Below are 56,088 nucleotides of genomic sequence, written 5' to 3' on the forward strand. Positions count from 1 at the left end.
CTGGCTCCACCCCCCTGTAGGAGCGAGCTTGCTCCTACAATGAAGCAAGTCGCCTTCAATGCTAAAGTCCTCCCTCGATTTGCGCTTTCCAAGGAAGCCTTTATGCCGGACGCAACGTCCCTCAGTGCTGGTTTTATGGTGGTTCATGGCAATCGCCTGGACGAGTTACGCAGCCTGGTAGTGAGCTGGATGCGGCGCTACCCGCTGGCTCCCCTGGAAAATGAAATCGCCCTGGTGCAGAGCAACGGCATTGCCCAGTGGCTGAAGCTGGCTCTGGCCGAAGACGCTGAGGATGACGACATGGGCGGCTGCGGGATCGCCGCCGCCATCGACGTGCAATTGCCTGGCAGTTTCATGTGGCAGCTCTATCGGATGGTCCTGGGGCGCGACGACATTCCGGCCAAGTCGCTGCTGGATAAAGCCCCCCTGACCTGGCGCCTGATGCGCCTGCTGCCGCAGGTGATCGATCAGCCGCACTTCGAGCCGCTACAGCGCTTTCTCACCCATGACACCGATTTGCGCAAACGCTATCAATTGGCTGAGCGCCTGGCGGATCTGTTCGACCAGTACCAGGTGTACCGCGCCGATTGGCTCGAAGACTGGGCCGAAGGTCGTCACCAGTTACGCAACGGCAGGGGCGAAGCCAAGCCGCTGACCGCGGCCAATGCCTGGCAGGCGGAGTTGTGGCGTGCACTGTTGCTGGATGTCGGTGAAGCAGGGATGGCGCAAAGCCGGGCCGGCGTGCATCAGCGGTTTATCGAACGCATCAACAGCCTCGACGTGGCTCCTACCGGATTACCGTCACGGGTCATTGTATTCGGCATTTCCTCCCTGCCCGCTCAAGCCCTGGAAGCCCTGGCCGGCCTGGCTAGATTCAGCCAGGTGCTGCTGTGCGTGCACAATCCCTGTCGCCACCATTGGGCAGACATCGTCGCCGACAAGGACCTGTTGCGCCATCAATACAAACGGCAGGCACGCAAGAGCGGCATGCCCGGCGTGCTCGACCCGCAAACCCTGCATCAACACGCCCATCCGTTACTCGCGGCATGGGGCAAGCAGGGGCGGGACTACATCAACCTGCTCGACAGCTACGACGATCCCAACAGCTATCGTTCGGCGTTTCGTGACGGTCGCATCGACCTGTTCAGTGACAGCCAGCCACTGCACATGCTCAACCAGTTGCAGGACGACATCCTTGAGTTGCGTCCGCTGGGCGAAACCCGCGAATGCTGGCCGGCCGTGGACTTGAAGAAAGACTCGTCGATCCGCTTCCACGTTGCCCACAGCGCCCAGCGCGAAGTGGAGATCCTGCACGATCAGTTGCTCGCGCGCTTCAGCGCCGATCCGCTATTGCGGCCCCGGGACGTGATTGTCATGGTCCCGGACATCGATGCCTATGCCCCGCACATTCGCGCGGTGTTCGGCCAGCTTGAGCGCCACGACCAGCGCTTCATACCGTTCACCCTCGCCGACCAGGGCCAGCGCGGCCGTGATCCGTTGCTGATCGCGGTCGAACATCTGCTCAAGCTGCCAGACAGCCGTTTCCCGGTGAGCGAGATTCTCGACCTGCTCGACGTGCCCGCGCTAAGGGAGCGCTTCGGCGTAGAGGAGCGTGACCTGCCAACCCTGCACCGCTGGATCGAAGGGGCAGGCATCCGCTGGGGGATGAATGCCGAGCAGCGTGCCGGCCTGGGCCTGCCTGAGGCACTGGAGCAGAACAGTTGGCGTTTTGGCCTGCGGCGGATGTTGCTCGGCTACGCCGTTGGCAGTTCCGGCGCCTGTGGCGGCATCGAACCCTACGACGAGATCGGTGGCCTGGATGCCGCGCTCATCGGCCCACTGGTTGCGCTGCTGGATGCCCTGGAAATCGCCCACCACGAACTCACTCGACCGGCATCGCCGCAGCAATGGAGCCTGCGTTTACAGGCATTGGTGGCACTGTTCTTCCAGGCCAGCAACGAGCACGACGAGTATTTGCTGACGCAGCTGGAAACCTTGCGCGAAACCTGGCTCGAAAACTGTGAGTCAGTTGGCTTGCACGACGAGCTGACCCTGACCGTCGTCCGTGAAGCCTGGCTCGCCGGTCTCGATCAGGGGCGCTTGTCTCAGCGCTTTCTGGCCGGTGCGGTCAACTTCTGCACCTTGATGCCCATGCGCGCGATCCCGTTCAAGCTGGTGTGCCTGCTGGGGATGAACGATGGCGACTACCCGCGGGCACAGCCGCCGCTGGATTTCGACCTCATGGGCAGCGACTACCGCCCCGGCGATCGCTCACGACGTGAGGATGACCGCTATTTGCTGCTGGAAGCATTGCTGTCGGCGCGCGAGCAGCTCTATGTCAGTTGGGTCGGTCGCAGCATCCGCGATAACAGCGAGCGCCCGGCATCGGTGCTCATCGGCCAGCTTCGGGACCATCTGGCCAGCGGTTGGCGATTGGTCGATGCCGAGGAGGACCTACTCGAAGCCCTGACCCAGGAGCACCCGCTGCAACCCTTCAGCGCCCGTTACTTCCACCAGGGCGATGCGTTGTTCAGCTATGCCAGCGAGTGGCAGGTGCTCCATCAAGCCAGCGGGCAGGCGCCTGTCAGTGAGCTACTGGATGCCCACGTCCAGGAGGAGCCGCTGAGTCTGGGACAACTACAGGATTTCCTGCGCAACCCGGTGCGTCATTTCTTCAGTCAGCGCCTGAAGGTGTTCTTCGAGGCGGCCGAAGTGCCTTTGGCCGATGAAGAGCCCTTTGTCCTCGATGCCTTGCAACGCTATAGCCTGAGCGACAGTTTGCTCGGCGCCGCACTGGCAGACCTGGATAACTCCGAACGGGTGCTGGAGGCGCAGGCCAGTCGCCTGCAAAACAGCGGGCTGCTGCCGATGGCGGGGTTTGGCGAATGCCTGCAACGGGAGTTGATCGAACCCTTGCCGGATTTGCTCGCGCGTTATCAACAGCTTCTGGCCTTATGGCCAACGCCCCTGACCAGCGCCCTGCCAGTCAATTTGCAAGTGGATGGCCTGCGCATCGAGGGTTGGCTCAGTGGCCTGCACCAACGTGCCGACGGTGGCTTGCTGTCGGTCACGACGATCCCCAACAGCATCGGTTCGATCAAGTCGCGCAAATGGCATCGGCTGACGCGGCCGTGGGTCAACCACCTGGTGGCGTGCGCCAGCGGCATGGCGATGACCACGGCCCTGGTGGCCAGTGACGACAGCCTGATACTCGAGCCGATTGCCCGGGAGCGTGCTTTGCGAACCTTGGGCGATCTGTTGCAGGCCTGGCAAGCGGGCATGCGCCAACCCCTGCCGATTGCGGTCAAGACCGCCTTTGCCTGGCTCGGCCAGACCGACCCGCTCAAAGCCCAGGCCGCCGCGCGCAAGGCCTACGAAGGTGATGGCTTGACCACCGACGGCGAGCGCCGCGAAAGCGTGGCGCTCGCGCGTCAATTCGCCGATTACGACGCCCTGGTCGCCGACGAAACGTTCGCCGATTGGTGTGACGCCCTGTATCGACCGCTGCTTGAGGCCCCTTGGCGTTCAGTGTCCAGCGAGGAGCCCCGCCCATGACCACCCAGACCCCCTTGGCCCTGGCGTTCCCGCTGCGTGGCAGTCAACTGATCGAGGCCAGTGCCGGGACCGGCAAGACCTTCACCATTTCCGCGCTGTACCTGCGCCTGGTCCTTGGCCACGGTGGAGAGCCTTGTGGTTTCGGCCGTGAACTGCTGCCGCCGCAAATCCTCGTGGTGACCTTTACCGATGCCGCCACCAAAGAGCTGCGCGAACGCATTCGCACGCGCCTGGCCGAAGCCGCGCGGTTTTTCCGCGAGGAAACGCCGGCCCCGGACGCGCTGATCAACCAGCTGCGCGAAGAGTACGCACCCGATCAGTGGCCCGGCTGCGCCAATCGCCTGGACATCGCCGCGCAATGGATGGATGAGGCGGCGGTGTCGACTATCCACAGTTGGTGTCAGCGTATGTTGCGCGAGCACGCTTTCGACAGCGGCAGCCTGTTTACCCAGACCCTGGAAACCGATCACAGCGATCTGCTCGGTGAAGTGCTGCGCGATTACTGGCGGCTGTTCTGTTATCCGATGCAGGGCGATGCGTTGAACTGGGTGCGCGGCAATTGGGGCGGACCGGCGGCCTTGTTGCCGCGGATCCGCGGGCTGTTCGCCAGCGCGCGTGACACTCTCGCCGGTGTTGAGCCGGCGCAACTGATTAACGAATGTCTGCAGGAGCGCCGAGTCGCCCTGCTTGAGCTCAAGATGCCGTGGCGCCAGTGGGCCGACGAGCTGCTGGCCCTGTGTCACGAAGGTGTCGCCAGCAAGAGTGTCGACGGGCGCAAGATGCAGGCGCGGTATTTCGAGCCCTGGTTCGAGAAAATCAAAGCCTGGGCCGAAGACGAGGCCCTCGAGCAACTGGACATCGGCACCGGCTTCACCCGCCTGACCCCCGACGGCATGGCGGAAGCCTGGAAGAAGGGCCCTGCGCCGGACCATCCAGGCCTGGACGCCATGCCCGCGCTCAAAGCCTGCCTGGATGGTTTGCCGACACCCCATGCCGCTGTGCTGCAACACGCTGCCCACTGGGTAGGCGCGCGCTTCGAAGAGGAAAAGCGCCGCCGTGCTGAAATGGGTTTCGACGACATGTTGCTGCGCCTGGACGCGGCGCTGCAAAGCGAGGGCGGCGAGCGCCTGGCGACCTTGATCCGCGAGCAGTTCCCGGTGGCGTTGATCGACGAATTCCAGGACACCGACCCGGTGCAGTACCGGATCTTCGAGAGCATCTACCGCATTGAAGACAACAGCCCCGACAGCGGACTGTTCCTGATCGGTGACCCGAAGCAGGCGATCTACGCCTTCCGCGGCGCCGACATCTACACCTACCTGCGCGCCCGCCAGGCCACCACGGGCCGCCTGCACACCCTGGGCACCAACTTCCGTTCGAGCCATGGCATGGTCAGTGCCGTGAACCATGTATTCGACTGTGCCGAGTCCCGCGAGTCGGGGCGTGGGGCCTTTCTGTTCCGGGAAAAAAATGGCGACAACCCGGTGCCGTTCCTGCCCGTCGAGTCCCAGGGGCGCAAGGAAGTCCTGCGCATCAATCAGCAGGCAGTCCCGGCGTTGAACATCTGGCACCTGGCGGCCGAGCAGCCGATGTCCGGCGCGGTCTATCGGCAACAACTGGCCGCCGCCTGTGCCAGTGAAATCACTGCCTTGCTCAATGGCGGGCAACAAGGCCTGGCGGGGTTCGTGCGTGACGACCAGGTGCTCAAAGGCCTGATGCCGGCGGACATTGCCATCCTTGTGCGTGACGGCAAGGAGGCCCAGGCGGTGCGTGCCGAGCTCTCTGCCCGCGGCGTGCGCAGCGTTTATCTGTCGGACAAGGACTCGGTGTTTGCCGCGCAGGAAGCCCACGACGTACTCACCTGGCTCAAGGCCTGCGCCGAGCCGGACGTCGAGCGGCCGCTGCGGGCGGCATTGGCCAGCATCACGCTGAACCTGTCATTGTCCGAACTGGAGCAGTTGAACCAGGACGAACTGGCCTGGGAATCCCGGGTCATGCAGTTCCGCCGTTATCGCGAGCTGTGGCGCAAGCAGGGCGTGTTGCCGATGCTGCGACGCTTGCTGCATGACTTCAAGCTGCCCCAGGCATTGATGGCGCGCAGCGATGGCGAGCGAGTGCTGACCAACCTGTTGCACCTGTCCGAGTTGCTGCAACAGGCAGCCGCCGAACTGGACGGCGAGCAGGCCTTGATCCGGCATTTGTCCGAGCACCTGGCGTTGTCGGGCCAGGCCGGTGAAGAGCAGATCCTGCGCCTGGAAAGCGACGAGCAACTGGTCAAGGTCGTGACCATCCACAAGTCCAAGGGGCTTGAGTACCCGTTGGTATTCCTGCCGTTCATTTGCTCGGCGAAACCGGTGGATGGCAGCCGCCTGCCATTGCATTACCACGACGCCACGGGCAAGGCCCAGGTAACCCTGAGCCCCACGCCCGAACTGATTGCCCAGGCCGATGACGAGCGTCTGGCCGAAGACCTGCGCCTGCTGTACGTGGCCCTGACCCGGGCGCAACACGCCTGCTGGTTGGGCGTGGCGGATCTCAAGCGCGGCAACAACAACAGCTCGGTGCTGCACCTGTCGGCGCTGGGGTATCTGTTGGGCGGCGGTTCCTGCCTGAACGAGTCGGCGGGTTTGCAGGCCTGGTTACGGGACCTGCAACAGGGCTGCCCGGCGATCGGCTACGGCGAAATGCCCGAGGCCACCCTCGAGTCTTACCATCCCCCGCAGAACACCGCGGCGTTGCTGGCGCCGTTGACGGTGCAACGCAAGGCCAGTGAAAACTGGTGGATTGCCTCCTACAGCGCCTTGCGTATTGGCGACAGCCTGAGCATCGGCAGTGATCAGGCGCCGGAAAGTCCGCAGGCACAGAAACTCTTCGACGACGAACGTCTCGACCCACACGCCCCCCGCGAGATGGTGGCTGGCGGTGCCGATATCCATCGATTCCCCCGTGGCCCGAACCCGGGCACCTTTCTCCATGGCTTGCTCGAATGGGCCGGTGGCGAAGGGTTTGCCGCCACCCCGCAGGCGGTGGAGGATGCGATTGGCCGTCGCTGCAATCGCCGAGGCTGGGAAGGCTGGATCACCACGCTGAGTGAATGGTTGCAGCATCTGCTCAAGTCGCCGTTGCCTGTGGCTAGCGACCAGGCACCGGTGATTTTCGCGCAGTTGACCCAGTACCAGGTCGAGATGGAATTCTGGTTCGCCAGCCACAAGGTCGATGTGCTCAAGCTCGATGCCCTGGTGTGCCAATACACCCACAACGGTGTGCCGCGGGTGGCCGCGGAACCTGTCTTGCTCAATGGCATGTTCAAGGGCTTCATCGACCTGACGTTCGAGCATGATGGCCGCTACTACGTCGCCGACTACAAATCCAACTGGCTCGGAGTTGACGACGCGGCCTATACCGAACAGGCCATGGAGCAGTCGATCCTCGACAACCGCTACGACCTGCAATACGTGCTGTACCTGCTGGCCCTGCATCGCCAGCTCAAGGCGCGGCTGGCCGATTACGATTACGATTGGCATGTCGGCGGTGCGCTGTACCTGTTCCTGCGGGGCACGCGTGCGCCGAGCCAGGGCGTGTATTTCGCCCGTCCGCCCCGGGCGCTGATCGAGCAACTGGACCGCCTGTTCCAGGGCAAACCGCAGCCCAGGGTCGAACCCGCCTGGGAACAGGGAGTACTGCTATGAACCGTACCTTCGCCGATGTGCTGGCGACGCCGCTGACTGCCGAGAGCCTGGCGCAACTCAGCCCATTGAGTCGTGCCGAAGACCTGTTGCTGCTGCTCTCGCGCTGGGTCGAGCGTGGCTGGTTGCGCGCACTGGACAAGGCCTTCGTCGGCTTTCTTCACGAGCTGGCACCGGCCGATGACCCGCTGGTGCTGCTGGCGGCGGCATTGACCAGTCACCAGTTGGGGCACGGGCATGTCTGCCTGGACCTGTTCGAGACCCTCAAGGAGCCGGACTTCGCCCTGTCGCTGCCTCCGGAAGGCGACCTGCAAGGTGGCGCGATGTTGCTGCCGTCGCAGCTGCTGGAAACCCTGGATGGCGCCCATTGGTGCAAGGTGCTGGCATCCAGCAGCCTGGTTGCCCTGGCCGCGGACGAGCGCGACAACGTGCAGCAGCGGCCCCTGGTGTTGGCCGGCAAACGCCTGTACCTGCGGCGCTACTGGGCCTACGAGCGCCGCATCGACGATGCGTTGCGTGAGCGTCTGGCGGGGCAGGAAGACGCCCCCAAGGATCTGTTGCAACGCCTCACCGGTCTGTTTGGCCCGGCCAGGCCCGGTGAGGTCATCGACTGGCAGAAACTGGCCTGCGCCCTCGCCACTCGCAGCGCGTTCAGTATCGTCACCGGCGGTCCGGGCACCGGCAAGACCACCACGGTGGTGCGCTTGCTCGCGTTGCTCCAGGCGCCGGCGGTAGAGGCGGGCAAACCGCTGCGCATTCGCCTTGCCGCGCCTACCGGCAAGGCCGCGGCGCGGCTGACCGAATCCATCAGTGCGCAAGTGCGGACGCTGAAAGTCACTGAAGCCATCCGCGAAAAAATCCCCTCCGATGTCACCACCGTGCACCGCCTGCTCGGCAGCCGCCCGGGGACCCGACATTTCCGTCACCACGCCGGCAATCACCTGCCGCTGGATGTGCTGGTGGTGGACGAAGCATCGATGATCGACCTGGAAATGATGGCCAACCTGCTCGATGCGCTGCCGGCCCATGCCCGCCTGGTGCTGCTGGGTGACAAGGACCAGTTGGCGTCGGTGGAGGCCGGTGCCGTGCTGGGCGATCTGTGTCGCGACGCCGAGGCGGGTTGGTACAGCCCGCAGACTCGCCAATGGCTGCAGGCCGTCAGTGGCGAGAGCCTCGAAGCGAGTGGGTTGCAGGAAGACACCCAGGGTTCCCATCCGCTCGCCCAGCAAGTGGTGATGTTGCGCCACTCGCGGCGCTTCGGCGAAGGCAGCGGCATTGGTCAGCTGGCCCGCTGGGTGAACCAGCAACAGCCCGCGCAAGCCCGCAAATTGCTGGCGGCGCGCAGCCACGACGATGTGTTCTGCCTGTCGCTCAAAAATGAACAGGATCGGGCACTGGAGCGCCTGTTGCTCGAAGGTCATGGTGAGGGGCCGCAAGGATACCGGTATTACTTGAGCCTGCTGCGCAATCAGCGCCCACCGCTGGATTGCCCACTGGAAGACCCGCGCTGGACCGATTGGGCTCGGCAGGTCCTGCAGGCGTTCGATACGTTCCAGTTGTTGTGCGCCGTGCGCAAAGGGCCGTGGGGCGTGGAAGGCCTGAACCAGCGGGTGACCGACGCCTTGCTCAAGGCGCGGCTGATCGACAGCGACCAGCAGTGGTACGAAGGCCGGCCGGTGCTGATGACCCGCAACGATTACGGCCTGGGCCTGATGAATGGCGACATCGGCATCGCCCTCAAGCTTCCCGAACGCGAGGGCCCCGAGGCCGGGAAGCTTGTGCTGCGGGTCGCGTTCCCGAGGAACGACGGCCAGGGCGGCGTGCGATTTGTACTGCCCAGTCGTCTCAATGATGTCGAAACCGTGTACGCCATGACCGTGCACAAATCCCAGGGCTCGGAATTCGCCCACACCGCCTTGATCCTGCCCGATGCCCTGAACCCGGTGCTCACCAAGGAGCTGATCTACACCGGCATCACCCGGGCCAAGGACTGGTTCACCTTGATCGAACCTCGGGCCGGCGTCTTCGAAGAGGCGGTGCGACGCCGGGTCAAACGCTTGAGTGGGTTGATGCTGGAGCTCAAGGAGGGGATCGACTGATAGCGCTCGCAGCGCATCTGCCAAAAAGTGGACGATTCACTTCACGCCATGAAAGCAACGTCAAAAAAACAGTGATTTAACCAATTGCTCGCGACAAAATTTTATCATGGCGTGAAGTGTAAAGTGCAAAAGCTAGCCTAGACTACAGGCTTGAATGGTCTGGCTTCATGATATTTTCAGCGCTGCGACTATTGGGTTTTCATATCCAAAGAGCGAATGCCAATATGAGTGATGGTTCCGTAGCACACTCTCGATTAAATGTACTTGATGGATGGCGCGGCATTAGTATATTGCTTGTCCTGGCGTGTCACCTGCTACCACTCGGCCCAAAGATCCTGCAATTGAATTCCGCTGCAGGGGTTATGGGCATGGCTATATTTTTTACGCTATCGGGTTTTCTAATAACAAGTTTCCTGCTCAAGAACGACAGCGTCATTGATTTCTTGATTCGCAGGTTCTTTCGGATTGTGCCTCTTGCCTGGTTGTACATGGCAATTGTCTTGCCGATCATGAGCAGCCCTCCGGATTACTACCTCGCAAACTTTCTGTTCTATGCCAACTGGCCGCCCATGTGGCTTGGCAATGTAAACGGGCATCTATGGAGTTTGTGCATGGAGGTCCAGTTTTATGTTGCCATCGCTTTGCTGGTCGTCATGATGCGGAAAAAGTGGATGGTGATGATTCCTGTATTCGCCATCGCCGTCACGACCTACCGAGTCATGAACGATGCCCATGTCGTGATCAACACCTATTACCGCATTGATGAAATACTTTCTGGCTGTTTACTTGCACTGATATACCACAAAAGAGTGGGCGGCACCTTTGTGAAACTTCCGCAACCAATATGGGTTGTGCAAATAGTTTTGTTCCTCCTTTTTGTTGTTTCCAGTCATCCTGACGGCGGCTTCATGAACTACCTGCGCCCCTATATTGCCGCCGCCATGGTGGGGAGCACGTTAGTCAATGGCCAGACACGCATTGTTGCCCAGGTTCTGAATAATCGCGTTCTGTTTTATATCGCCACCATTTCCTACGCGCTCTACGTTGTTCATCCACTGCTGGCACATACCTGGCTGGGTAGCGGAGATACCGTCATAAAATATTTGAAGCGTCCGTTGTTGTTCGCCGCCATTTTCATGACCGCGCATATCTCGACTTTCTATTATGAAAAGTGGTGGATTGCTTTTGGTAAGACATTGTCCAGGAAAGTCGCTGGCCAACCCGTTCCAACTTGAAGGTTGGCGCTACCTGATTCCTTGAAGAACCTCAGTCGGCAAACAGCATTTGCCGACTGTCACCCATCAACAGCGCCTGGTTCTGCTCAGTCACCGCGCGGATGTAATCCCACAACAGGGTGATCCGCTTGAGCTTGCGCAGGTCCTCGCGGCAGTACATCCAGAATTGTCGGGTGATGTTGATCTCCTGCGGCAACACCGCCAGCAACCGTGGGTCCTGGGCGGCGAGGAAGCACGGCAGGATGGCCAGCGATCGCCCTTGCTGCGCGGCCACGAACTGCGCGATCACGCTGGTACTGCGCAGATTGGCGCTGGCGCCGGGGAGTACGTTGGCCAGGTACAGCAGCTCGGAGCTGAACGCCAGGTCGTCGACATAACTGATGAACGAATGCTTGCCCAGGTCGGCCGGGCGGCGGATGGCCGGGTGTTTGTCGAGGTATTCCTGGGTCGCGTACAGCTGCAGGCGGTAGTCGGTCAGTTTGCAGCATACGTAAGGCCCGTGTTCCGGGCGTTCCAGGGCGATGACGATGTCGGCTTCGCGCTTGGACAGGCTGATGAAGTGCGGCAGCGGCAGGATGTCCACCGAGATCGCCGGATAGGCGTCGACGAAATGGCTCAGTTGCGGGGTAATGAAAAAGCTGCCGAACCCTTCGGTGCAGCCCATGCGCACGTGGCCGGACAACGCCACCCCGGAGCCCGAAACCTGCTCGCAGGCCATGTGCAGCGTGCTTTCGATCGACTCGGCGTACCCCAGCAAACGCTGGCCTTCGGCGGTCAGGACAAAACCGCTGGTCCGGGATTTCTCGAACAGCAAGGTGCCCAGCGAAGCTTCCAGTGAACTGATGCGCCGCGACACGGTGGTGTAGTCGACGGCCAGGCGCTTGGCCGCGGTGCTGGCCTTGCGGGTGCGGGCGACTTCGAGGAAAAACTTGAGGTCATCCCAGTTCAGCGAGCCTAGAGAGGTGATGTTTTTTTGCATGTTGGACCGGCTTTTATGTGCGTTCTTATTAGAAGTTTGCACATCTATACTCCAAAAACAGTCCGATCACCAATTCGCGGCATACGCCTCATCTCAAGGCGACTTTCTCGCCTTGGCTCCCAAGATAAAAACAAGCATCCGGAGACCCACATGAACGCTTCGCTCACGCCCAACGAAACTACCGTACAAAAGGTCAAGCTGTTGATCGACGGCGAGTGGGTCGAATCCCAGACCACCGAATGGCACGACATCATCAACCCGGCCACCCAACAGGTGCTGGCCAAGGTGCCGTTTGCCACCGCTCAAGAAGTCGACGCGGCCATCAGTGCAGCCCATCGCGCCTTCCAGACCTGGAAGCTGACGCCGATCGGCGCGCGGATGCGCATCATGCTCAAGCTCCAGGCGTTGATCCGTGAACACTCCAAGCGCATCGCCGTGGTCCTGAGCGCCGAGCAGGGCAAAACCATTGCCGACGCTGAGGGCGACATTTTCCGTGGCCTGGAAGTGGTCGAGCACGCCTGCTCCATCGGCAGCCTGCAAATGGGCGAATTCGCTGAAAACGTCGCAGGCGGTGTCGATACCTACACCCTGCGCCAGCCGATCGGCGTGTGCGCCGGCATTACCCCGTTCAACTTCCCGGCGATGATTCCGCTGTGGATGTTCCCGATGGCCATCGCCTGCGGCAACACCTTCGTGCTCAAACCGTCCGAGCAGGACCCGATGTCGACCATGCTGCTGGTAGAGCTGGCCATCGAGGCCGGCGTTCCGGCCGGCGTGCTCAACGTCGTGCATGGTGGCAAGGACGTGGTGGATGCGCTCTGCACCCACAAGGACATCAAGGCCGTTTCCTTCGTCGGTTCGACTGCGGTCGGCACCCACGTCTATGACCTGGCCGGCAAGCACGGCAAACGCGTGCAATCGATGATGGGCGCGAAGAACCACGCCGTGGTGCTGCCCGATGCCAATCGCGAACAGGCGCTGAATGCGCTGGTGGGCGCCGGTTTTGGCGCAGCCGGTCAACGCTGCATGGCCACCTCGGTAGTCGTGCTGGTGGGCGCGGCCAAGCAATGGCTGCCTGACCTGAAGGCGCTGGCGCAGAAACTGACGGTGAATGCCGGCAGCGAGCCGGGCACCGACGTCGGCCCGGTGATCTCCAAAAAAGCCAAACAGCGAATTCTTGATCTGATCGAAAGCGGCATCAAGGAAGGCGCGAAACTCGAGCTCGATGGTCGCGAAATCACGGTTCCCGGTTACGAGAAGGGCAACTTTGTCGGCCCGACCCTGTTCTCCGGCGTGACCACCGACATGCAGATCTACACCCAGGAAATCTTCGGCCCGGTGCTGGTGGTACTGGAAGTGAATACCCTCGACGAGGCCATCGCCCTGGTCAACGCCAACCCGTTCGGCAACGGCACCGGCCTGTTCACCCAATCCGGTGCGGCGGCGCGCAAGTTCCAGAACGAAATCGACGTCGGCCAGGTCGGCATCAACATCCCGATCCCGGTGCCAGTGCCGTTCTTCAGCTTCACCGGTTCCCGTGGTTCCAAGCTCGGCGACCTCGGCCCGTATGGCAAGCAAGTGGTGCAGTTCTACACTCAGACCAAGACCGTCACCAGCCGCTGGTTCGATGACGACAGCGTCAACGACGGTGTGAACACCACCATCAACTTGCGTTAAGGAGCCGGACATGAACATCGCTTTTATCGGTCTCGGCAACATGGGCGCGCCGATGGCGCGCAACCTGATCAAGGCCGGCCATGCACTGCGCCTGGTCGACCTGAACAAAACCGTGCTGGCGGAGCTTGAGCAACTGGGCGGCAGCATCAGCGCCTCGGCCCGTGAGGCGGCAGAAGGCGCGGAACTGGTGATCACCATGCTGCCGGCTGCCGTGCATGTGCGCAGCGTCTGGCTGGGCGAAGACGGTGTGCTCGCCGGTATCGGCAAGGGTGTGCCAGCCGTGGATTGCAGCACCATCGATCCGCAGACCGCCCGTGACGTGGCCGCCGCCGCTGCCAAACAGGGCGTGGCCATGGCCGATGCGCCGGTTTCCGGTGGCACCGGTGGCGCCGCGGCAGGGACCTTGACGTTCATGGTCGGCGCGACCCCGGAACTGTTCGCGACCCTGCAACCGGTGCTGGCGCAGATGGGCCGCAACATCGTCCATTGCGGCGAAGTCGGCACCGGGCAAATCGCCAAGATCTGCAACAACCTGCTGCTGGGCATTTCCATGGTCGGGGTCAGCGAAGCCATGGCGTTGGGTGATGCGTTGGGTATCGACACCAAGGTGCTGGCGGGCATCATCAACAGCTCCACCGGGCGTTGCTGGAGTTCGGAGATGTACAACCCGTGGCCGGGCATCGTCGAAACGGCCCCGGCCTCGCGCGGCTATACCGGGGGCTTTGGCGCCGAGCTGATGCTCAAGGACCTGGGGCTGGCCACTGAAGCAGCGCGTTCGGCGCACCAGCCGGTGGTAATGGGCGCGGTGGCGCAACAGTTGTATCAGGCGATGAGTTTGCGTGGGGAAGGTGGCAGTGACTTCTCGGCGATCATCAACAGCTATCGCAAGCCGCAATAATCATGCTGAAAACCTGTAGGAGCGAGCTTGCTCGCGATGGTCGTCAACGATAACGCTCGAAGCCTGGCACCCCGCGGTGCTCTCAGGTTTTTCGCGAGCAAGCTCGCTCCTACAGAGAAGCGCATCGACATTTACCGGGAAATCACATTGCGTGATCTCCCGGTTTTTTTGCATCAGGCAAACACGAAATACTTGCGCACGGTTTCCACCACTTCCCAGGTGCCTTTCATCCCCGGCTCAACGACAAAAATGTCACCGGCCCGCAGGTGGATCGGCTCTTTTCCCTCAGGGGTGATGATGCAGTAGCCCTCGCGGAAATCGCAGTATTCCCACTTCACGTATTCCACGTACCACTTGCCCGGCGTGCAGATCCAGGTGCCCATGATCTTGCTGCCGTCTTCGCTGGTGTAGGCGTTGAGGTTGACGGTGTGCGGGTCGCCTTCGAGTTTTTCCCATTTGCAGGCATCGAGTACGGGCAGCGGGTGGGTGTCGCGAAGAACGGTGATCGGTGCGGTCATGATGACTCCGGCGTTGGGGAGAACTGAAGTCGCACCCTATAGGGCCTGCTGCGGCATCAGTTGTCTGTGCTCGACATCGAGGTATCCAGAAACGCAGTGGCTCGACGCCTGCCAGCGACTGTGGCGCCATTGATATTTCCACGCCATAAACCACCGATATCTGGCAGTTTGTGCGAAAGCCCCAGGCTTTTTCGAAGTTTTTTGCAAGAACATGCACAGGCATCGCTCGTATCATTCACTTCGGAAAAGGCCGAGAGCTGTGTTATGAAAAAAACAATGTCGTGGTGGGACATCAGCCCGCCCTTGAGTACCGCAACACCGACCTGGCCGGGCGATACGCCGTTTCAGGAAGAACGCGTCTGGACCCTGGGGCCTGAATGCCCGGTGAATGTCGGGCGCATCACGCTGTCGCCGCACACTGGCGCCCATGTCGACGCGCCGCTGCACTACAGCAAGGACGGCGCGGCCATCGGCGATGTGCCGCTCGACGTCTATATCGGGCCTTGCCGGGTGCTGCATTGCCTGGGCAGCGACGCGCTGGTGCAACCCGGGCAACTGCAAGGTCGCTTGGCGAACCTGCCCGAACGCGTGCTGCTACGAACTTATCAACAGGCGCCGCAGACCACCTGGGACCCCGAATTCACCGCGGTCGGCAAAGACACCGTCGACCTGCTTGCCAGTCTCGGCGTGCGCCTGATCGGTATCGACACGCCGTCGCTGGACCCGCAGCAATCCAAGACCATGGACGCGCACAACGCCGTGGCGCGTCACGGCATGGCCATTCTCGAAGGCATCGTGCTCGATGACGTCCCGGAAGGGGATTACGAGTTGATCGCGCTGCCACTGCGATTTGCCAACCTCGACGCCAGCCCGGTCAGGGCGATCTTGCGTCCACTGAATTCATCGCTACATCAGGAGCCTGTTCAATGAGCCAATGTCCGTATTCGCCTGCCAATCAGACAGATGAGTGGCATAACGCCGAGCTGAATTTTTCCGACTCCATGAGCTACGGCGACTACCTGGACCTGGGGCGTATTCTCAGCGCCCAGCACCCGTTGTCGCCGGACCATAACGAGATGCTGTTCATCATCCAGCACCAGACCTCCGAGCTGTGGATGAAGCTGATGCTGCACGAGCTCAAGGCCGCCCGCGAACACGTTCGGCTGGGTGAGCTGGCGCCGGCCTTCAAGATGCTGGCGCGGGTCTCGCGGATCTTTGATCAGTTGGTACATGCGTGGACGGTGCTGGCCACCATGACGCCTACCGAGTACCACTCCATCAGGCCTTTCCTGGGGCAATCGTCGGGCTTCCAGTCGTTCCAGTACCGTGAAATCGAGTTCATCCTCGGTAACAAGAGCGCGACGCTGTTGCGCCCCCACGCCCACCGGCCGGAGCTGTTGCAGGAACTCGAAAAAGCCATCGCCACGCCTTCGCTGTATGACGAAGCCATTCGCTTGATGGCCAACGCCGGGCTGGCGATCGACCCGCAGCGTTTCGAGCGTGACCCGAGCGCCCCGACGCAGCATGACGCCTCGGTCGAAGCGGCCTGGCGGGTGGTCTACAAGGATCCGACGCGTTATTGGGACCTCTATCAACTGGCCGAGAAATTCATCGATCTCGAAGACTCGTTCCGCCAGTGGCGCTTCCGCCATGTCACCACGGTCGAGCGGATCATCGGCTTCCAGCCTGGCACGGGTGGCACTGAAGGAGTGGGTTACCTGCGCAAGATGCTCGATACCGTGCTGTTCCCGGAATTGTGGCGGGTGCGTTCGACCCTTTGACCTGACAGGCATCAAAAAGCCCCGGCATTCAATGAATACAGGGGCTTTTTGTTGCGCATTGGATTATTGCGCGACGGGCAAGCCGCGATCGCGCGCCACGCGCACCCGGTAGAACAGGTAGATGATCGCCACCCACACCGGGATGGCGATGACCGACGCGCGGATGCCCGGAATCATCCACATAACGCAGATGATCATGGCCATGAAGGCCAGGCACAGGTAGTTGCTGTAGGGAAACCAGAACGACTTGAAGCCGGGCACTATGCCTTGCTGGCCCATGATCTTGCGAAATTTCAGGTGGGTCAGGCTGATCAGCGTCCAGTTGATCATCAACGAGGCGACCACCAGGGCGAACAGCAACTCCAGCGCTTCATGGGGCGCCAGGTAGTTGACCAGCACCGACAGCATCGTGATCAGTGCCGAGATGCCCAGCGCCCGCAGAGGCACGCCCTGTTTGTTCAGTTTCATCAGTGATTTGGGTGCGTCGCCCTGTTCGGCCAGGCCGTAGAGCATGCGGCTGTTGCAGTAGACGCCGCTGTTGTAAACCGAGAGCGCCGCGGTGAGCACCACGAAGTTGAGGATGTGCGCGGCGGTGTCGCTGCCGATCAGCGAGAAGATCTGTACGAACGGGCTGCCGCTGTAGGCATCGCCGGACGCGCCGAGGGTCTGCAGCAGTTGATCCCAGGGGTACAGCGACAGCAGCACGGTGAGGGCGCCGACGTAGAAGATCAGCACGCGATAAACCACCTGGTTGATCGCCTTGGGGATCACCTTCCTCGGTTCGCTGGCTTCAGCGGCCGTGATGCCGACCAGTTCCAGGCCACCGAAGGAGAACATGATGAACGCCATCGACATCAGCAAGCCGGTGGTGCCGTTGGGGAAGAAACCGCCGTGGCTCCACAGGTTGCTGACCGACGCCTGCGGGCCGCCCGTGCCGCTGAACAGCATGTAGCAGCCCAGGACGATCATGCCGATGATCGCCACGACCTTGATGATCGCGAACCAGAACTCCATCTCGCCGAAGACTTTGACGTTCATCGTGTTGATCAGGTTGACCAGGACGAAGAACACCGCGGCGCTGACCCAGGTCGGGATCTCCGGCCACCAGAACTGCACGTACTTGCCCACGGCCGTGAGCTCGGCCATGCCCACCAGCACGTACAGCACCCAGTAGTTCCAGCCGGACAGGAAGCCGGCATAACCACTCCAGTACTTGTGGGCGAAATGACTGAAGGAACCGGCCACCGGCTCCTCGACGATCATCTCGCCCAGCTGGCGCATGATCAGGAAAGCGATGAACCCGGCAATCGCATAACCGAGGATCATCGACGGCCCGGCCGACTTGAGCACACCCGCCGAGCCCAGGAACAGCCCGGTGCCAATCGCCCCACCCAGGGCGATCAATTGAATGTGCCGGTTCTTCAACCCCCGCTTGAGCGAGCCCTGTTGCAAGATTTCATCCGCCATCTCGTTCCCTTCTGGTTATTGTTGTCAGGCCTGATTTGAAAGATCAGATATTACTCTCGGTGAACTTTTCGTAATACAGGTGAACGCTGTCCAGTGCCTGGCTTTGTAACCAGTCCTTGATCGACTCGACCATCGGCGGTGGGCCGCAGACGTACATGTCGACCGGCGCGTCGCGCAATTCACTGAGGTCGAAATGCTCGGCAATGTAGCCGCGCTTGCCCGTCCACTGAGGCGATGGATCGCTGACCACTTCGGTGTAGCGAAACCCCGGAAGGCGCTCGGCATAGGCCTCGATCCGTGCGCGCTCGCACAGGTCGGCAGCGTCGCGCACGCCGTAGTACAGATGCACCGGCTGCGCGCAACCGCGTTCGGCGAGGTCGTCGAGCATGCCCAGCAGCGCCGACAGCCCGGTGCCACCCGCCACCAGGATCAGCGGTTTGGCCACCTGCCGCAGATAGAACGCGCCCAGCGGTGCCTCGAGCATGATTTCGTCGCCCACCTGGCAGCGTTCACGGATGTAGTTGCTCATCACCCCGTCGGGCAACAGGCGAATCAAAAATTGCAGTTGATTGTGCTCGCTCGGCCGATTGGCAAACGAGTAGGAACGCTTGCTCTCGGTGCCCGGAATCGACAACCGGGCGTATTGCCCCGGGAGAAAATCCAGCGGGGTTGTCGTATCCAGGGCCAGGTGCAGGATCGCGGTGCTGGCAGAAATCTGCCTGACGTCGGTCACCGTTGCGCTGAGTTGATCTGGACCCGAGGCGTTGCACAGGGTGGAGGCGAAGTCGAAATAGAACGCCGCGTCGGATTTGACCCGCGTCTGGCAGGTGAGCATCTTGCGCTGTTGCAGGTCCAGGCTCGAGAGCGCTTCCTCGTCCACGTAATCCTGGCTGTAGTCGCCGGATTCACAGCGCCCCTGGCAGGTGCCGCAGACGCCTTCGCGGCAATCCAGGGGAATGTTGATGCCGTTGCGCAGGGCGGCGTCGAGCAGGATCTCGTTGGGTTGTACGGGAAAGAACAGGGTTTTGCCGTCGGCAAAGCTGAACGCTACTTTGTGATTCATGCCTCGGTCTCCAGGGATTCAGAGGTGGTAGAAGTCGAGTACCGAGTTGATGGTGTCGTTGAGCAGCAGCACATGCTTGCGGCTGATCAGCCAGCTGTCGGCGTGGGGCTTGAGCCGGTAGGTGGCGCGGCCATAGAACTGCTCCGACGTGGCCAGGCGATAGAACAGCGTGTGCCAGTTCAGGCGCACCTCCAGTTCACCGCCCTCGAGTTCGTCGATGCGCACGTTGTTGATCAAATGCAGGGTGCGCGGCATCGGCGTCGAGGACGCGGACTTGCCCGTGCGCAGGCGGAACACGCGATCTTCCAGGCCGGAGCGGTTGGGGTAGTAGATCAGCGACATTTCGCGCTTGGGGTCGCGGGTGTAGACGTGTTCCGAATCCCATTGCGGCAGGTGGAATTCACTCTGCTCGGCGAACAGCTGGAGGTAGGCGTCCCAGTCCTGGGCGTCGCACAGTTCGGATTTGCGGTAGAAAAACTGTTCGATCTGGTACTGCAATTGAGCATTCATCATTGCACCTCACGGAGTTTCAGGGATTTCGCGTCCAGGCCATCGAGCAGGAATTTCTGCCAGTTGCTGTGCTGGTTGACGTAGAGCCCTTCGTGGGTGAATTCGGTGCCGGTCATGGCCGGGGCGATGCCGATCGCCTCGCTGTTGGGCGTGGCGCCGATGGCCCAGCGATGACTGCCACGGGAAATGTCGCTCCAGCGCTCCAGGCGTGCCTGGAAACCGCGCTGGGCTTCACGGAATTCCACCAGGTCGTCCGGCGTGCCGAGGCCCGACACGTTGAAGAAGTCCTCGAACTGGCGAATGCGGTTTTCGCGGTCGGCGTCCGACTCGTTTTTAACCCCGATGCACTGGCTGATGATCTCGGTCTTGTTCCAGGCCACCGGGCGGATGATGCGCAGTTGCGAGCTGATCTGGTCGAGGAAAAACAGGCTCGGGTAGACGTTCAGGTTACGCAGGCGATGCATCATCCATTCGGCCTTTTCCTGGCCGTGTTCTTCGACCAGGCGCGGCATGATGGTGGCGTAGCCCGAGCGTACCGTCGGGTTCGGCATGTCGCTGAACAACACGCTGTGGCCGTTGTTGAAGGCGAACCAGCCGTCATCGGTATTGGCATCGCCCGCACCGAGCTTGCTGTAGTCCAGGGTGTTGCCGTTGCCGTTGCCGTTCTCGCTGTTGACCTGCTGGCGATGCTGCACCGTGGCCACGTAGTTATAGTGGACGGTGCTCACGTGATAACCGTCGAGGCCGTTTTCGTTCTGCAGTTTCCAGTTGCCGTCGTAGGTGTAGGCCGACTTGCCGGGCAGCACTTCCAGCTCACCGGTGGGTGACTGGGCGACCATCATGTCGAAGAACACCCTGGCGTCGCCGAGGAAGTCTTCCAGGCTGTTGTCGGCGTGAACATCGAGGCTGATGAACACGAAACCCTTGTAGCTCTCGATGCGCGCCTTTTTCAGGCCACGGGTGGCCTTGTCGAAGCCTTCCGGATACTCGCCAGGCGCCTTGACCTTCACCAGGCGCCCGTCGCTCTTGTAGCACCAGGCATGGAACGGGCAGGTGAAGGTCGACTGGTTACCCTTGCCGACCCGGGTCAGGGTCGTGCCGCGATGCTGGCAGGCGTTGATCAGGGCGTTGAGCTGCCCGTTGCCGTCGCGGGTAATGATCATCGGCTGGCGGCCGGCGCGCATCGTGACGAAGTCGTGGTTATTGGCCAGCTCGCTTTCGTGGCAGGCGTAGATCCAGTTCTTCTCGAAGATCAGTTCCATTTCCAGATCGAACAACTGCGGCTCGGTGAAAATGTCCCGGGCGATGCGGAACACGCCTTCTGCCGGACGGAAGTCCAGGCAACCCTGGATAAACGCTTTCCACTGCTCGACGTTTTTTTCGCCACTCATGGGTGTGCACCTGTTTTTTATTGGGGCTAATCGGTGTGCGCATTAGAGGGAACGGGGCGGGTGGGGGTCTATCCGGTTTGTCGGCGAAGGCAGTCCGTATAATTTGTGGGGTAACACGCGCGGGGTATCAAGCTGTGCAGCGACTACCCAAACCGCGCGCCAAACGATGAACGGCTGCCCCTGTCTGCAGCAATCAGGTACTGTTTTGCACAACCTCGAGTGCCTGTTGGGGAGCGATCACCGGCTGCGTTATCCGCCTAGTCGAGGATTGCTATCCACTAAGTTGGCACCGGGGTTTTGTGGCTTGGAACTTGCCTTCTCCACGCCTGAGACGCGCCGTCAGAGCGCGCTGAAAAATAGCCCGTGGGTGCACCGTGATGAACAGCAAAAACGATCCGCAGTGTCGCGACATTCGTGTCGACAGCGATGATCTCGAGGCCGCGAGAAACTGGATGTCCGGTATTTGCGGGCCACATCGACTCGTGAGCACGACGCCCGAGCGGATCCGCTTCCACCACAGCGCCAACATGTTCAAGTCGATGGCCACGACCCTGGGCACCATCGAATACGGCACCGATGTCACCATCGATATCGAAGACGCCGAGCACTTCAGCAGTTACAGCCTGAGCCTACCCCTGGTGGGCGAGCAGGAGTTGAGCAAGAACGGCAGCGTGGTGAAGTCCGACCGCGACCAGGGGGTGATCATTTCGCCCAATGAAAACCAGCTGCTGGCGATCTCCGGCGATTGCCGCAAGGTCCAGGTGGTGATCACCCGCGTTGCCATGAGTGAATCCCTGCAGGGCTTGCTGCAGCGACCGCTGGATGAGCCCTTGCGCTTCGAACCGGTGATGGATGCGGTCGACGGCGCGTCGGCTTCGTGGTGGCGCATGGCGCGCTATTTCATCGCCGAGCTGGAGCGCAGCAGCGAACTCTACGAGCAGGTGGCCTTTACCCGGGACATTGAGAGCTCGCTGATCAAAGGCCTGATCCTCGCCCAGCCGAACAACTACTCGGAAGAGTTGCGCGAAGTGCTGGGCGTGAAGTTGCCGCACTATCTGATCCGGGCGCGGCAATACATTCATGACAATGCTCGCGAGGCCCTGCACCTGGAGGACATCGAGCTCGCCGCCGGGGTTTCGCGCTTCAAGCTGTTCGAGGCGTTCAAGAAGTACTTCGCGCTGTCGCCGATGGTCTACCTGAAGAAATACCGGCTGAACGGCGTGCGCCAGGAGATTCTCGAGCACGGCTCGGCGCGCAATATTTCCGCGATCGCCATGGGCTGGGGGTTCACCCACCTGGGGCGTTTTTCCGCCGAGTACCGCAAGCTGTTCGACGAATCCCCGAGCATGACCTTGCAGCGCAATGAAGCCCGGCGCATGCGCGGTTTCTGAGCGAACCCTGTGGGAGCGGGCTTGCTCGCGAATGCGGTGGTCCAGTGAACATTGATGTCAACTGACACTCCCTCTTCGCGAGCAAGCCCGCTCCCACAGGTTTAGCAGTGCGTTGCTCCCTTACTTGCGCACCACCAGGTCCAGCAACGCTTCGCGCTCCTTGATTTTCTGCAGGACGATTTCCGAGCGGATATCGGTGACCCCCGCCGTGCGGTTCAAGTGGTTGACGATGAAATCGGAGAAGTGCTTGAGGTTGCGCGCCTGCACCCGCAGCACATAGTTGCTCGCTCCCGTGATCACGTACGCGGTGACCACTTCCGGCCACGACTGGACCTTCTTGATAAAGGTCTCGTGCCAGTCCTCGACGTCCTGTCGCAACGACACATGGACGATGGCTTCGAGTTCGATTCCCAGCCGCTCGGCATTCAGCACGGCGCGATAACCGCTGATGACTCCCTCGCTTTCCAGCAGGCGCAACCGGCGCAGGCAGGCTGACGGCGACAGGGCGACTTTCTCTGCCAGTTCCTGGTTGCTGATACGGCCATCCTGTTGCAGTTGATGGAGGATTCGCAGGTCTGTCGAGTCGAGATTCATGGCTGGTGTAAATCCGCGTTTATAGGAGTTGTATTCGAATTTTATGCGAAACAACTACCCTATGGCCGCTTACTTTGCACGAAAATTCTGCAAAGCATCGTTCATTATCTCTCCACAGAAAAGGGCCCGACAACGCCCGGAAAAACGCGACGACCTTCAAAAGAACAGGACACCCGATGACAACAAGAAACGATTGCCTGACGCTCGATGCGCAGGACACTCTCGCGCCGCTACGCCAGCAGTTTGCGCTACCCGACGGTGTGATTTATCTCGATGGCAATTCCCTGGGCGCACGGCCGGTCGCGGCATTGGCGCGTGCTCAGGAGGTGATTGCCCAGGAGTGGGGCAATGGCCTGATCCGCAGCTGGAACAGTGCCGGCTGGCGTGACCTTTCCGAGCATCTGGGCAACCGATTGGCCGGGCTGATCGGCGCCGGTGACGGTGAAGTGGTGGTGACCGACACAACCTCGATCAACCTGTTCAAGGTGCTCAGCGCCGCGCTGCGTGTGCAGGCCACAAGGTCGCCGACGCGACGGGTGATTGTCACCGAAAGCAGTAACTTCCCCACCGACCTGTACATCGCCGAAGGCCTGGCCGACATGCTGCAGCAGGGTTACAGCCTGCGCCTGGTCGACAGCCCTGAAGAGCTGCCGCAAGCGATCGACCAGGACACGGCGGTGGTGATGCTCACCCACGTCAATTACAAGACCGGCTACATGCACGACATGCAGGCCCTGACCACGCTGGCCCACGAGTGTGGGGCGCTGGCCATCTGGGACCTGGCGCATTCCGCCGGGGCGGTGCCGGTCGACCTGCATCAGGCGGGCGCCGACTACGCCATCGGCTGCACCTATAAGTACCTCAATGGCGGTCCGGGTTCGCAAGCGTTTGTCTGGGTCAATCCACAGTTGTGCGATCTGGTGGCGCAGCCGCTGTCGGGGTGGTTCGGCCATTCGCGGCAGTTCGCCATGGAGTCGCGCTACGAACCGAGCAGCGGCATTGCGCGCTACCTGTGCGGCACCCAGCCGATCACTTCGTTGGCGATGGTCGAGTGCGGCCTGGACGTGTTCGCCCAGACCGACATGGCCAGCCTGCGCCGCAAATCCCTGGCCCTGACGGACCTGTTCATCGAACTGGTCGAGCAGCGTTGCGCGGCACACGAACTGAAGTTGATCACGCCGCGTGAGCACGCCAAACGTGGCAGTCACGTCAGCTTCGAACACCCTGAAGGTTATGCGGTGATCCAGGCCCTGATCGAGCGGGGCGTCATCGGTGATTACCGCGAGCCGCGCATCATGCGCTTCGGTTTCACCCCGCTGTACACGACCTTCACCGAGGTCTGGGACGCGGTGCAGATCCTCGGCGAAATTCTCGATCAAAAAACCTGGGCACAAGCGAAATTCCAGGTTCGCCACAGCGTCACCTGATACCGCCGATATTCACCCCTGTTGCCGGGTTTCCTGGCAGCAGGGCTTCGGTCGTCCTCGATAAACAGTTCTGTGCAATCACAATAACAAGGAACACGCAGAATGAGACTCTCCCCCTGGCCCGCCTTGTCGCTCGCCCTCGGCAGTTGCCTCGGGCAAATGGCCTACGCCGCCGCCGGCAATGGATTCGTCGAAGACAGCAGCCTGACCCTGACCAACCGTAACTTCTATTTCTACCGCAACAACCTCAACAACCCAGGCGGGCAGAATTACCGGGATGAATGGGCCCACGGGATCATGCTCGATTACCGCTCCGGCTACACCCAGGGCACGGTGGGGTTCGGGGTCGATGCCTACGCGCAACTGGGCATCAAGCTCGACAGTGGCAAGGGACGCACGGGCACGGGTTTGCTGCCGGTCGATTCCAATGGCCATCCCGAGGATGAGTACTCCGAAGCGGGTGGCGCGGTGAAGGCGCGGATATCCCGCACCGAACTCAAGTACGGCAACCTGACACCGCTCAACCCGGTGTTCGGCACTGGCAATGCGCGACTGTTCACCAGCGTGGCCACCGGCTTCCAGCTGACCAGCAATGAGCTCAAGGCCCTGCAACTGGACATCGGTCATTTCACCGCCGGCAACGACAGCAATTCGACCAACGCCGATGGCGCGCTGAAAGCGCTGTACGCTGGCGTGGAAACCCGCAGCGTCGATTATCTGGGCGGCAGCTACGCCCTGAGCGATCAACTGAGCGTCAGCCTGTACGGTTCGCAATTCACCGACATCTGGCGGCAGTACTACGCCAACGGCAACTACACCTTTGCCCTGGGTGAAGGCCAGTCGCTGAACCTGGATTTCAATATTTATCGCACCAACGACGACGGCCAGAGCCTGGCCGGCAGGATCGACAACACCACCTGGTCGCTGGCCAGCGGGTACAAGTTCGGCGCCCATCGATTGACCCTGGCGTATCAACAGGTCGATGGCAATGAGCCGTTCGATTACCTGGGTTTCGACCAGCAGCCGGGCACTTCGATTTTCCTCTCCAACTCGGTGCAGGTGCTCGATTTCAACGCCCCCAACGAACGCTCATGGCAACTGCGTTATGACTTGGACATGGCGCCATTCGGCGTGCCTGGCCTGAGCTTCATGTCGCGTTACGTCAGTGGCGATCATATCGACGACAGCCATTACGACGGTGGCCCCAACGGCGCTTATGGACGCTACGGCGATGACGGCAAGCGCTGGGAGCGCGACATCGAAGCGCGCTACGTCGTGCAGTCGGGCAAGGCCAGGGACCTGTCGCTGCGGGTGCGCCAGGCCAGTGTGCGCTCGACTGCGCAAGTGGCGAGGGCCGATACCACGGACAACAACGAAGTGCGCATCATCATCGAATATCCACTGAGTATTTTCTGATCCCTGTCCTGCTGTGCGTGGCTGATCCCCACCGGTAAAAACCAAGACGTGCTCTTCAAGAAAGACAATATTCAGAGGACATAAAAATGACCGATAACACCGGTTTTGAAACGATATCCAACCGTGAACAGGGCCTGCGGCGTCAGCTGACGTCCGGGCAGATGAGCATGATCGCCATTGGCGGTGCGATCGGCACCGGATTGTTCATGGGCAGTGCCTACGCGATCGGGTATGCCGGGCCGAGCGTGCTGCTCAGCTACGCCATCGGCGCGATCATCACGCTGCTGTTGATGGGCTGCCTGGCGGAAATGACCGTGGCCCATTCGACCTCCGGCTCGTTCGGCGCCTACGCCGAATTCTATGTCAGCCCGCTGGCCGGGTTCCTGGTGCGCTATGCCTATTGGGCGGCGATCGTGCTGGCGGTCGGCACGGAAGTGACGGCGGTGGCGATGTACATGAAGTACTGGTTTGCCAACGTGCCGGAGTGGGTGTGGATCGTCTCGTTCTCCAGTGTGCTGATCGTGCTCAACGCCATCAGCGTGAAGACATTCGGTACCTTCGAGTACTGGTTCTCGACCATCAAGATCGGCGCGATTGTCGGCTTCATCATCCTCGCGGTGTACGTGGTGTTCGGTTCCGGCAACCCGGAATACGGCGTGCACAACTACACCGCCCACGGCGGCTTTTTCCCCAATGGCCTGCAAGGCATGTGGGTCGCGGTGATCGTGTCGATCTTCAGCTACCTGAGCGTTGAGATGATCGCGGTGGCTGCCGGTGAGGCGCAGGACCCGGAGCAAGCAGTGAAGAAAGCCTTTCGCGCGACTATCGTGCGCCTGGTGGTGTTCTACCTGCTGACCCTCGCCCTGATGCTGGCGATCGTGCCGTGGGTCCAGGCCGGTCATGCCCAGAGCCCGTTCGTCACGGTGATGCAGGCCATCGGCATTCCCGGCGCCACCGGGGTGATGAATTTCGTGATCCTGATCGCCGCGCTGTCGGCGATGAACAGTCAGTTGTACATCACCACGCGCATGATGTTCAGCCTGTCCCGTGGCGGCTACGCACCCAAGTCCATGGGCAAACTGAGCAAGACCGGGATTCCGCTGAACGCCCTGTTGCTGTCGAGCTCTGGCATTGCCCTGGCGACGTTGCTCAACATCCTGTACCCGGAAAGTTCGTTCACCTTGATGATGGCGATCTCGATGTTCGGCGCCATCTTCACCTGGTTCATGATCTTCCTGACCCACTATTGTTTCCGTCGTTATCACCAGCGCCACGGCGAGCGAAAACTGTCGTTTCGCATGCGCCTGTTCCCCTACAGCACGTTGTTGGGATTGGTGCTGATGGGTGCGGTGATGATCACTACCTACTTCACCGAGGCCTTCAAGATGACCCTGGTGTTCGGTGTGCCGTTCCTGGTGCTGCTGACGGTGGTCTATGGCGTGTTTTTCAGGAAGCCCAGGGCTGCCGGGGAACTGAGTCCAGTGCCCAAGGTTTAGTCGGGAAATGCCGCTGCCGGCCGATGGTTATCAAAGACTGTCGAGCTGGCACTGGTCCTGAGCCTCCTGCAGGCTTGCCTCGAAGGTCTCCAGCGCGCGGTGACGTTGTTGGAGGGCGTCGATGTCGTTCATCAGCTCGCGCTTTTTCTGCGCGATGGCCACTCGTGCACGTTCCCATGGAAAGGCCTCGCCCCGGTGTTGTTCCAGCAACACTTGCATTTCCTTGAGCTTGAAGCCCAGCTGTTGGGCGCACTTGATGAACATCAGCAGCTCGACGTGTTGCCGGGAGTAGGTGCGGTATTTGCCCTGGCGCTGCACCGGGGGTATCAAGCCGATGGCTTCATAGTGACGGATACTCTTGACGGTGCTTCCCGAGAGTCGCGCGACTTGACCGATGTACATGAAAATCCCTTTTTAGTGCCTCGAATGCCCCCGAAGGGCCCGGGCATTATCCGGGACATTCAATGGGCGGCGATAGCCTGCACCTGTTCGAGCCATGTCTGTCGTCGCGCTGCGCTGGCCCCGAGAACGGGCCCGAACGTGAGGGTTGCGGTTGGCTTGATTCCGCAAAATTGCAGGGTGGTCTTGCGTATCTGGTGCAGCCCGGGCATGCGATGTATCCAGCGGTAGTACCAGGGCGGTGTATCCATGGTCACCAGCAAATGGGCGCTGCGCCCGAGCAGCAGTTTGTCGGGAAAGGCCTTGCCTTCGCGGTACTTGAAGGCGAAGCCGGGCAGGAACACCCGATCGAAAAAGCCCTTGAGCAAGGCCGGAATCCCGCCCCACCAGATCGGATAGACCAACGTCAGATGTTCGGCCCACAGGATGTCTGCCTGGGCCTGGCGCAAGTCCGCTTCCAGTGGCTGAATCTGTTGATAGCCTTCGCGCAAGATGGGGTCGAAGTCTATTTTTCCGAGTGACAGCTGGCGCACGTCATGCCCGGCCCGCAACGCCGATTGCGTGTAGCGCTCGGCGATGGCCGCGCAAAAACTGTTGCTCGACGGATGCCCCAGGATCACCAGGATTCGTTTGCCCATAACCGCTGTCCTCGAAGATGAAAACCTCGAGGGTAGACTCTGCCCCTCAGGGGAGAGTCAAGGCATGCAGCAAGGCCTTGGCATAACCGGGCAGTGTGGCGAAATCCCGGGCGCAGAGCTGCAGGGTGCGCCGGGCCCAGGCTTCCTGCAGGGCGATGCAGTTGAAAGGGGCGATCCCCGGCCAGCGTTCGACTGCCGCCAAGGGTACGATCGCCAACCCCGCGCCGCGAGCGACCATGCGCATCACGCCATCGAAACCCTCCGCGCGGATACGGATCTGCATGCGCATGCCCGCGTGCAACGCCTGTTCTTCGAGGTACACCGCAAGTGCGCTGTTGGCAGTGAGTCCCACGTAATCGAACTGCAACGTATCACTGAAATTCGGCGGTTCGCCGCCTGCCAAGGGATGCCCGGGCGGCATGATCAGCACCAGCGGATCGTTGCGAAAGGGCAGGGTTTCGAGCGAGTGGGTGTCTACCGCGTCGGAGACGATGCCCAGGTCGGCCGCACCCTGGCGCAAGGCGTGGGTGATGCGCGTGCTGGGCAATTCCTGCAGGTCGATGTCGAGGTTGGGGTGCTCGCGCAGGAAGTCGGCGAGCAGCTCCGGCAGGTATTCGGTGATCGCCGTGGTGTTGCACAACAAGCGCACCTGGCCTTTGACGCCCTTGGCGTATTCGGCCAGGTCCTGCTGCATGCGTTCAGCCTGTTGCAGCAGGACACGGGCGTGCTGGGCGAGGGCTTTGCCGGCAGGCGTAGGGGTTACGCCACGACGGCCGCGCTCCAGGAACTCAGTACCGAGTGATGCTTCCATCGCGCGGATTCGTGCGCTCGCGGCGGCCAGGGACAGATGGCTGCACGCGGCGCCGGCGGTGATGTTGCCGCTGTCGAGGATGTTCAGGTAGAGGCGCAGGTCGGTCAGGTCGAAGTGCATCGTCAGCCTTTTGATATGTGTCGTCTGGAAGGGCCCCTTCGCGGGCAAGCCCGCTCCTACAAGGGCATGCGTGAAACCTGTAGGAGCGGGGCTTGCCCGCGAAGGCGTCATTAGCCACAAAAAATGCTCCAGCCTCTGTCAAAACAAGAGGCACCCTCAGTATATGGCAGATTTTCATCCGGCCAATCCAGGCTCAGGATAGCCCCATGAACACACTCGCCTCGTTCTACCAAAATCTCGGATTTACCCTGTCATTGCTGGTCATCGCCACCTTCCTGCTGGCCGGCATGATCAAGGGCGTCATCGGCCTCGGCCTGCCAACCATCGCCATGGGCTTGCTCGGTCTGGCTATGGCCCCATCACAGGCTGCCGCGCTGTTGATCATTCCCGCGACCCTGACCAACGTCTGGCAACTGGCCTTCGGCGGCCATCTGCACGGCTTGATCAAGCGGCTGTGGCCGATGCTGCTGGCCATTTTCATCGGCACCGGCGCGGGCACGCTGTGGATCGGCATGGCTGGCGGCCACTGGGTGGTGCGCGGATTGGGGGCGGCGTTGCTGCTCTATGCGTTGAGCGGTTTGTGCCTGCCGACCTTGCGAGTAGGGGCTCGCAATGAGCGCTGGCTAGGTCCGCTGTGCGGCGTACTGACGGGCGTCATCACGTCGGCCACCGGCGTGTTCGTGATTCCGGCGGTGCCGTACCTGCAGGCGCTGGGCTTGAGCAAGGATGAACTGGTGCAGGCGCTGGGCCTGTCGTTCACCGTCTCGACCCTGGCCCTGGCCGGCGGCCTGCTATGGCGCGGCGCTCTCGGCGGTGGCGAGTTGAGTGCATCGTTGTTGGCGCTGATCCCGGCGGTGCTCGGCATGTGGCTGGGGCAGTGGCTGCGCCAGCGGATCAGCGCCGTGTTGTTCAAACGCGTGTTCTTCATTGGCCTCGGCTTGCTTGGCGGCCATTTGTTGATCAGCGGCTAGCGGATGACGGGCTGAGCATGTCAATGGCGCGGATCTCGAAATCCCGCTCCAGGTATTCATCGCGCTGTTCGAGAAACTGTTTCATGTGCGGCAGGTTCGAGTGCACGTCGAGGTGTGCCTGGGACTGCCAGATCTCGTAGAAGATAAACAGGGTCGGGTCCTGCTTGTCGCGCAGCATGTGGTACTCGATGCAGCCGGGTTCGGCGCGACTGGCTTCCACATAGCCGCTGAAAAACGCTTCGAAGGCGTCGGATTTTTCCGGGCGGGTCTTGGCGTGCAGGATGAAACCTTGCATTTCACTCATCAGAAAACACTCCTCATTTCAGAATCGGCCCTAGTCTAAGGCAACAATCACCGATTGATTCGTGCGTGTGGGTCAAATGAATTTTGCACAATGGCCGCTTACTCCGCGCGAGCCAGGTCTTTATTCTGCCGCCATCCGATTCCTGACCCTTCCCGAGACCTCCCATGAAAAAAGTCCTGTTGCTCAATGGCGGCAAACAATTCGCCCACTCCGATGGCCGCTACAACACCACCTTGCATGAAGCCGCGCTGAGCGTGCTGGATCGCGGTGGGGTAGATGTCAAAGCCACATTTATCGACGAGGGTTACGACGTCGCCGAAGAAGTCGCCAAATTCCTCTGGGCCGACGTGATCATCTACCAGATGCCCGGCTGGTGGATGGGCGCGCCATGGACCGTCAAGAAGTACATCGACGAAGTCTTCACCGAAGGTCATGGCAGCCTCTACGCCAGCGACGGCCGCACCCGTTCCGACGCCTCGCAGAAATACGGCAGTGGCGGCCTGATCCACGGCAAGCAGTACATGCTGTCGCTGACCTGGAACGCGCCGCAGCAAGCCTTCGACGACCCGACCGACTTCTTCGAGGCCAAGGGCGTGGACGCGGTGTACTTCCCGTTCCACAAGGCCAACGAATTCCTCGGCATGACCGCTTTGCCGACCTTCCTCTGCGTGGACGTGATGAAACGTCCGAACATCGAAGCCGATGTGGCGCGTTATGAGCAGCATTTGAAAGAGGTGTTTGGCCTGAAGGCGTAACGCTCGGCTACTATCGGTCTCAGCGGCTAAAAGATCGCAGCCTTCGGCAGCTCCTACAGGTGTACGCAATACCTTGTAGGAGCTGCCGAAGGCTGCGATCTTTTAGCGATTTTCGTCAAAGAGGACACTCGTGAAAGCCAGATCCGATGAATTGCAGATTTTCGTCTGCGTGATCGAGTGCGGGTCGATTTCCGCGGCGGCCGAGCAGGTCGGGCAAACGCCGTCGGCGGTCAGCCGCACGCTGTCGCGGCTCGAGGCCAAGCTCGATACCACGCTGATCAACCGCACCACGCGACGCATGGACCTGACCGAGGAGGGCAAGTACTTCTTCGAACACGCCAAGCTGATTCTCGATCAGATGGACGAACTCGAGGAGCGCTTGTCCTCACGCCAGCAAACCCCGTCCGGGCGCTTGCGCATCAACGCCGCGTCGCCATTCATGCTGCACGCCATCGTGCCCTACCTCGATGAATTCCGCCGGCTCTATCCGGACATCCAGCTCGAGCTCAACAGCAACGACCTGATCATCGACCTGCTTGAACAAAGCACCGACATCGCCATCCGCATCGGCACCCTGGCCGACTCGACCCTGCACGCACGCTCCCTGGGATGCAGTCCGATACACATCGTCGCCAGCCCGGCGTATCTGGAAAAACACGGCACCCCGACCGCCGTGGCGGATCTGGCCGAACACACCCTGCTGGGCTTCACCCAGAACGAAGGCCTCAACCAATGGCCGCTGCGCTACGTGCACGGCGATCGCTGGCCGATCCAGGCGTCGCTCAGCGCTTCCAGCGGCGAAACCCTCCGCCACCTGGCGCTGGAAGGCCAGGGCATCGCCAGCCTGTCGCACTACATGACCATCGAAGACATTCGTGCCGGACGGTTGAAGGTGTTGCTGGCCGAATTCAACAGCGGCTATCGCCAGCCGATCAACGCGGTGTACTACCGCAACTCGCAGTTGGCCTTGCGCATCCAGTGTTTCCTCGACTTCATCCAGAGCAAACTGGCGGTGTACGCGTCCACGGATTTCAGCGGCTGATTCGTGATTTCTGCGCAAGAGTGAATTGGGTCAGCGGGGATTTTTCGCCAGGGATCGCTGCTGGATACTCGTTGCATCACTTATCCACGCAGGGAGTTTCTCCATGAACGTATTCGTTACCGGCGCTGCCGGTTTTATCGGCGGCTCCATCGCCACCGGCCTGATCAAGGCCGGTCACAAGGTTACCGGCCTGGTGCGCAACGTCGAACAGGCGGATGAGCTCAAAGCGCTGGGCATCATGCCAGTCATCGGTACGCTGGATGACAGCGCACTGTTGGCCGAACAGGCCCGGGCCGCCGACGCTGTGATCAACGCCGCCAGCAGCGACCATCGAGGGGCGGTCGAAGCCTTGCTCGATGCCTTGCGCGGCTCCAACAAAGTGTTCCTGCACACCAGCGGTTCGAGCATCGTCGGCGACGCCTCGGGCGGCAAGTCCAGCGACGTCATCTACCGTGAAGACAACTTGCCGGAACCCACTGTGGACAAGGCCGCACGGGTGGCCATCGACAACCTGATCCTCGCCGCGGCCAAGGATGGCGTGAACTCGGCCGTCATCTGCAACACCCTGATCTACGGCCACAGCCTCGGCGTCAATCGCGACAGCGTGCAGCTGCCGCGCTTGCTGAAACAGGCGCGCAAAAGCGGCGTGGTCCACCATGTCGGCACCGGGCAGAACATCTGGTCCAGCGTGCACATTGAAGACGTGGTGGCGCTGTACCTGCTGGCGCTAACTAAAAACGTCCCTGGCACTTTCTACTTCGTCGAAAGCGGTGAAGCGTCATTCATCGACATGACCACGGCGATCGCCGAGGCGTTGAACCTGGGCCAGCCGCAAGACTGGCCACTGAAGGATGCCGAAGCCGAGTGGGGTTATGAAATGGCCAATTATGGCCTGGGCTCCAATAGCCGGGTGCGCGGTACCCGTGCGCGGGAGATATTGGGTTGGGTGCCGAAGCGTACGTCGGTGCTGGAGTGGATTCGTAACGAGATGGTGTGAGTTCGCTTTAGACCGAGTTGCTGCTTTCGCGAGCAAGCCCGCTCCCACACTTGACCGCATTGTCCAGACGGACGCGGTCTAATGTGGGAGCGGGCTTGCTCGCGAAGGCGTTTCTGAAGTTGCATAAACTGGCCGGAACGCCCTCGATTCCGTAACATCCGCACACTCTTTCTTGCTACTCCCTGCATGCGGTCCCCCATGAAACCAAAACATCTACGCGCCGATGCCCTGGCCGGGCTCACGACGTCTTTCGCCCTGTTGCCCGAATGCATTGCCTTCGCGCTGGTGGCGCATCTCAATCCGCTGATGGGCCTGTATGGTGCGTTCATCATTTGCACCCTGACCGCGCTGTTCGGTGGCCGGCCAGGCATGGTCTCCGGTGCCGCCGGGTCGATGGCGGTGGTGATCGTCGCGCTGGTGGTGCAGCACGGTGTGCAGTACCTGCTGGCGACGGTGCTGCTGGGCGGCTTGATCATGGCGGCGTTCGGCCTGCTGCGGCTGGGCAAGCTGGTGCGCATGGTGCCGCACCCGGTGATGCTCGGTTTCGTCAACGGCCTGGCGATCATCATTGCCCTGGCGCAACTGGAGCACTTCAAGAGTGGCGAGACCTGGCTGAGCGGTACGCCGTTGTACTTCATGATCGGCCTGGTGGCGGTGACGATGGCAATCGTCTATGTGCTGCCACGCCTGACCCGCGCAGTGCCGCCCGCGTTGGTGGCGATCCTCGGGGTAGGACTGGCTGTCTACTTCCTCGGCTTGCCAACCCGCACCCTGGGTGACATGGCACACATCGCCGGTGGCTTGCCGACATTCGCTTTGCCAGACATTCCCTGGAACCTGGAAACCCTGCGCATCATTGCGCCCTACGCGATCCTGATGGCGATGGTCGGCCTGCTGGAAACCTTGCTGACCCTGAACCTCACCGACGAAATCACCGAGAGCCGCGGCTACCCCGATCGCGAATGCGTGGCGCTGGGCGCGGCCAACGTGGTGTCCGGTCTGTTCGGCGGCATGGGCGGTTGCGCGATGATCGGCCAGACCGTGATCAACCTGAGCTCCGGGGGGCGCGGTCGGCTGTCCGGTGTAGTCGCCGGAGTATCGATTCTGCTGTTCATCCTGTTCCTGTCGCCGCTGATCGAGCGTATTCCGTTGGCGGCGTTGGTCGGGGTGATGTTCGTGGTCTCGCAACAGACCTTCGCCTGGGCATCGCTGCGGGTGCTGAACAAGGTGCCGATGAACGACGTACTGGTGATTATCGCGGTGACGGTGATCACGGTGTTTACCGACCTGGCCACGGCGGTGTTGTGCGGCATCATCATCGCGGCGCTCAATTTCGCCTGGCAGCAGGCCCGGCAGCTGTACGCCGACAGTCACCTGGAAAACGATGGCAGCAAGCTTTACCGCGTCCATGGCACGCTGTTCTTCGCCTCGACCACCCCTTTCCTCAATCAATTCGATCCGGCCAACGACCCGGCGCAAGTGACCCTCGATTGCCGCCACTTGAGCTTCGTCGATTACTCGGCCATTGCCGCGCTGGACACCCTGCGCGAGCGCTACAGCAAGGCCGGCAAACACCTGCGGGTGCTGGGCCTGTCCGAGCGCTGCAAGAAACTGCTCAAACGTGCCCGGGTGCAACACGACTGAGACCGACCAGCGCAGGCGTGATGAAAATCCGCCTGCCTGATTTTCATTATTTGCGACACGGCATATCCCTGAGCGACATCCCTTACCTCTGCACGAAAATTACTTTCACCTCGTTTGAAAGTTACTCCTCGAAATGTTTTAAGAGTTTCACAAAACTTTCGACGTGACCCTCTCGAGGAGTACCGCATGACCCCGTCCTTCGGCTATTGGCTGCTGGTGTATGCCGCTGTCGCCATCATCGCGCTGATCGTGCTGATCGCCCGCTACCGGCTCAATCCGTTCATTGTCATCACCCTGATTTCCATCGGCCTGGCGCTGGTGGCGGGCATGCCGCCGTCCGGCGTGGTCGGGGCCTATGAGGCGGGTGTCGGCAAGACCCTGGGGCATATCGCGCTGGTGGTGGCGCTGGGCACCATGCTCGGCAAGATGATGGCCGAATCCGGCGGTGCCGAGCAGGTGGCGCGCACCCTGATTGACCGCTTCGGCGAGAAGAACGCACATTGGGCGATGGTCTGCATCGCCTTCCTGGTGGGGCTGCCGTTGTTCTTCGAGGTCGGTTTCGTGCTGCTGGTGCCGATTGCCTTCACCGTGGCGCGGCGGGTCGGCGTGTCGATCCTGATGGTCGGCCTGCCGATGGTCGCCGGCCTGTCGGTGGTGCATGCGCTGGTGCCACCGCACCCGGCGGCGATGCTGGCGGTGCAGGTGTACCAGGCGTCGGTGGGGCAGACCTTGCTCTATGCGATTGCGATCGGCATTCCGACCGCGATCATCGCCGGCCCCCTGTATGCCAAATTCATCGTACCGCGCATCCAGCTGCCGGCGGAAAACCCGCTGGAACGGCAGTTCCTCGAGCGTGAGCCGCGCGACAGCCTGCCGAGTTTCGGCCTGACCATGGCGACCATCCTGTTGCCGGTGGTGCTGATGCTGATCGGCGGCTGGGCCAACCTGATTTCCACCCCGGGCAGCGGCCTCAACCAGTTCCTGCTGTTCATCGGCAACTCGGTCATCGCGCTGCTGCTGGCGACCTTGCTGAGCTTCTGGACCCTCGGCCTGGCCCAGGGTTTCAATCGCGAGTCGATCCTCAAGTTCACCAACGAATGCCTGGCGCCGACCGCCAGCATCACCTTGCTGGTGGGCGCCGGCGGCGGTCTGAACCGGATCCTGGTGGATGCCGGCGTCACCGATCAGATCGTCGGCCTGGCCCACGAATTTCACCTGTCGCCGTTGCTGATGGGCTGGTTGTTCGCGGCGTTGATGCGCATCGCCACCGGTTCTGCCACCGTGGCCATGACCACCGCCTCGGGCGTGGTCGCACCCGTCGCCATCGCCATGGGGTATCCACATCCAGAGTTGCTGGTGCTGGCGACGGGGGCGGGGTCGGTGATTTTTTCCCACGTCAACGACGGCGGCTTCTGGCTGATCAAGGAATACTTCAATATGACGGTCACCCAGACCTTCAAGACCTGGACGGTGCTGGAGACCCTGATCTCGCTCGTCGCCTTCGGCCTGACCGTGGGCCTTTCCTACCTGATTTAGCCGGAGCCGCCTGCCATGGACATCCTCTACCAGATCCGCGCCCGTCAGGATTCCTTTAGCGCCGGCGAAGGACGCATCGCCCGCCTGATGCTCGACGATGTGGGCTTCGCCGCTTCCGCCAGCCTCGATGAGCTGGCGCTGCGCGCGGAAGTCAGCACCGCCACGCTGTCGCGTTTCGCCCGCACGGTCGGCTGCAAGGATCTGCGCGACCTGCGCTTGCAACTGGCCCAGGCCAGCGGCGTCGGCAGCCGTTTCCTCGACCCGGCGGGCACGCCGGAGCAGTCGGCGTTCTACGGGCAGATCGTCGGCGACATCGAGTCGACCCTGCGCCAGCACCTGTCGGCTTTTGACGAATCGCGGTTCGCCGATGCGGTGAAACTGCTGGGCAAGGCGCGGATGATTCACGCTTTCGGCATGGGTGGCTGCTCGACCTTGTGCAGCGATGAGTTGCAGGTGCGCCTGGTGCGCCTTGGCTACCCGATCGCGGTCTGCCACGACGTGGTGATGATGCGCATCACGGCGGCCAGCCTCAGTCCTGATCAGGTGGTCATCGTCTGCTCACTGACGGGCATCACCCCCGAACTGCTGGAAACCGTGGAACTGGCCCGCAACTACGGTGCGCGCATCCTGGCCATCACCCGAGGAGATTCGCCGCTGGCGCAACTGGCCGACATCGTGCTGCCGCTGCAAAGCGCCGAGACCTCGTTCATCTACAAACCGACGGCGGCACGCTACGGCATGTTGCTCGCCATCGATGTGCTTGCCACCGAGCTGGCACTGGCCAATCCTCAAGACAATCAAGAACGCCTGCGGCGGATCAAACTCGCCCTGGACGATTACCGCGGCGGCGACGATCACCTGCCGCTGGGAGACTGACATGATGTACGACACGCTGATTCGCAATGCCCTGGTCATCGACGGCAGCAACAGTCCTGGCTACCTGGCCGACGTGGCGATCCTGAACGGACGTATCGAGCGCATCGGCGACTTGCAGGATGCCCGTGCCAGCGATGAGATCGACGCCGCCGGCCGCGTGCTGGCGCCCGGCTTCATCGATGTGCACACCCACGACGACACGGTAGTGATCCGTCAGCCGCAGATGCTGCCCAAGCTCAGCCAGGGCGTGACCACGGTGATCGTCGGCAATTGCGGGATCAGCGCGTCGCCGGTGAGCCTGCGCGGCGATCCACCGGATCCGATGAACCTGCTCGGCAGCGCGGCGGCCTTTGTTTATCCGAAGTTCAGCGATTACCGCGCGGCGGTCGAGGCGGCGAACACCACGCTCAACGTCGCCGCATTGGTTGGCCATACAGCGTTGCGCAGCAACCACCTCGACGACCTGTTCCGCACCGCCACGCCGGATGAAATTGCCGCGATGCGCGAGCAACTGCGCGACAGTCTCGAGGCCGGCGCGCTGGGCTTGTCCACCGGTCTTGCCTACGCCAGTGCGTTCTCGGCTTCCACCGACGAAGTCATGCAACTGACCGAAGAGCTGACCGCGTTCGGGGCGGTCTACACCACCCATTTGCGCAGTGAATTCGAGCCGGTGCTGGAGGCCATGGACGAGGCGTTCCAGATCGGCCGCCATGCGAAATCCCCGGTGATCATTTCCCACCTCAAATGTGCCGGTGCCGGCAACTGGGGGCGCAGCCCGCAACTGCTGGCGTCCCTGGAACAGGCGGCGAAGACCCACCCAGTGGGCTGTGATTGCTATCCGTACGCCGCCAGTTCCTCAACCCTGGACCTCAAGCAGGTCACCGATGCCCACCGCATTACCATCACCTGGTCGACGCCGCACCCGCAGATGGGCGGGCGCGACCTGATGGACATCGCCGCCGAGTGGAACCTGTCCCTGCTCGATGCCGCCCGCCGGCTGCAACCGGCTGGCGCGGTGTACTACGGGATGGACGAGAACGATGTACGACGGATTCTCGCACACCCGCTGTCAATGGTCGGCTCCGACGGCCTGCCCGAAGACCCGTTTCCCCATCCACGCCTGTGGGGCGCTTTCCCACGGGTGCTCGGCCATTTCAGCCGTGATGTCGGCCTGTTTCCACTGCACACCGCCGTGCACAAGATGACCGGCTTGTCGGCGGCGCGATTCGGCTTGAAGCAAAGGGGCGAGATCCGCGAAGGCCACTGGGCCGACCTGGTGCTGTTCGACCCGGCGACCATTCGCGATGTGGCTGACTTCAATGATCCGCAACGGGCGGCTGAAGGTATCGATGGCGTGTGGGTCAACGGGGTATTGAGCTACCAGGACGGTCAGGCGAACGGGCGCAGGGAAGGGCGGTTCCTGGCGCGGGAAGGGGATTTGCGTGCAGGTTTCCAGCACCGCTAAAAGATCGCAGCCTGCGGCAGCTCCTACATGGAACTACGATCCCCTGTAGGAGCTGCCGAAGGCTGCGATCTTTTGATCTTGAACGTCAGACGCGGAAGTGGCTGACCATCATCTGCAACTGATTCCCCAACCGCGCCAGCTCAACACTGGACGCCGCCGTCTCATCACTCGCCGCGGCGGTCTGTTCCGACACATCACGCACGTTGACGATGCTGCGGCTGATCTCTTCGGCCACCGCGCTTTGCTGTTCGGCCGCGGCCGCGATCTGCTGGTTCATCGACTGGATGTTGGACACCGTGCGGGTGATGTTTTCCAGTGAAGCACCGGCCTTGCGGGTCAGGGCCACGCTGCTGTCGGTCAGGGTGCGGCTGTTGTTCATCACGGTCGCCACTTGCTGGGTGCCGTTCTGCAGGGCGGCCACCAGGCCTTCGATTTCCTCGGTGGATTTCTGCGTGCGTTGGGCCAGGCCCCGCACTTCGTCGGCCACCACGGCAAAACCACGTCCGGCTTCACCAGCGCGTGCCGCTTCAATGGCGGCGTTGAGTGCAAGCAGGTTGGTTTGTTCGGCCACGGCCTTGATCACGTCCATGACGCTGCCGATCTTGTCGCTTTCCTGTTGCAGCAGGCCCATGGCTTCGGTGGAACGCACCACCTCGCTGGCCAGGCGTTCGATCTGGGTGATGGCTTCAGCGACAACCTTGTCCCCTGCGCGTGCTTCGCCATCCGCCGCGGCGGCGGCCTGGGAGGCTTGCTCGGCATTGCGCGCGACCTCCTGCACAGTGGCGGTCATCTCGTGCATGGCGGTGGCGACCTGGTCGGTCTCGACTTTCTGGCTGTTGACCCCGGCGCTGGTCTGCTCGGTCACGGCCGACAGTTCTTCGGCCGCGCTGGCGATCTGGGTGACGCCGTCGCGGATACCGCTGATCAGGTCGCGCAAGGTCACGCCCATGCGCGCAATGCCTTGTTGCAAGACACCCAGCTCATCGCGACGCGTGACCCTGACGTCCTGGGACAGGTCGCCGCTGGCGATGCGATCGACCACGGCCAGGGTTTCGCGCAACGGACCGGTGATCTGCCGGGTAATGACAACGGCGGCAATAATGCCCACCAGCAATGCCAGCAGCGTGCTGATCAGTTGCAGGGTACGCGCCTGGGCGCTTTCAGCGTCACGACGGTCGAGCTGGATCTGATACAGCTGCTCGCTCAGGCTGACGATGGCCGCGCCCTCGTCGGTCATTTCCTTGCGCGCCTGCACAGCCTCGCTGTTCGCCGCTTTATAGGCCTGCAAGGCGCTGCGGTAGTTGCCCAGCGCGGTCTCCAGTTGGCGCAGGGCCTGGGGCTGGATGTCGCTGAAATGCACGTTGAGCTGTTGCAGGCTGGCAATCGCGGCGTCCAGTTGCGCCACGGCTTTTTGCTCGGTCTCGGCATTGGTGGTGGCGGTGTAGCCACGCACTTCGTAGCGGGCCAGCAGGAACGCTTGCTTGGCCGCGGTGATGGCCTGGAACTGTTCGAAGCGCTGATCACTCGATGGCAGTTGTTGCACGCGGTTGTTCAGATCGTCGATCAGCGTGCTCGCCGTTTCGGCGTTGGCACCCATGACGTCGCGCGCGCTGTTGCCGGTACGGTAGGCGTCGCGCATCTTGGCCAGGGACGTCTTGTAGGCGTCGATGACGCTGCCTTGTTCTTTGAGCAGCTTGAGGTTTTCCGGGCTCTTGAACTTCGCCAGCAGCGCTTGCTGCTGATCGGAAAAGGCCTGCAGCGTGGTCTGTACGTTCTGCGCGGTGGCTTCGTCGCCGTTGGTCAGCATGTACTGCAGGCGCACCACGCGCAGTTTGGTCAGGCCGGCGTTGAGCTGGGTGATGTCGCTCATCCAGTTGCTGCGGTCAATCAGGCTGCCCAGGCTGGTCCAGCCGGTCAGGGCGAGGACGCAGGTCAGGGCCAGGACCAGGCCAAAGCCCAGGCCCAGTTTCAGGTTCACGCTGATGTTGCCGAACCAGCTATTCATCAAAATTCCTCCAGGAACGTGGTGTTTCTTGATCGTCGGTTGGCTGGAAGATTGTTGTTCTTAGGCGCCAGCAAGGTGGGTTGCAGGTCTGTATCGGCAGCAATCGCGAGAGCTGAAAGGATTTTGTCGGACGGATGCTGTAACAAGCTTTTGCTAGGCGCTTAAGCTTTTTTTCACATCGGTTTCACTGGCAGCCGACGCCCGCCTCTTTACTCTCACGGCACCTGATGAAGGGCTGCGAGGCGGCTTGTTGTGGAATTGAGACTGAGTCTGTTCGGAATAAACCGCTCGATCGACCTGAGCCGTTTTACCCGTTATCGCAATCCGCTCGTGGTGCTGGCCACGGCGATGCTGGCGCTGGCCATGACGGTATTGCTGTTACGGCCTGACGCCGTGCCGGACCTGGCGCATGGCAACGTGGAGGGCGCGCGGGCGCTGTTGGCGGGTTGGGCCAGGGGCGACATGATCGTGCTGGTGCGCCATGTCGAGCGTTGCGATCACTCCAGCGCGCCCTGCCTGAGTGGCGACGATGGCATTACCGATCGTTCGCGCAGCGTTGCGGTGGCGGTCGGTGCGCAGTTCGAGCAGCTTGGGCTGGGGAAGGCCGACATCTACAACAGCCCGATGGTGCGTACGGCGCAGACCAGCGGGTACATGTTCAACACGGTCGGCGCTGGCGACGACTGGCTGATCAACTGCAAGGGCACGATGCTGCGCGACGCCCTGACGCACAAGGTCCCCGGGCGCAACCTGATCCTGGTGACCCATAGCGAATGCATGGCGCAACTGCAAAAGGATCTCAAGTTGCCCATCTCGACCCTTGGTTACGGCGCCTCGCTTTTCGTTAGCGCCCAAGCGCAACAAGCGCCCCACATACTCGGGTTCATCGAGGCCTCGGACTGGCACTCGATGACCACCGAATGAATTCACTCTGTTACCAGGACACACCATGCTGACGGCTTCCCGCTCGCGTTTTTACTGGGTGAACTTCGGTATCCCACTGGCCTGCGCGGTCGTGGTGTTCCTGATGTTCGACCTGACCCGGATCGACATCGCCTTCAACGATCTGTTTTATGACCCGGTGACGCAAACATTCCCGCTGGACCATGTTCACCTGTTCGAAAAGATCACCCATAAATGGGCGCGGATCATTCCGAACTGGACCGGCGAGATCGCCATCATCGGTGCCTTGCTGTCGTTTCTCTGGCCGCGCCTGAAGGCGGAAAAACACGCGAAGATCATCGCCATCCTGGAAAAGATCAAGGTCGCGCCGGTACTACGTTTTGCCAGCAAACATCGGCGGGATTTCCTCTACGTGGTGTTTGCGTTCTCCATCAGCACCGGCGTCATCCACTACCTCAAGGGCCATACCAGCGTGTATTGCCCGATCGAGACCACCCAGTACGGCGGGAGGATCGAGCACAAGGAGTGGTACGAGAATTTCGATTTGTTGAAAGTCGCCGGTGTCGGTCGTTGCTGGCCGGGCGGGCATGCCTCCGGTGGTTTCACCATGCTGGCGCTGTACTTTGTTGCCCGCCGTTACCGCTGGCGCTATTCCAAGGCAATCATGTACGGCTCGCTGGCCCTGGGGTTTGTCTATGGCACGACGCGGGTGGTGCAGGGCTGGCACTACATGTCCCACACCTTCTGGGCCGGGATCTTCGTGTGGCTGGCGTGTTTGCTGACGGCGCTGGCGTTTTACGGAAGAGCGCGGTTGGAGATGCCGGTGCTGCAAAAGGATTGTCGCAAATTGCGGGTTGAGCGTAGCCCGCAGTTTGAGTGAGATGTTCTGTTTTTTTATTGCCTGGCAAATTGCTTTCGCGAGCAAGCCCGCTCCCACAATAGTCTTTCGGTGGCCGCAGAATTTGCATACGCCGCAGACTAAATGTGGCGGGCTTGCTCGCGAAGAACGATAACGCGGTCTACTTTCCTAGCCCTGCGGATCGACATTATCCAGCGCCCTGTTCACAGCCAGCTCCGCCAGCATGACGATCTGCGCAATCCCCAGCGCGGTGTTGCGCTGGGGGCCATTAAGGTAAGTGGCGAAGTCATTGAGCATGACGCTGGCTGAAGCCAGTGATTCGCAAGCGTGGGCGAGGAGGTTTTCGGATTTGATGTCGGGGAGGATCGTGAAGAAGGGGCTGGGGCGATAGGGCTTGGTGGTTTCGAAGGGGGGATCGGGGGTTAGCTTATCCAAGATGATTAACCTCTTGCGTGGGTGCCAGTACTTGCCGTTCTCACACAGCAAAGAGGTGGCAGCTATGTGCGAGGTGAGAATCCGGTCATAGCCACCCGGTCAGACAAAAGTCTGCCCGCACACAGCCGCCATTACGCATCTACAGGCAGCGGACAAGCTGCCGGCAATTATGCGGATACTGGTAGTGCATGGCTATTACTTGCCGGGTTCTCACACCCGATCACTGAGTGGTCAGTGGCGACAAAAGATTAATAAGCCCCCTTCCGACCGACAACCTGAAAGACCTGTGGGATTTTTCTCTGCGGTTTGCCCCGGCGTAGGACATTTCGCAAGACAAAAAAAAGCCCGCGGGAGGGCGGGCAAACCGTAGTTTCTTGAATGAGCGAGGGCAAATGTACAGGGAGTTGCCTGAACCCGGGGTGAAGAAAAGTTCATGTGTTGCCCGAGGGTGAAAGGGAAAAGCTCAATACTCCATCACCTTCTGCCTCTGCAAAATCCACCCCGCCTCCCCAGGCATCAACCGATACTGAATCTCGCGCATTTTCCCGGTCCACCCCGCCGAGACGTCCGCACTGTCATACAGCGCAAACCGCTGCACAAAGGTGTTTTCCACCACGGCAAACTCGTCCTCGCCGCGATACCCCTCGGCGACCTTCGAGTCTTCGCTGACCGGTGGCAGATAGATCGCACTGAGGGATTTTTTACGGTTCGCGGCATAGGCAACGAGCTCGCCGGGCAATCCGCGCCCTGGTGACCTGACGAACACGTAAATTTCAGGAGAGCCATCCCGATCGAGGTCCGCGACCTCCGCCCGGGCGATGTCGCCATTCAGTGGGTGAGTCATGGCCGAATTATCGATTTCCAGCCCTTGGGGAGCGATGCGCATTGCCCGGCCGCCATCGACCGACTCATCCGTCACATGAAAAACAATGCCTTGCAGTTCCAGCGTCTGGTCGAAAGGCCGGCTGCCATTGCCGGCATCGAAGGCGTCGACTTCGCTGGCGGCGTGTGCCGGTAGGCAAACCATCGCTGCCAGGAGGGCCAGAATCCGCATATTCATGTTTTGCATTCCTGACTGCTTCTGTTCAGTGGAGGCCCGAGCCTGTAGGGAAGTCATCAGCATAGATCCGCCCACGACCTGCCAGTGACCTATTCTTTTGATTCCGCCCAGCATCGAAAGGGTAAAGACCAATGAACGATTTGCTGAAAAAAGTACTCGACGCCCATGGCGGCCTGGAGCGCTGGAACAGGTTCACCACGCTCAACGCAACCATCGTCACGGGCGGAGAATTATGGGCAATGAAGGGCGTGGCGCAAGACACGATGCCCCGCGAGATGACCGTCAGCCTGCACCAGCAAAGCGCGAGCGTGACGCCGTTCGGCAACCCGCACTGGCGCACGGCATTCCGGGCCGACTACATCGCCATCGAAACCACCGAGGGCGAAATCGTGCGCGAGCGCTCGAACCCGCGAGAGTCATTCGCCGGGCACGACATGAACACACCTTGGGACCCGCTGCACCGTGCGTACTTCAGCGGGTACGCCATGTGGACCTACCTGACGACGCCGTTTTTCATGGCGATGGCGGGTTTCAACGTCACTGAAATCACCCCCTGGCAGGAAGGCCCCGAAGCCTGGCGCGGTCTGCGGGTCGAGTTCCCGGAACACATCGCCAGCCACAGCCGTGTCCAGGATTTTTACTTCGCTGACGACGGCCTGTTGCGTCGACACGACTATCACGTCGACGTGGCCGGCGGCTTCGCAGCCGCCCAATACGTGGGCGAGTACGTTGAAGCCCAGGGCTTTCGCTTTCCCTCCCGGCGCAGAGCCTACCTGCGGGGCGAGGACAGGCAACCCCTGCGCGAGAGGGTGATGGTGTCGATTGACCTGAGTGACTTTCGTTTGAGTTGAAGGGCAAAAGTGATGCCTAGTCCTGAACCAGGTCACCCCAGCGCATCACCTTCTCAAGGTGGCGAGTGTGCTCATCCCGTTGTTCATTTAAAACCACAAAGCCCTGGCTCTCATAGAAATGGATGCTGGGCGCATTCGCCGAATATACAGTCAACCGTAGCGTTGACCTGGAGGCCTTGGCGTCCGCGAGAAGCTGCGTACCTATGCCGTGCCCCTGATGCTCAGGCGATACGAAAAGCGCCGCAAGCGTGTCGCCATACACGGAGCAAAATCCTGCGACGGCCCCATCGGCCTCAAATACTCTGGACATGGCGCCGGGCAGGTAGACCTCACGCATGGCATCAAGCTGGTTGCGCCAGAATTCGGGAGCGATGAAGTGATGCGCCTGGATTGACGCCCGTAGCCAGATGTCCAGTACGGGTTCCAGGTCCAGGTTTCGAAAGTCGCGGATCATTAGGTCTCTCATAATTATCTGGCGGAACAGGGTAAGTAACAGTATGTACATTCCCACCCAATGGTCCCAAACATCCAGTGGTGCACCCATTGAACGACAAACCATCGGCGAGTCAGGCGCCGAGGTTTCTCGCATTCGCTGCATCAGCGGCGAACACCTGTTTGTGAAGTCCGAACCCGTTGGCGTCCATAGTGAGCTGCCGCAAGAGATTGAGCGTCTTCGCTGGATGAACCGGCTCGACCTGCCTGCGCCAACCGTTCTTGATGCCACGACAGAAAACAATCGCCATTGGTTACTCATGAGTGCCGTCCCCGGACAGGATCTGGCCAGTGCCAACGATCTGTCTCCACCCCAAGTCATCAGCATCCTGGCAATGGCACTGCGTACTCTGCACCAGGTGCCAATCGAGACATGTCCCTTTGATCACCCGTTGGAGCAGCGCATAGCCGCCGCCCGGAGTCGAGTGAGTGCCGGGCTCGTTGACGAGGCAGACTTTGACGATGAGCGGCTGGGTCGGACCGCTGTGGATGTTTTCGCAGAGCTGCTGTCGACGCTCCCTGAAACCTATGATCTTGCGGTCACCCACGGCGATGCCTGCCTGCCGAATTTCATGGTCGAAGGAACCCGTTTTACCGGCTACATCGACTGCGGCCGACTAGGCATCAGTGACATTTACCAAGATCTTGCGCTGGCTGCCCGAAGCATAGAGCGCAACCTTGGACAGGCATGGGTAGCGCCATTTTTCCACGCCTATGGTGTGGAACCCGATCAGCAACGGATAGCGTTTTACTGTTTGCTGGACGAGTTCTACTGATGAGCTGCGAACGAGGTTGCTGAACAGCGGCTCCAGTGACAGGCGGGCACGGGCGTAGACCATTATCAACAGAACATTATTCATGCTGACTCCCTTCCCGCAGGCTCTGCGTGAAGTGCATGCCGCCGTTTTTGCGGTGGTTTGGTTGGCCTCTTCGCGGGCAAGCCCGCTCCTACAGGGGGGCGTATCAGCTTTGGATTACCGAACCCCAGATGCAACAAAACCCGCACTGGGCGGGTTTTGTCTTGCTTCGTATTTGGTGGGCCGGGGTAATTTGAATCAGTTAAATAACTTATTGATTTATAACATTAAAGACAATTTTAATTTTTAGTTGGAATACCAATTGGAATACTGCACTCCACTTGGCCATCCGTTTGCATTCGATCTGACCAGCACGCTTCATAACCATGATTGGCAGTGAACTGCCCAAAGCAGTCATTTGTTTGCGGGATGTGAGGCCAGTACTTTTTGTCACGCAGAAAAAACGAGGCCGCATTTGCGGCCTTGTTTTTTAAGGGGGTTACTCGTGTGAATGTCCGTGCTCAGCACTCTCGGAGGTTGCGCCTTTCTCACCACCGCCGCAGGCCGTCATCAGGCCTAGGAAGCAGATCAGGAGCATCGAGCGAATCAGAGTGGTTGGGGTTTTCATGGGAAGACTCTTCAAGAAATGGGTGAAATAAATGGTCTGTGGTCAGGCTCAGCGCCGAATTTTCGGCAGTAGAACAGCCATCGTCGCTTCGGATTACTGTTTGACGCTCAAGTAATCGCCGGTCGTTTTCAGTGCGATGGTCACGTCGTTATTGCTGCGATTACGCCAAAACCAGCCGTGGGTGCCGTCAAAAATGGCGGTGAATTCACCTTTATCACTTTTGACCTGCTTGCCCTTGTTGTAGCTGTGGAAGTAACCCTTTTCACCGTTGTAGGGCTCACCATGGGTGTCGTAGTTCACAGGCCCACCTACCGCAGTCCATTCATAGCTGACAGTCTTGTTCTTGAGCACTTCCAGTTTGATTTCTGTCCCTTCACCTGGCTTGAGCGTGACGCTCATTTGATTCGTCTTCAGAGCTGGGGTAGGTGTTGGCACCGGCTGAGCAACAGGTTTCGCAATAGGTTGGACTTGCGCAACCTGCGGAGCTGGAGCTGCTGGTTGAGGTGGCGCTGCATCCGCCAACGCCTCTTGGGCGAGGATGATCTTCAGTTCGCCCATCTGGGTCAGGCCCAATGCGCGCCCTACACCTGTTGGATCAATGGCGTATTCCGAGGGCATGACCACGGTCACCAGCAAGCCGACCGCAGTCAGCAGTGCAATGACAGTCGAATGCACCAGTTTGCGAGTGCTAGGCAGTTCATTAACAGTTGGAAGCGGAGTATTGAACATAGTCAGAATTCCTTACGCGGAGACAAACAGGCCGGTGATCTGGTAACCCATCAGGAGGAAACCGGCACTCATCATGGCGACGTTGGCGGTATAGGCGTGGCGCCAGAAACTGCCGGTACGTCGCCAATACCCCATCAGAATCAGAATCGCGCTGAGGGCCAGCAATTGGCCGATCTCGACGCCGATGTTGAAGGCGATCAGGTTCGGAATCAGGCCATCAGGTGAGATTTCGTACTCCTGGATCTTGGTCGCCAAACCGAAACCGTGGAGTAGGCCGAAGATCAGCGTGGCCACTTTGGTGTTGGGTTGGAAACCGAACCAACGCTTGAATGCGCCCAGGTTATCGAGCGCCTTGTACACCACCGAGAAACCGATGATGGCGTCGATGATGTAGGAGCTGATGCTGATCTCAGTCAGCACGCCCAGCAGCAGCGTGACCGAGTGGCCTACGGCGAAAAGCGTGACGTAGAGCCCTACGTCTTTCAGGCGATAGAGGAAGAAGATCACCCCGAACAGAAACAGCAGGTGGTCGTAGCCCGTCATCATGTGCTTAGCGCCCATGTAGATGAAGGGCAGCAACATGACGCCGGAGCTTTCCTGGATGAATCCCTTGTCGCCTTCAGCTACGGCATGAGCCATTGCCTCGGGCATTGCGAGGAAAAGTGACGCGACAAATAAAAACAACAGCAGTAGCAGGCGACGCGAAGGCGCAGTAAATGCGTCAACGCCGCTCATCGAGTGCGAATGCATAGATCAATCCTACGTTGCAGGGATCAAAGGCCGCAGGGCGGCCGTGGTCAGGATGCGAACGAAGGACGAGGTGGACGCTCGATCAAGAAAATCGGTGGACGAGGAACGGAATAGCGGGGGGCATCGACTCGCATGGATAGCTTCGGCTGCGCGGCCAAACTCAACGCGGAAGTGAGCTGTGGTGTCTCGTGCTGATGGTCAGGGGTCAACGGCGAGTGATAGTGATCCGAGCAGCTCGCACACGATATCTCGGCTTGCTCGTCATGAGAGTGATGGGCGTCTTGAGCAATCTCCCAGGAGGGCTGCTCCGACATCACCAACAGCGTACGGGTATGCCCGGCCCAAGCCATGAACATGGCGAGAGCAAGCGCGAGTACCACCGTCGTTGTCAGTGTTCTGCTGAACATAGTGATCGTGTTTCGACTCGTTTACTTAGGGCTATGGTGCGTTTGACCATATCCCCCTAGGGGGATAAGATGCCAGCGTAATTCATTGAGGCGCGAGGCTCAAGTCATGAGTGAGCACGAACACAGCCATCCCCATACCCACCAAAGCCACGAGGCGATCATCAAGCGCCTCAAGAGGGCGGACGGCCATCTGCGCAGCATCATCACCATGATCGAAGAGGGGCGTGAGTGCGTGGACATCGCCCAGCAGCTGCATGCTGTCGAGAAAGCGGTGTGCCAGGCCAAGCGCACACTGATCCAGGATCACATTGATCACTGCCTGGAGGGCACCGTTTCGGCGCTGAACAATGGTGAGCGCGCACCGCTGGAAGCCTTCAAACAAATTACCAAGTACCTCTAGGCCTGACATGCAGCATTGCGCTGGAGGAGCGCGACAGGATTGCCGCCTCAATGACGCCACAAAATATTGAAGCTGCGCAGAAGCTGACTCAGGACATGCAGGCAATCCCATCAAGGTCATAGAGGCGTAGCGCCGATAAAAGGCGCTGAACATCGAAAGCGTCGCAGTCGAAAGCCCGATAAGACAGCATTTGATCCTGGTGGGTATTTCCTGCTTTGGGAATGAAGCGTATTGGTGACTGAACGTTATTCGGTCCGGCTCAAATCAAAGTTGATCCAACCACCCGCCAGGGCATCGCTGAGTATCGATGCTGGTGGGTTACCTGTTCGGCCAGCGCCGATGCTGGTCATCGATGACATAGGGATGCTGATGATCGGCGCCACCGTGCTCATTCAGGTGAGTGTGATCGTCCGGCAGGTCCTCATGGGTATGCTTGATTGATTCCTGGTCATGCGCTGGACGCCAGATCACCATGCTGACCAACAATGCACCACCTGCTACCACGGCGAGCCCGACAAACGATGCAGTCAGGCTGATGTCGGCACCCAGCCATCCCGCCAATGGGTAGGTAATCAACCAGCACGCGTGGGACAAGGCAAATTGGGCGGCAAACAGTGCCGGGCGGTCCTCGGCGTGCGCCGAGCGACGCAACAGTCGACCGCTCGGGGTCTGGGCCAGTGAATAGCCCACGCCCAGCACCACCCACAGAGGTAGCAGGAAGTTGTAGGTGGTCAGGTTGATGCCAATGGCCAGGCCGACAACCAGTATCCCCCCGCCAAACAGCATGGCCGTTCGGTCCTTGATGCCTTTCAACAGACGAGGCAACACCAGGGCTGCGATCATGGAGCCACTGCCGAACGCGGCCAGCGCCAGTGCTGTGGAGCTCTGAGGCAACGCGAAGCGCGATTGGACCAGCACCACCGTATTGACGATGACCATGGCACTGGCCGCCGCTACCGTCAGGTTTAACGCCAACAGCCCGCGCAAGCGAGGCGTTGCCAGGAAGATGCGCATGCCGCGGGTAGTTCGCTCGTAAATACTGCGCCGTGGCGTCTGCTTCGCCTTCGGCAGCAGGACTGTCGAGACCAGAGCTGCCGAGGCGAGAAAGCCGATGACCGTGCCGGCGAACAGACTATGGAAGCTGACCACGGTCAGCAACGCGGCGGCGAGCATCGGGCTGGCGACGCTCTCGAGATCGTACGCCAGGCGCGATAGGGACAGGGCCCGAGTGTAGTCGTCCTCATCCGGCAGTATGTCCGGAATGGTCGCTTGAAATGTTGGGGTGAATGCGGCCGAGGCTGATTGCAGGACAAAAATCAGTACGTAGACCTGCCAGACCTCCGTCACGAACGGCAGGGCAAGTGCGACCAGAGCACGTACCAAGTCCAGTGAGACCAGCATAGTCTTACGTGGCAGGCGTTCTGCAAAAGCCGCGGCGATCGGCGCAACGCCGATATAGGCCGTCATTTTGATCGCCAACGCTGTACCGAGGACTGCACCCGCTTGGGCTCCCGCAAGGTCGAAGGCCAGCAGTCCCAATGCGACGGTCGCAAGGCCTGTACCGACCAATGCAATCACTTGGGCGAGGAAGAGATGACGGTAGGTTCGGTTGGCGAGGATTCTCAGCATGGGGCATCTCACAAGGCAGAGCGCGTGAACACTTGGTTGTCGAATGTTGCTTGAAGAAAGAGAGCGGCGAATTCTCCGTTTGCAGGTGATTCTATATCCCCCTAGGGGGGATATGAGGTCATCCTAAACCAGAGGCAGTGGCAGCTCAAGAAATAGGCGCGCAGCCTTTCGTCGAATGGTCGGGAGATGAGTGAGGTAGTTGCTTGCTCGATAAAGGCAATTGGCCATATTCTGCGAGATGTGAGGGATCTCACGTCTATAACAACATGAGCATGGAGCAAGCCCTGATGAAACTGTCTGCCATTCTGATCGCCGCTGTACTCTCGATTACTTCCGTCGCTGCCTTCGCCCATAGCGGTGGCACTGATGCAAAAGGTTGTCATCGCAACCACAAGACCAACGATTACCACTGCCACTAAATGGTAAAAGCCCAGCGTCAGGCTGGGCTTTGGTACGAGCGGGCCTCCTCACATCTGTGGAGGCCAATTATGCGATTCGCCCTGGCAATCCTTGCACCAGGCATAGAGCGCGTCGTACAGGATCAGGCCGTGCGCGAGCATTTCATGGTCGTCGGTAAAACGCTGCGACAGGCCCAGTGAAATCGCGTACAACCCCGCCGATTGTGGTGTCAGATCCAGCCGGGAGGTATCAGCCCCTCGCACGATCCTGGCCAGATGCTGCAAGGCAGGCTCGCTGAGCTGGTACTTTTTCAGGAAGGCATCGAAGCTGCACAACTCGCCGTCGTGGGTCAGCTCGACACCGGGAATGTCGTAGGGCGCCGCGTTTCTCTCTGCTGCAATCCGCAGCACATCAGCGCTGGGCACGTATAGAAACTCGGCCTGAGGATCAATAAAGCGGGTGATCAACCAGGGACAGGCGATACGGTCGATCTTGGGTCGTTCGCGGGTAATCCACCTCATGGAACACCTCCTGCCTAACTCAGTAGGCTGGTGGTCTGGCAGGCCCAGTGCCCGCCAGAGATTGTCAGTCAGTCCGCGTGCTCTAGCGCAGCAGATGCACTGCCAAGCCGATAAGCGCACAGGCCATCAGTACCTGAATCACGCCGCGCTTGAAGCGGAACAAGGCGACTGCCGCGGCGATTGCAATCAGCGCGGAAGGCCAGTCGAGACTGCCGCTGAAACCTGTTGGCCACAGCACGTGGTAGCCAAAGAAACACGCCAGGTTGAGGATCACCCCCACCACGGCGGCGGTAATCCCTGTCAGCGGCGCAGTGAACTTGAGTTCGTTGTGGGTCGACTCCACCAGCGGGCCGCCGGCGAGAATGAACAGGAACGAAGGCAGGAAGGTGAACCAGGTCACCAGGCTGGCCGCGATGGCACCGGCCAGAAACACTTGATCGGCGCCGAACACCTGCGAGACATAAGCCCCAACAAAGCCGACGAAAGCCACCACCATGATCAGTGGCCCGGGCGTGGTTTCCCCCAGGGCCAGGCCATCGATCATCTGGGTCGGAGTCAACCAGCCATAGTGGCCGACTGCGCCCTGATACACGTAGGGCAGCACGGCATAGGCGCCGCCGAACGTCAGCAATGCGGCCTTGGTAAAGAACCAGCCCATCTGGGTCAGGGTGCCGTGCCAGCCATAGAGCGCAGTCAGCGCACCCATCGGCAACGCCCACAGCGCTGCGCCGATGAGCGCCAGCAGCGCCAGTTTCAGCCAGCTAAAGCGGGCATGCTCGGGAGATGGGGTGTCGTCATCGATCAAGGCCGGGCCGAATGACTTTTTGGCGGCGCTATGGCCCCCGGCCCTGAATTTCTCTGGAGCCAGCCTTCCTCCCATATAACCGATCAGTGCTGCACCCAGCACGATCAGCGGGAACGGGACATTGAAGGCGAAGATCGCGGTAAACGACGCCGCCGCCATGGCCCACAGCCAGTTGTTCTTCAGCGCGCGCGAGCCGATTCGATGGGCGGCCTGCACGACGATGGCCGTCACGGCGGGCTTGATGCCATAGAAGAGCCCGGCCACCACCGGTACTTCACCGAAGGCGATGTACATCCAGGACAAGGCAATCAGGATGAACAATGAGGGCAGCACAAACAGCACTCCGGCGATCACCCCGCCCCAGGTTCGATGCATCAGCCAGCCGATATAGGTTGCTAGCTGCTGAGCCTCCGGCCCGGGCAACAGCATGCAATAGTTCAGGGCGTGTAGAAATCGCCGTTCCGAAATCCAGCGCCGCCGCTCGACTAGCTCCTGATGCATGATCGAGATCTGCCCTGCGGGCCCGCCAAAGCTAATGAATCCCAACTTCAGCCAGAACCAAAATGCCTCACGCAAACTGATCGCCTCAGGTCTTGGCAGATCCTCTTCAATGACAGATGGGGAAACCTTACTCATTGGGTTGTTCCTCTTTCACAAACGCTGCGAGCAGGCCGTCGAAGATGGCGCTTGCAGCGGCCAACAGGTGGTCGTCATGAGTAATGGTTTCGCGCAATCCTGCCAGCACGCGCTCGATGCCGGCAGCCTCCACAGGTTGAATGCCCCCGATATCGAGGTAGTGCACCAAGGCCGCGATGCGGTTCAGGCCGGGCTCTTGAAGTTCAAAACTGGCTTGCAGGGTTTCGAAGGTCACCCGGTTGCCGACATGGCTGAAGGTCGCCTCATCGAAATCAAAACCCAAGGCATCGGCTGGACAGTCTATTGGGCTGTTGAGCCAGAGGATCTGGGCTTGGGGATCAATGAAGCGGCTTATCAGCCAGGCACAGGCCAGCCGGTCGACCCAGGGACGCTTGCGTGTTGCCCAGACTCGACCCTGATAATCGCCAAGATTGAGTGCCGTTATTGGTTGGTTGCGGCTGTGTGGCTCATCCGGAGACAGGGCTCTGCTGACCGCCGTCTCTAGCTCCTGCAAAGCCGAATCAATCTGCTGCTTCGGCTTACCTGGAAAGTAATCGATGCTGGCCAGTTGATCGTAGGCTTTGCGCAGCTTGCGGATCTGTTTGGTTGTAGCCAGCGCATTTTCAGCGTTGAGCTGCCCACGGCACTCTTCGATCTCAGTGCGCAGCTTGTTGTAGTTCTCGCTACGGTCGAACAGCTCGACAAAGCGCTCACCGTGAGGATCGACGACAGGCAGGATATAAGCGGTGCCGTTGATGGCAAGGATGTCGCGTTCGACAGACGCCAGCGCTTCACGGCAGACACCGTTATCAGGCAACAGATAGGCCCCATCGCGCAAAACCGCCGCACCTGTAGCTTTCAGCGCGCGCCAGGCTCGCATGCGCTCGGTGGCATTAGCAGTGGGTAAACCGAGAATCAGTGTCAGCCAATTATTCATGTAGAGTAAGCTATTTATTTTGTGGTTATTATTACATTAACTGTGTTTTTAGTGTTTGGAAAGCCATCCTTCAAAACTAGGGTTTTGGCGAGACGAGCTGGGGAGCGCGCGACTAGCGCAAGCAGCGTCAGTAGATGCAGATGTGACCAGTGCCAGCGGTGACTGGCCAATAAACCGCATCCAGATCTAATGACTTGTATCGGCTCATTTTTTTGCTGGTGCAGCGGTGTGCTTCGAGCAGGTTCATTTTGCAAGAGAATGTGCATGCTAAGGTGGAATGAGGGCGGTCAAGTGGGGGGCTGCCTACCTACGACTATTCGAGTGACCGTTCAGCATTTCTCGGTCATTTCCCTAATCGTTTCCAGACCAATAGAGCGGTGAGCCGATAGTAATACCGGGTGGCATCGGAGTGGCCTTTCAGGTGCTGAGTGAGAAACCAGCGCACATGCTTGAGCTGCCAGGTCCAGGGATTGTCTCGCTGCCATCGCTGTTGAATGGCCGCTTGCATGGCTCGGGCTTGCCGTAGGTGTCGTTGCTGCGTGACCTTCGAGCCGGTCAGTACGCCACTCAGGAACAGCGCCATATCGAAGGGTTTGCTCACGCTCGGCCTCCAATGTAGGCCGAAACCACATCGACTCGGTTATGCCCGAGCTCAAGGCTGATCTGTTGGCGCGCCTGTTGATCGAGGTCGTGGTCAATGCGATAGCAGTGGCCACCATTGACCGGGGCGGCATGGCCTGTGAGCTGCTCGTAACGCTCGCAGGCGTAGGCCGCTCGCAGTTCATGAAAGCCCTTCAGCCCTTGTTCATGCAGTATTTCGCGGGCGGGGAGCACGGTCTGTTGCAGGAGCGCGGCGTAGCTTTCGTCGCGGGCCAGCAAGTTGCGGCTATGGGGTGGCGACGCATGGCGAGCCAACTGCAGCGCCGCCTTCACCGCTTCATTGGCCACAACCCACCGCTGCGCTGAAGCCCCTGAGCGGCCGCCTTTGGTGCCGTCCTGGATGTTGATGCGGCCTAAGTGTTCGGCTTCGCGGTGTAGTCGTGGCAGGTCAGCCAGGATCGCTTCGCGCAGGCGCATACCGGTTGTTCGGGCCAACAGGACAATCGCCGCCACCCGTTCGTGTCGCTGTTTGCCTAGCGCCTCGAGTACTCGCCGCACCTGTTGGTGGTCTTGGCCATCCGGCGCGCGGGTGCGAACGCTTGAGCGCTGCTGGCCCAACGCCTGACTCGGGCTTGCGATCCTCACATCCTGATCACCACGCAGTGCGGCGAGGGTGCGGTTGACGCTGCTCAGGCGGTTCTGCGCGGTCGCGATGCAGAGTTCACCTTGCTGGATCTGCTGGCGCAGGTACGCGGCGTAATCTTGCAGCGTCTGTCGATCGATCTGACGCGCATCGTTGTAGCCGGGGCCGTCCTCTGACCGACACCAACGCACGAACGCTTGCCAGCGATCGCTATGCGCTTTGACCGTGGCAAAGTGGCCGCCGGCAAACAGATCTTTGAGCGCTTGTGGGCCGGCGTAGCTCAGCTGGCGTCCGTAGCCAAAGTTGCGACCCTCACGCCGACCGACCAGAGTCATCATCTTCACCGTTTTCGTTTGTTTGCAGAAAGAGCAGCAAGGCTTTCCAGTGGGGGCTGAGCCTGTCCAGTTGCTGCCAGTGTGTTGGGCGGATCAGGAGGGCGTTCTCCTGGTGTTGCAGCAGTGCCCCTTCTTCGCGCAGTTGCTCGATCAGAAGGGCGAGGTTGGCAGGCTCAAATGGTGGTGTGGCGACAGCGGCGACAGTGGCGACAACCCGCGTCGTTTCTGGCCTGGCGCGTGGCGACAGGGTGGCGACAGAGGCGGCGACAGAGGCGGCGACACTCCGCGATTCTGGCTGTGGTCGATGTTGCGTTTGGTAGCGGCGCACCGCGTCATTGAGGCGAAACATGGCGGACCTCGAAAGTTTTCCCGTCGCGGCTGCTCAGCCAGCGATGAGTGATCAGCACGACCAATAAAGAGGCAGTATGGTCAGCGCTCTTGCGGGCAAAACGAGGGCCGTTACGATTGACGTCGCGAATGGTGAAGCGAGTCCAGCCTTTCTGCACCAGCCAGCGCAGCAGTCGAT

The 56,088-nt window shown here is 60.6% G+C and carries 52 protein-coding genes and 1 pseudogene (1 of these 53 only partly in view); 27 read left to right on the top strand and 26 right to left on the bottom strand.

From position 1 onward, the window contains the following. Nucleotides 1-102: 102 nt before the first annotated feature. The 4 genes from recC to ACM6I6_RS06635 all read left to right on the top strand — a co-directional run bounded on the left by recC (nucleotide 103) and on the right by ACM6I6_RS06635 (nucleotide 10,575). Nucleotides 103-3,555 (top strand): exodeoxyribonuclease V subunit gamma, encoded by a 3,453-nt coding sequence (gene recC, locus ACM6I6_RS06620; protein ID WP_414919638.1) that lies wholly within the window; start codon nucleotides 103-105, stop codon nucleotides 3,553-3,555. Continuing rightward, nucleotides 3,552-7,244, top strand: coding sequence for an exodeoxyribonuclease V subunit beta (gene recB, locus ACM6I6_RS06625; protein ID WP_414919639.1), 3,693 nt, complete (start codon nucleotides 3,552-3,554; stop codon nucleotides 7,242-7,244). The genes recC and recB overlap by 4 nt, the downstream gene beginning before the upstream one ends. Further along, entirely contained in the window at nucleotides 7,241-9,340 is a 2,100-nt protein-coding gene (gene recD, locus ACM6I6_RS06630; protein ID WP_414919640.1) for an exodeoxyribonuclease V subunit alpha, read from the top strand. The genes recB and recD overlap by 4 nt, the downstream gene beginning before the upstream one ends. A 224-nt stretch (nucleotides 9,341-9,564) precedes the next feature. Next, on the top strand, nucleotides 9,565-10,575 hold the full coding sequence (locus ACM6I6_RS06635; protein WP_323605434.1) for an acyltransferase: 1,011 nt from the start codon (nucleotides 9,565-9,567) through the stop codon (nucleotides 10,573-10,575). 31 nt (nucleotides 10,576-10,606) lie between these two features. Here the strand turns inward: ACM6I6_RS06635 and ACM6I6_RS06640 are convergent, their stop codons facing one another. After that, the gene (locus tag ACM6I6_RS06640; RefSeq protein WP_274074131.1) at nucleotides 10,607-11,554 is read right to left on the bottom strand and encodes a LysR family transcriptional regulator; all 948 of its coding nucleotides are present in this window, start codon (nucleotides 11,552-11,554) and stop codon (nucleotides 10,607-10,609) included. Between the two features lie 150 nt (nucleotides 11,555-11,704). Here ACM6I6_RS06640 and ACM6I6_RS06645 point away from each other — a divergent pair, with 150 nt between their 5' ends. Then, nucleotides 11,705-13,231 (top strand): CoA-acylating methylmalonate-semialdehyde dehydrogenase, encoded by a 1,527-nt coding sequence (locus tag ACM6I6_RS06645; RefSeq protein ID WP_274074130.1) that lies wholly within the window; start codon nucleotides 11,705-11,707, stop codon nucleotides 13,229-13,231. 10 nt (nucleotides 13,232-13,241) lie between these two features. After that, complete coding sequence (gene mmsB / locus ACM6I6_RS06650; protein ID WP_323605437.1) at nucleotides 13,242-14,129, top strand: 3-hydroxyisobutyrate dehydrogenase; 888 nt, start codon at nucleotides 13,242-13,244, stop codon at nucleotides 14,127-14,129. Nucleotides 14,130-14,302: 173 nt separating this feature from the next. Here mmsB and ACM6I6_RS06655 read toward each other — a convergent pair whose 3' ends face one another. Continuing rightward, on the bottom strand, nucleotides 14,303-14,647 hold the full coding sequence (locus ACM6I6_RS06655; RefSeq protein WP_274074128.1) for a cupin domain-containing protein: 345 nt from the start codon (nucleotides 14,645-14,647) through the stop codon (nucleotides 14,303-14,305). A gap of 264 nt (nucleotides 14,648-14,911) precedes the next feature. Here ACM6I6_RS06655 and kynB point away from each other — a divergent pair, with 264 nt between their 5' ends. Both kynB and kynA read left to right on the top strand, forming a co-directional pair. Beyond that, on the top strand, nucleotides 14,912-15,577 hold the full coding sequence (gene kynB, locus ACM6I6_RS06660) for an arylformamidase (RefSeq protein WP_323628903.1): 666 nt from the start codon (nucleotides 14,912-14,914) through the stop codon (nucleotides 15,575-15,577). Beyond that, entirely contained in the window at nucleotides 15,574-16,428 is an 855-nt protein-coding gene (gene kynA / locus ACM6I6_RS06665; protein WP_414919641.1) for a tryptophan 2,3-dioxygenase, read from the top strand. Before kynB ends, kynA begins: the two co-directional genes overlap by 4 nt. Before the next feature lie 63 nt (nucleotides 16,429-16,491). On the opposite strand, the gene ACM6I6_RS06670 is transcribed toward kynA, so the two are convergent. Genes ACM6I6_RS06670 through antA form a run of 4 tightly spaced genes read right to left on the bottom strand, consistent with a single transcriptional unit; the run spans nucleotide 16,492 to nucleotide 20,859 of the window. After that, on the bottom strand, nucleotides 16,492-17,895 hold the full coding sequence (locus tag ACM6I6_RS06670; protein WP_323628902.1) for an amino acid permease: 1,404 nt from the start codon (nucleotides 17,893-17,895) through the stop codon (nucleotides 16,492-16,494). A 43-nt stretch (nucleotides 17,896-17,938) separates the two neighbouring features. Beyond that, a complete protein-coding gene (gene antC, locus ACM6I6_RS06675; protein WP_274074124.1) occupies nucleotides 17,939-18,958 on the bottom strand; it encodes an anthranilate 1,2-dioxygenase electron transfer component AntC in 1,020 nt (339 codons plus the stop codon). An 18-nt stretch (nucleotides 18,959-18,976) separates the two neighbouring features. After that, nucleotides 18,977-19,468, bottom strand: coding sequence for an anthranilate 1,2-dioxygenase small subunit (gene antB, locus ACM6I6_RS06680; RefSeq protein WP_323605445.1), 492 nt, complete (start codon nucleotides 19,466-19,468; stop codon nucleotides 18,977-18,979). Further along, complete coding sequence (gene antA, locus ACM6I6_RS06685) at nucleotides 19,468-20,859, bottom strand: anthranilate 1,2-dioxygenase large subunit (RefSeq protein WP_414919642.1); 1,392 nt, start codon at nucleotides 20,857-20,859, stop codon at nucleotides 19,468-19,470. The genes antB and antA overlap by 1 nt, the downstream gene beginning before the upstream one ends. 377 nt (nucleotides 20,860-21,236) lie before the next feature. On the opposite strand from antA, the gene ACM6I6_RS06690 reads away from it, so the two are divergent. Then, complete coding sequence (locus ACM6I6_RS06690; protein ID WP_274074121.1) at nucleotides 21,237-22,250, top strand: AraC family transcriptional regulator; 1,014 nt, start codon at nucleotides 21,237-21,239, stop codon at nucleotides 22,248-22,250. Between the two features lie 120 nt (nucleotides 22,251-22,370). On the opposite strand, the gene ACM6I6_RS06695 is transcribed toward ACM6I6_RS06690, so the two are convergent. Then, nucleotides 22,371-22,844 carry an Lrp/AsnC family transcriptional regulator gene (locus ACM6I6_RS06695; protein WP_046820664.1) on the bottom strand — a complete coding sequence of 158 codons (474 nt, stop codon included), beginning with the start codon at nucleotides 22,842-22,844 and terminating at the stop codon, nucleotides 22,371-22,373. A gap of 176 nt (nucleotides 22,845-23,020) precedes the next feature. Here ACM6I6_RS06695 and kynU point away from each other — a divergent pair, with 176 nt between their 5' ends. The 3 genes from kynU (at nucleotide 23,021) to ACM6I6_RS06710 (ending at nucleotide 27,183) form a co-directional block, all read left to right on the top strand. Continuing rightward, a complete protein-coding gene (gene kynU, locus ACM6I6_RS06700; RefSeq protein WP_414919643.1) occupies nucleotides 23,021-24,271 on the top strand; it encodes a kynureninase in 1,251 nt (416 codons plus the stop codon). A gap of 102 nt (nucleotides 24,272-24,373) precedes the next feature. After that, on the top strand, nucleotides 24,374-25,687 hold the full coding sequence (locus ACM6I6_RS06705) for an OprD family porin (RefSeq protein ID WP_274074119.1): 1,314 nt from the start codon (nucleotides 24,374-24,376) through the stop codon (nucleotides 25,685-25,687). Nucleotides 25,688-25,773: 86 nt separating this feature from the next. Next, complete coding sequence (locus tag ACM6I6_RS06710; protein ID WP_274074118.1) at nucleotides 25,774-27,183, top strand: amino acid permease; 1,410 nt, start codon at nucleotides 25,774-25,776, stop codon at nucleotides 27,181-27,183. Between the two features lie 30 nt (nucleotides 27,184-27,213). On the opposite strand, the gene ACM6I6_RS06715 is transcribed toward ACM6I6_RS06710, so the two are convergent. Genes ACM6I6_RS06715 through ACM6I6_RS06725 form a run of 3 tightly spaced genes read right to left on the bottom strand, consistent with a single transcriptional unit; the run spans nucleotide 27,214 to nucleotide 29,151 of the window. Next, complete coding sequence (locus ACM6I6_RS06715; protein WP_274074117.1) at nucleotides 27,214-27,585, bottom strand: MerR family transcriptional regulator; 372 nt, start codon at nucleotides 27,583-27,585, stop codon at nucleotides 27,214-27,216. Nucleotides 27,586-27,644: 59 nt separating this feature from the next. Continuing rightward, nucleotides 27,645-28,220 (bottom strand): NAD(P)H-dependent oxidoreductase, encoded by a 576-nt coding sequence (locus tag ACM6I6_RS06720; protein WP_274074116.1) that lies wholly within the window; start codon nucleotides 28,218-28,220, stop codon nucleotides 27,645-27,647. 46 nt (nucleotides 28,221-28,266) lie between these two features. Next, entirely contained in the window at nucleotides 28,267-29,151 is an 885-nt protein-coding gene (locus tag ACM6I6_RS06725) for a LysR substrate-binding domain-containing protein (protein WP_414919644.1), read from the bottom strand. A gap of 206 nt (nucleotides 29,152-29,357) precedes the next feature. Here ACM6I6_RS06725 and ACM6I6_RS06730 point away from each other — a divergent pair, with 206 nt between their 5' ends. Beyond that, complete coding sequence (locus ACM6I6_RS06730; protein ID WP_323605452.1) at nucleotides 29,358-30,122, top strand: sulfite exporter TauE/SafE family protein; 765 nt, start codon at nucleotides 29,358-29,360, stop codon at nucleotides 30,120-30,122. On the opposite strand, the gene ACM6I6_RS06735 is transcribed toward ACM6I6_RS06730, so the two are convergent. Further along, the gene (locus tag ACM6I6_RS06735; protein WP_274074113.1) at nucleotides 30,112-30,426 is read right to left on the bottom strand and encodes a putative quinol monooxygenase; all 315 of its coding nucleotides are present in this window, start codon (nucleotides 30,424-30,426) and stop codon (nucleotides 30,112-30,114) included. The two genes, ACM6I6_RS06730 and ACM6I6_RS06735, sit on opposite strands and share 11 nt — an antisense overlap. 164 nt (nucleotides 30,427-30,590) lie before the next feature. Here ACM6I6_RS06735 and ACM6I6_RS06740 point away from each other — a divergent pair, with 164 nt between their 5' ends. The 7 genes from ACM6I6_RS06740 (at nucleotide 30,591) to ACM6I6_RS06770 (ending at nucleotide 38,741) form a co-directional block, all read left to right on the top strand. Further along, nucleotides 30,591-31,181, top strand: a complete 591-nt coding sequence (locus ACM6I6_RS06740; protein WP_274074112.1) for an NAD(P)H-dependent oxidoreductase — start codon at nucleotides 30,591-30,593, stop codon at nucleotides 31,179-31,181. A gap of 130 nt (nucleotides 31,182-31,311) precedes the next feature. Next, nucleotides 31,312-32,223 (top strand): LysR family transcriptional regulator, encoded by a 912-nt coding sequence (locus tag ACM6I6_RS06745; protein ID WP_274074111.1) that lies wholly within the window; start codon nucleotides 31,312-31,314, stop codon nucleotides 32,221-32,223. A 103-nt stretch (nucleotides 32,224-32,326) separates the two neighbouring features. After that, a complete protein-coding gene (locus tag ACM6I6_RS06750) occupies nucleotides 32,327-33,220 on the top strand; it encodes an NAD-dependent epimerase/dehydratase family protein (protein ID WP_414919645.1) in 894 nt (297 codons plus the stop codon). A gap of 198 nt (nucleotides 33,221-33,418) precedes the next feature. Beyond that, nucleotides 33,419-34,864 carry a SulP family inorganic anion transporter gene (locus ACM6I6_RS06755; RefSeq protein WP_323605455.1) on the top strand — a complete coding sequence of 482 codons (1,446 nt, stop codon included), beginning with the start codon at nucleotides 33,419-33,421 and terminating at the stop codon, nucleotides 34,862-34,864. A gap of 186 nt (nucleotides 34,865-35,050) precedes the next feature. Next, nucleotides 35,051-36,400, top strand: a complete 1,350-nt coding sequence (locus ACM6I6_RS06760; RefSeq protein WP_274074108.1) for a GntP family permease — start codon at nucleotides 35,051-35,053, stop codon at nucleotides 36,398-36,400. Nucleotides 36,401-36,415: 15 nt separating this feature from the next. Then, nucleotides 36,416-37,276 (top strand): MurR/RpiR family transcriptional regulator, encoded by an 861-nt coding sequence (locus ACM6I6_RS06765; protein ID WP_323605458.1) that lies wholly within the window; start codon nucleotides 36,416-36,418, stop codon nucleotides 37,274-37,276. 1 nt (nucleotide 37,277) lies between these two features. Next, the gene (locus ACM6I6_RS06770) at nucleotides 37,278-38,741 is read left to right on the top strand and encodes an N-acyl-D-amino-acid deacylase family protein (RefSeq protein ID WP_414919646.1); all 1,464 of its coding nucleotides are present in this window, start codon (nucleotides 37,278-37,280) and stop codon (nucleotides 38,739-38,741) included. Nucleotides 38,742-38,826: 85 nt separating this feature from the next. Here the strand turns inward: ACM6I6_RS06770 and ACM6I6_RS06775 are convergent, their stop codons facing one another. Continuing rightward, nucleotides 38,827-39,690: a methyl-accepting chemotaxis protein gene (locus tag ACM6I6_RS06775; protein ID WP_406592681.1), complete on the bottom strand. Its 864-nt coding sequence runs from the start codon at nucleotides 39,688-39,690 to the stop codon at nucleotides 38,827-38,829. Beyond that, a pseudogene (locus tag ACM6I6_RS06780) lies at nucleotides 39,685-40,746 on the bottom strand (methyl-accepting chemotaxis protein); the annotation flags it as partial. The pseudogene ACM6I6_RS06780 and the gene ACM6I6_RS06775, both read right to left, overlap by 6 nt. Before the next feature lie 252 nt (nucleotides 40,747-40,998). Here ACM6I6_RS06780 and ACM6I6_RS06785 point away from each other — a divergent pair. Continuing rightward, the gene (locus ACM6I6_RS06785) at nucleotides 40,999-41,670 is read left to right on the top strand and encodes a histidine phosphatase family protein (RefSeq protein WP_414919647.1); all 672 of its coding nucleotides are present in this window, start codon (nucleotides 40,999-41,001) and stop codon (nucleotides 41,668-41,670) included. Nucleotides 41,671-41,695: 25 nt separating this feature from the next. Continuing rightward, entirely contained in the window at nucleotides 41,696-42,529 is an 834-nt protein-coding gene (locus ACM6I6_RS06790) for a phosphatase PAP2 family protein (RefSeq protein WP_414919648.1), read from the top strand. Nucleotides 42,530-42,676: 147 nt separating this feature from the next. On the opposite strand, the gene ACM6I6_RS06795 is transcribed toward ACM6I6_RS06790, so the two are convergent. Beyond that, a complete protein-coding gene (locus ACM6I6_RS06795; RefSeq protein WP_274074102.1) occupies nucleotides 42,677-42,943 on the bottom strand; it encodes a DUF6124 family protein in 267 nt (88 codons plus the stop codon). Between the two features lie 463 nt (nucleotides 42,944-43,406). Continuing rightward, entirely contained in the window at nucleotides 43,407-44,003 is a 597-nt protein-coding gene (locus ACM6I6_RS06800; protein ID WP_414919649.1) for a hypothetical protein, read from the bottom strand. A 131-nt stretch (nucleotides 44,004-44,134) separates the two neighbouring features. Here ACM6I6_RS06800 and ACM6I6_RS06805 point away from each other — a divergent pair, with 131 nt between their 5' ends. Beyond that, complete coding sequence (locus ACM6I6_RS06805) at nucleotides 44,135-44,854, top strand: hypothetical protein (protein ID WP_414919650.1); 720 nt, start codon at nucleotides 44,135-44,137, stop codon at nucleotides 44,852-44,854. 16 nt (nucleotides 44,855-44,870) lie between these two features. On the opposite strand, the gene ACM6I6_RS06810 is transcribed toward ACM6I6_RS06805, so the two are convergent. Beyond that, complete coding sequence (locus ACM6I6_RS06810) at nucleotides 44,871-45,308, bottom strand: N-acetyltransferase (RefSeq protein WP_414919651.1); 438 nt, start codon at nucleotides 45,306-45,308, stop codon at nucleotides 44,871-44,873. A 43-nt stretch (nucleotides 45,309-45,351) separates the two neighbouring features. On the opposite strand from ACM6I6_RS06810, the gene ACM6I6_RS06815 reads away from it, so the two are divergent. Then, on the top strand, nucleotides 45,352-46,122 hold the full coding sequence (locus ACM6I6_RS06815) for an APH(3')-II family aminoglycoside O-phosphotransferase (RefSeq protein WP_414919652.1): 771 nt from the start codon (nucleotides 45,352-45,354) through the stop codon (nucleotides 46,120-46,122). An 82-nt stretch (nucleotides 46,123-46,204) separates the two neighbouring features. Continuing rightward, on the top strand, nucleotides 46,205-46,453 hold the full coding sequence (locus tag ACM6I6_RS06820; protein WP_414919653.1) for a hypothetical protein: 249 nt from the start codon (nucleotides 46,205-46,207) through the stop codon (nucleotides 46,451-46,453). Between the two features lie 411 nt (nucleotides 46,454-46,864). Here the strand turns inward: ACM6I6_RS06820 and ACM6I6_RS06825 are convergent, their stop codons facing one another. Both ACM6I6_RS06825 and ACM6I6_RS06830 read right to left on the bottom strand, forming a co-directional pair. Next, on the bottom strand, nucleotides 46,865-47,500 hold the full coding sequence (locus ACM6I6_RS06825) for a transmembrane anchor protein (RefSeq protein ID WP_414919654.1): 636 nt from the start codon (nucleotides 47,498-47,500) through the stop codon (nucleotides 46,865-46,867). A gap of 12 nt (nucleotides 47,501-47,512) precedes the next feature. Beyond that, on the bottom strand, nucleotides 47,513-48,250 hold the full coding sequence (locus ACM6I6_RS06830; protein WP_414919655.1) for a HupE/UreJ family protein: 738 nt from the start codon (nucleotides 48,248-48,250) through the stop codon (nucleotides 47,513-47,515). Between the two features lie 513 nt (nucleotides 48,251-48,763). On the opposite strand from ACM6I6_RS06830, the gene ACM6I6_RS06835 reads away from it, so the two are divergent. Further along, the gene (locus ACM6I6_RS06835; RefSeq protein ID WP_124373631.1) at nucleotides 48,764-49,057 is read left to right on the top strand and encodes a metal-sensing transcriptional repressor; all 294 of its coding nucleotides are present in this window, start codon (nucleotides 48,764-48,766) and stop codon (nucleotides 49,055-49,057) included. Between the two features lie 318 nt (nucleotides 49,058-49,375). Here the strand turns inward: ACM6I6_RS06835 and ACM6I6_RS06840 are convergent, their stop codons facing one another. After that, on the bottom strand, nucleotides 49,376-50,686 hold the full coding sequence (locus tag ACM6I6_RS06840; RefSeq protein ID WP_414919656.1) for an MFS transporter: 1,311 nt from the start codon (nucleotides 50,684-50,686) through the stop codon (nucleotides 49,376-49,378). Nucleotides 50,687-50,973: 287 nt separating this feature from the next. On the opposite strand from ACM6I6_RS06840, the gene ACM6I6_RS06845 reads away from it, so the two are divergent. After that, nucleotides 50,974-51,105, top strand: a complete 132-nt coding sequence (locus ACM6I6_RS06845) for a YHYH domain-containing protein (protein ID WP_095052225.1) — start codon at nucleotides 50,974-50,976, stop codon at nucleotides 51,103-51,105. A gap of 48 nt (nucleotides 51,106-51,153) precedes the next feature. Here the strand turns inward: ACM6I6_RS06845 and ACM6I6_RS06850 are convergent, their stop codons facing one another. The 7 genes from ACM6I6_RS06850 to ACM6I6_RS06880 form a co-directional block, all read right to left on the bottom strand. Continuing rightward, on the bottom strand, nucleotides 51,154-51,606 hold the full coding sequence (locus ACM6I6_RS06850) for a chromate resistance protein ChrB domain-containing protein (RefSeq protein WP_124373633.1): 453 nt from the start codon (nucleotides 51,604-51,606) through the stop codon (nucleotides 51,154-51,156). 82 nt (nucleotides 51,607-51,688) lie between these two features. Next, the gene (gene chrA / locus ACM6I6_RS06855; RefSeq protein WP_414919657.1) at nucleotides 51,689-53,047 is read right to left on the bottom strand and encodes a chromate efflux transporter; all 1,359 of its coding nucleotides are present in this window, start codon (nucleotides 53,045-53,047) and stop codon (nucleotides 51,689-51,691) included. Further along, nucleotides 53,040-53,984 carry a chromate resistance protein ChrB domain-containing protein gene (locus ACM6I6_RS06860; RefSeq protein ID WP_414919658.1) on the bottom strand — a complete coding sequence of 315 codons (945 nt, stop codon included), beginning with the start codon at nucleotides 53,982-53,984 and terminating at the stop codon, nucleotides 53,040-53,042. The genes chrA and ACM6I6_RS06860 overlap by 8 nt, the downstream gene beginning before the upstream one ends. Nucleotides 53,985-54,327: 343 nt before the next feature. Continuing rightward, nucleotides 54,328-54,585, bottom strand: coding sequence for a hypothetical protein (locus ACM6I6_RS06865; protein ID WP_414919659.1), 258 nt, complete (start codon nucleotides 54,583-54,585; stop codon nucleotides 54,328-54,330). After that, nucleotides 54,582-55,562 (bottom strand): integrase domain-containing protein, encoded by a 981-nt coding sequence (locus ACM6I6_RS06870; RefSeq protein ID WP_414919660.1) that lies wholly within the window; start codon nucleotides 55,560-55,562, stop codon nucleotides 54,582-54,584. Before ACM6I6_RS06870 ends, ACM6I6_RS06865 begins: the two co-directional genes overlap by 4 nt. Next, nucleotides 55,540-55,911 carry a hypothetical protein gene (locus ACM6I6_RS06875; protein WP_414919661.1) on the bottom strand — a complete coding sequence of 124 codons (372 nt, stop codon included), beginning with the start codon at nucleotides 55,909-55,911 and terminating at the stop codon, nucleotides 55,540-55,542. Before ACM6I6_RS06875 ends, ACM6I6_RS06870 begins: the two co-directional genes overlap by 23 nt. Beyond that, nucleotides 55,895-56,088: the 3' portion of a YfjI family protein gene (locus ACM6I6_RS06880; protein WP_414919662.1), read on the bottom strand. The gene runs 1,207 nt beyond the window's last position; only the last 194 of its 1,401 coding nucleotides appear in the window; its start codon lies off the right edge, out of view; it ends in the stop codon at nucleotides 55,895-55,897. Before ACM6I6_RS06880 ends, ACM6I6_RS06875 begins: the two co-directional genes overlap by 17 nt.

Origin of the sequence: Pseudomonas sp. IT-P218 (genome assembly GCF_949767605.1) — a bacterium.
GTDB lineage: Bacteria > Pseudomonadota > Gammaproteobacteria > Pseudomonadales > Pseudomonadaceae > Aquipseudomonas > Aquipseudomonas putida_AE.

Bases quoted from the DNA above. Each gene is read 5' to 3' on its own strand.
- recC (WP_414919638.1), top strand. From the start codon at position 103: ATGCCGGACGCAACGTCCCTCAGTGCTGGTTTTATGGTGGTTCATGGC.
- recB (WP_414919639.1), top strand. From the start codon at position 3,552: ATGACCACCCAGACCCCCTTGGCCCTGGCGTTCCCGCTGCGTGGCAGT.
- recD (WP_414919640.1), top strand. From the start codon at position 7,241: ATGAACCGTACCTTCGCCGATGTGCTGGCGACGCCGCTGACTGCCGAG.
- ACM6I6_RS06635 (WP_323605434.1), top strand. From the start codon at position 9,565: ATGAGTGATGGTTCCGTAGCACACTCTCGATTAAATGTACTTGATGGA.
- ACM6I6_RS06640 (WP_274074131.1), bottom strand. From the start codon at position 11,554: ATGCAAAAAAACATCACCTCTCTAGGCTCGCTGAACTGGGATGACCTC.
- ACM6I6_RS06645 (WP_274074130.1), top strand. From the start codon at position 11,705: ATGAACGCTTCGCTCACGCCCAACGAAACTACCGTACAAAAGGTCAAG.
- mmsB (WP_323605437.1), top strand. From the start codon at position 13,242: ATGAACATCGCTTTTATCGGTCTCGGCAACATGGGCGCGCCGATGGCG.
- ACM6I6_RS06655 (WP_274074128.1), bottom strand. From the start codon at position 14,647: ATGACCGCACCGATCACCGTTCTTCGCGACACCCACCCGCTGCCCGTA.
- kynB (WP_323628903.1), top strand. From the start codon at position 14,912: ATGAAAAAAACAATGTCGTGGTGGGACATCAGCCCGCCCTTGAGTACC.
- kynA (WP_414919641.1), top strand. From the start codon at position 15,574: ATGAGCCAATGTCCGTATTCGCCTGCCAATCAGACAGATGAGTGGCAT.
- ACM6I6_RS06670 (WP_323628902.1), bottom strand. From the start codon at position 17,895: ATGGCGGATGAAATCTTGCAACAGGGCTCGCTCAAGCGGGGGTTGAAG.
- antC (WP_274074124.1), bottom strand. From the start codon at position 18,958: ATGAATCACAAAGTAGCGTTCAGCTTTGCCGACGGCAAAACCCTGTTC.
- antB (WP_323605445.1), bottom strand. From the start codon at position 19,468: ATGAATGCTCAATTGCAGTACCAGATCGAACAGTTTTTCTACCGCAAA.
- antA (WP_414919642.1), bottom strand. From the start codon at position 20,859: ATGAGTGGCGAAAAAAACGTCGAGCAGTGGAAAGCGTTTATCCAGGGT.
- ACM6I6_RS06690 (WP_274074121.1), top strand. From the start codon at position 21,237: ATGAACAGCAAAAACGATCCGCAGTGTCGCGACATTCGTGTCGACAGC.
- ACM6I6_RS06695 (WP_046820664.1), bottom strand. From the start codon at position 22,844: ATGAATCTCGACTCGACAGACCTGCGAATCCTCCATCAACTGCAACAG.
- kynU (WP_414919643.1), top strand. From the start codon at position 23,021: ATGACAACAAGAAACGATTGCCTGACGCTCGATGCGCAGGACACTCTC.
- ACM6I6_RS06705 (WP_274074119.1), top strand. From the start codon at position 24,374: ATGAGACTCTCCCCCTGGCCCGCCTTGTCGCTCGCCCTCGGCAGTTGC.
- ACM6I6_RS06710 (WP_274074118.1), top strand. From the start codon at position 25,774: ATGACCGATAACACCGGTTTTGAAACGATATCCAACCGTGAACAGGGC.
- ACM6I6_RS06715 (WP_274074117.1), bottom strand. From the start codon at position 27,585: ATGTACATCGGTCAAGTCGCGCGACTCTCGGGAAGCACCGTCAAGAGT.
- ACM6I6_RS06720 (WP_274074116.1), bottom strand. From the start codon at position 28,220: ATGGGCAAACGAATCCTGGTGATCCTGGGGCATCCGTCGAGCAACAGT.
- ACM6I6_RS06725 (WP_414919644.1), bottom strand. From the start codon at position 29,151: ATGCACTTCGACCTGACCGACCTGCGCCTCTACCTGAACATCCTCGAC.
- ACM6I6_RS06730 (WP_323605452.1), top strand. From the start codon at position 29,358: ATGAACACACTCGCCTCGTTCTACCAAAATCTCGGATTTACCCTGTCA.
- ACM6I6_RS06735 (WP_274074113.1), bottom strand. From the start codon at position 30,426: ATGAGTGAAATGCAAGGTTTCATCCTGCACGCCAAGACCCGCCCGGAA.
- ACM6I6_RS06740 (WP_274074112.1), top strand. From the start codon at position 30,591: ATGAAAAAAGTCCTGTTGCTCAATGGCGGCAAACAATTCGCCCACTCC.
- ACM6I6_RS06750 (WP_414919645.1), top strand. From the start codon at position 32,327: ATGAACGTATTCGTTACCGGCGCTGCCGGTTTTATCGGCGGCTCCATC.
- ACM6I6_RS06755 (WP_323605455.1), top strand. From the start codon at position 33,419: ATGAAACCAAAACATCTACGCGCCGATGCCCTGGCCGGGCTCACGACG.
- ACM6I6_RS06760 (WP_274074108.1), top strand. From the start codon at position 35,051: ATGACCCCGTCCTTCGGCTATTGGCTGCTGGTGTATGCCGCTGTCGCC.
- ACM6I6_RS06765 (WP_323605458.1), top strand. From the start codon at position 36,416: ATGGACATCCTCTACCAGATCCGCGCCCGTCAGGATTCCTTTAGCGCC.
- ACM6I6_RS06770 (WP_414919646.1), top strand. From the start codon at position 37,278: ATGATGTACGACACGCTGATTCGCAATGCCCTGGTCATCGACGGCAGC.
- ACM6I6_RS06775 (WP_406592681.1), bottom strand. From the start codon at position 39,690: ATGGGCGTGACCTTGCGCGACCTGATCAGCGGTATCCGCGACGGCGTC.
- ACM6I6_RS06790 (WP_414919648.1), top strand. From the start codon at position 41,696: ATGCTGACGGCTTCCCGCTCGCGTTTTTACTGGGTGAACTTCGGTATC.
- ACM6I6_RS06800 (WP_414919649.1), bottom strand. From the start codon at position 44,003: ATGAATATGCGGATTCTGGCCCTCCTGGCAGCGATGGTTTGCCTACCG.
- ACM6I6_RS06805 (WP_414919650.1), top strand. From the start codon at position 44,135: ATGAACGATTTGCTGAAAAAAGTACTCGACGCCCATGGCGGCCTGGAG.
- ACM6I6_RS06810 (WP_414919651.1), bottom strand. From the start codon at position 45,308: ATGATCCGCGACTTTCGAAACCTGGACCTGGAACCCGTACTGGACATC.
- ACM6I6_RS06815 (WP_414919652.1), top strand. From the start codon at position 45,352: ATGTACATTCCCACCCAATGGTCCCAAACATCCAGTGGTGCACCCATT.
- ACM6I6_RS06820 (WP_414919653.1), top strand. From the start codon at position 46,205: ATGCTGACTCCCTTCCCGCAGGCTCTGCGTGAAGTGCATGCCGCCGTT.
- ACM6I6_RS06825 (WP_414919654.1), bottom strand. From the start codon at position 47,500: ATGTTCAATACTCCGCTTCCAACTGTTAATGAACTGCCTAGCACTCGC.
- ACM6I6_RS06830 (WP_414919655.1), bottom strand. From the start codon at position 48,250: ATGCATTCGCACTCGATGAGCGGCGTTGACGCATTTACTGCGCCTTCG.
- ACM6I6_RS06835 (WP_124373631.1), top strand. From the start codon at position 48,764: ATGAGTGAGCACGAACACAGCCATCCCCATACCCACCAAAGCCACGAG.
- ACM6I6_RS06840 (WP_414919656.1), bottom strand. From the start codon at position 50,686: ATGCTGAGAATCCTCGCCAACCGAACCTACCGTCATCTCTTCCTCGCC.
- ACM6I6_RS06845 (WP_095052225.1), top strand. From the start codon at position 50,974: ATGAAACTGTCTGCCATTCTGATCGCCGCTGTACTCTCGATTACTTCC.
- ACM6I6_RS06850 (WP_124373633.1), bottom strand. From the start codon at position 51,606: ATGAGGTGGATTACCCGCGAACGACCCAAGATCGACCGTATCGCCTGT.
- chrA (WP_414919657.1), bottom strand. From the start codon at position 53,047: ATGAGTAAGGTTTCCCCATCTGTCATTGAAGAGGATCTGCCAAGACCT.
- ACM6I6_RS06860 (WP_414919658.1), bottom strand. From the start codon at position 53,984: ATGAATAATTGGCTGACACTGATTCTCGGTTTACCCACTGCTAATGCC.
- ACM6I6_RS06870 (WP_414919660.1), bottom strand. From the start codon at position 55,562: ATGACTCTGGTCGGTCGGCGTGAGGGTCGCAACTTTGGCTACGGACGC.
- ACM6I6_RS06875 (WP_414919661.1), bottom strand. From the start codon at position 55,911: ATGTTTCGCCTCAATGACGCGGTGCGCCGCTACCAAACGCAACATCGA.